This window comes from Paenibacillus sp. LS1, from assembly GCF_026013365.1.
Lineage (GTDB): Bacteria > Bacillota > Bacilli > Paenibacillales > Paenibacillaceae > Paenibacillus.
This window is the reverse complement of record NZ_JAPDOE010000011.1, coordinates 115,344-173,014: the sequence shown is the minus strand read 5'-3', so window position 1 is coordinate 173,014 and position 57,671 is coordinate 115,344. Positions and strand designations below refer to the sequence as shown.

General features: G+C 47.3%; 40 protein-coding genes (1 of these 40 only partly in view). 13 read left to right on the top strand and 27 right to left on the bottom strand.

Features of this window, described 5'->3' with window-relative positions; all coding sequences use genetic code 11:
• On the top strand, positions 1–572 hold the 3' portion of the coding sequence (locus OM416_RS26415; RefSeq protein WP_264934431.1) for a MerR family transcriptional regulator. It extends 412 nt beyond the left edge of the window; the window shows 572 of its 984 coding nt (coding positions 413–984); its start codon lies off the left edge, out of view; its stop codon occupies positions 570–572.
• A 26-nt stretch (positions 573–598) separates the two neighbouring features.
• On the opposite strand, the gene OM416_RS26410 is transcribed toward OM416_RS26415, so the two are convergent.
• The 3 genes from OM416_RS26410 to OM416_RS26400 all read right to left on the bottom strand — a co-directional run bounded on the left by OM416_RS26410 (position 599) and on the right by OM416_RS26400 (position 4,888).
• On the bottom strand, positions 599–2,062 hold the full coding sequence (locus OM416_RS26410; RefSeq protein WP_264934428.1) for an alpha/beta hydrolase family protein: 1,464 nt from the start codon (positions 2,060–2,062) through the stop codon (positions 599–601).
• Positions 2,063–2,284: 222 nt separating this feature from the next.
• A complete protein-coding gene (locus tag OM416_RS26405) occupies positions 2,285–3,664 on the bottom strand; it encodes an amino acid permease (protein ID WP_264934426.1) in 1,380 nt (459 codons plus the stop codon).
• A gap of 234 nt (positions 3,665–3,898) precedes the next feature.
• The gene (locus OM416_RS26400; protein ID WP_264934424.1) at positions 3,899–4,888 is read right to left on the bottom strand and encodes an ABC transporter substrate-binding protein; all 990 of its coding nucleotides are present in this window, start codon (positions 4,886–4,888) and stop codon (positions 3,899–3,901) included.
• Between the two features lie 232 nt (positions 4,889–5,120).
• Here OM416_RS26400 and OM416_RS26395 point away from each other — a divergent pair, with 232 nt between their 5' ends.
• The 5 genes from OM416_RS26395 (at position 5,121) to OM416_RS26380 (ending at position 9,549) form a co-directional block, all read left to right on the top strand.
• Positions 5,121–6,806, top strand: a complete 1,686-nt coding sequence (locus OM416_RS26395) for an AraC family transcriptional regulator (RefSeq protein ID WP_264934420.1) — start codon at positions 5,121–5,123, stop codon at positions 6,804–6,806.
• 35 nt (positions 6,807–6,841) lie between these two features.
• A complete protein-coding gene (locus OM416_RS31850; RefSeq protein WP_319951934.1) occupies positions 6,842–7,207 on the top strand; it encodes a DUF6713 family protein in 366 nt (121 codons plus the stop codon).
• A gap of 169 nt (positions 7,208–7,376) precedes the next feature.
• A complete protein-coding gene (locus tag OM416_RS26390; protein WP_264934417.1) occupies positions 7,377–7,772 on the top strand; it encodes a hypothetical protein in 396 nt (131 codons plus the stop codon).
• A gap of 181 nt (positions 7,773–7,953) precedes the next feature.
• Positions 7,954–8,514 carry a hypothetical protein gene (locus tag OM416_RS26385; protein ID WP_264934415.1) on the top strand — a complete coding sequence of 187 codons (561 nt, stop codon included), beginning with the start codon at positions 7,954–7,956 and terminating at the stop codon, positions 8,512–8,514.
• Positions 8,515–8,556: 42 nt separating this feature from the next.
• Positions 8,557–9,549, top strand: coding sequence for a DUF4003 domain-containing protein (locus tag OM416_RS26380; protein WP_264934413.1), 993 nt, complete (start codon positions 8,557–8,559; stop codon positions 9,547–9,549).
• Positions 9,550–9,660: 111 nt separating this feature from the next.
• Here the strand turns inward: OM416_RS26380 and OM416_RS26375 are convergent, their stop codons facing one another.
• The 3 genes from OM416_RS26375 to OM416_RS26365 form a co-directional block, all read right to left on the bottom strand.
• Positions 9,661–10,650 (bottom strand): phosphotransferase, encoded by a 990-nt coding sequence (locus OM416_RS26375; protein ID WP_264934411.1) that lies wholly within the window; start codon positions 10,648–10,650, stop codon positions 9,661–9,663.
• Between the two features lie 168 nt (positions 10,651–10,818).
• Entirely contained in the window at positions 10,819–12,594 is a 1,776-nt protein-coding gene (locus OM416_RS26370; protein ID WP_264934409.1) for a SulP family inorganic anion transporter, read from the bottom strand.
• Positions 12,595–12,815: 221 nt separating this feature from the next.
• Entirely contained in the window at positions 12,816–13,145 is a 330-nt protein-coding gene (locus OM416_RS26365) for an ArsR/SmtB family transcription factor (protein WP_264934407.1), read from the bottom strand.
• Positions 13,146–13,324: 179 nt separating this feature from the next.
• On the opposite strand from OM416_RS26365, the gene OM416_RS26360 reads away from it, so the two are divergent.
• Both OM416_RS26360 and OM416_RS26355 read left to right on the top strand, forming a co-directional pair.
• Positions 13,325–14,269, top strand: coding sequence for an alpha/beta hydrolase fold domain-containing protein (locus OM416_RS26360; protein WP_264934405.1), 945 nt, complete (start codon positions 13,325–13,327; stop codon positions 14,267–14,269).
• A 113-nt stretch (positions 14,270–14,382) separates the two neighbouring features.
• On the top strand, positions 14,383–14,706 hold the full coding sequence (locus OM416_RS26355; RefSeq protein WP_169482361.1) for a hypothetical protein: 324 nt from the start codon (positions 14,383–14,385) through the stop codon (positions 14,704–14,706).
• Positions 14,707–14,844: 138 nt separating this feature from the next.
• On the opposite strand, the gene OM416_RS26350 is transcribed toward OM416_RS26355, so the two are convergent.
• The 3 genes from OM416_RS26350 to OM416_RS26340 form a co-directional block, all read right to left on the bottom strand.
• Positions 14,845–15,066, bottom strand: a complete 222-nt coding sequence (locus OM416_RS26350; RefSeq protein ID WP_249913525.1) for a hypothetical protein — start codon at positions 15,064–15,066, stop codon at positions 14,845–14,847.
• A 239-nt stretch (positions 15,067–15,305) separates the two neighbouring features.
• Complete coding sequence (gene gnpA / locus OM416_RS26345; protein WP_264934400.1) at positions 15,306–17,486, bottom strand: 1,3-beta-galactosyl-N-acetylhexosamine phosphorylase; 2,181 nt, start codon at positions 17,484–17,486, stop codon at positions 15,306–15,308.
• Positions 17,487–17,499: 13 nt separating this feature from the next.
• Positions 17,500–18,519, bottom strand: a complete 1,020-nt coding sequence (locus tag OM416_RS26340; protein ID WP_264934398.1) for a glycoside hydrolase family 105 protein — start codon at positions 18,517–18,519, stop codon at positions 17,500–17,502.
• Positions 18,520–18,690: 171 nt separating this feature from the next.
• Between OM416_RS26340 and OM416_RS26335 the strand changes: the two genes are divergently transcribed.
• On the top strand, positions 18,691–19,632 hold the full coding sequence (locus tag OM416_RS26335) for an AraC family transcriptional regulator (protein ID WP_264934396.1): 942 nt from the start codon (positions 18,691–18,693) through the stop codon (positions 19,630–19,632).
• 111 nt (positions 19,633–19,743) lie between these two features.
• Here OM416_RS26335 and OM416_RS26330 read toward each other — a convergent pair whose 3' ends face one another.
• The 3 genes from OM416_RS26330 to OM416_RS26320 are packed head-to-tail and all read right to left on the bottom strand — an operon-like array spanning position 19,744 to position 33,354.
• A complete protein-coding gene (locus OM416_RS26330) occupies positions 19,744–27,435 on the bottom strand; it encodes an S-layer homology domain-containing protein (protein WP_264934393.1) in 7,692 nt (2,563 codons plus the stop codon).
• 21 nt (positions 27,436–27,456) lie between these two features.
• Complete coding sequence (locus OM416_RS26325; RefSeq protein ID WP_264934391.1) at positions 27,457–32,622, bottom strand: hypothetical protein; 5,166 nt, start codon at positions 32,620–32,622, stop codon at positions 27,457–27,459.
• A gap of 21 nt (positions 32,623–32,643) precedes the next feature.
• Positions 32,644–33,354 (bottom strand): S1 family peptidase, encoded by a 711-nt coding sequence (locus tag OM416_RS26320; RefSeq protein WP_264934389.1) that lies wholly within the window; start codon positions 33,352–33,354, stop codon positions 32,644–32,646.
• 242 nt (positions 33,355–33,596) lie between these two features.
• Here OM416_RS26320 and OM416_RS26315 point away from each other — a divergent pair, with 242 nt between their 5' ends.
• Positions 33,597–36,728: an ATP-binding protein gene (locus OM416_RS26315; RefSeq protein ID WP_264934387.1), complete on the top strand. Its 3,132-nt coding sequence runs from the start codon at positions 33,597–33,599 to the stop codon at positions 36,726–36,728.
• A complete protein-coding gene (locus OM416_RS26310; RefSeq protein ID WP_264934385.1) occupies positions 36,725–37,843 on the top strand; it encodes a response regulator in 1,119 nt (372 codons plus the stop codon). Before OM416_RS26315 ends, OM416_RS26310 begins: the two co-directional genes overlap by 4 nt.
• Before the next feature lie 182 nt (positions 37,844–38,025).
• Here the strand turns inward: OM416_RS26310 and OM416_RS26305 are convergent, their stop codons facing one another.
• The 4 genes from OM416_RS26305 to lpdA all read right to left on the bottom strand — a co-directional run bounded on the left by OM416_RS26305 (position 38,026) and on the right by lpdA (position 42,660).
• Entirely contained in the window at positions 38,026–39,207 is a 1,182-nt protein-coding gene (locus tag OM416_RS26305; protein ID WP_036668338.1) for a DUF4317 domain-containing protein, read from the bottom strand.
• A 188-nt stretch (positions 39,208–39,395) separates the two neighbouring features.
• On the bottom strand, positions 39,396–40,568 hold the full coding sequence (locus OM416_RS26300; RefSeq protein WP_264934382.1) for an ABC transporter permease: 1,173 nt from the start codon (positions 40,566–40,568) through the stop codon (positions 39,396–39,398).
• A complete protein-coding gene (locus OM416_RS26295; RefSeq protein WP_264934381.1) occupies positions 40,552–41,184 on the bottom strand; it encodes an HlyD family efflux transporter periplasmic adaptor subunit in 633 nt (210 codons plus the stop codon). Before OM416_RS26295 ends, OM416_RS26300 begins: the two co-directional genes overlap by 17 nt.
• A gap of 96 nt (positions 41,185–41,280) precedes the next feature.
• On the bottom strand, positions 41,281–42,660 hold the full coding sequence (lpdA, locus tag OM416_RS26290; protein WP_264934380.1) for a dihydrolipoyl dehydrogenase: 1,380 nt from the start codon (positions 42,658–42,660) through the stop codon (positions 41,281–41,283).
• A gap of 201 nt (positions 42,661–42,861) precedes the next feature.
• Here lpdA and OM416_RS26285 point away from each other — a divergent pair, with 201 nt between their 5' ends.
• Positions 42,862–43,437 carry a TetR/AcrR family transcriptional regulator gene (locus OM416_RS26285; RefSeq protein WP_264934379.1) on the top strand — a complete coding sequence of 192 codons (576 nt, stop codon included), beginning with the start codon at positions 42,862–42,864 and terminating at the stop codon, positions 43,435–43,437.
• Between the two features lie 205 nt (positions 43,438–43,642).
• Here the strand turns inward: OM416_RS26285 and OM416_RS26280 are convergent, their stop codons facing one another.
• Positions 43,643–44,350 (bottom strand): DNA alkylation repair protein, encoded by a 708-nt coding sequence (locus OM416_RS26280; protein ID WP_264934378.1) that lies wholly within the window; start codon positions 44,348–44,350, stop codon positions 43,643–43,645.
• 513 nt (positions 44,351–44,863) lie between these two features.
• Here OM416_RS26280 and OM416_RS26275 point away from each other — a divergent pair.
• Positions 44,864–46,030 carry a glycoside hydrolase family 27 protein gene (locus OM416_RS26275; RefSeq protein ID WP_264934377.1) on the top strand — a complete coding sequence of 389 codons (1,167 nt, stop codon included), beginning with the start codon at positions 44,864–44,866 and terminating at the stop codon, positions 46,028–46,030.
• 145 nt (positions 46,031–46,175) lie between these two features.
• Here the strand turns inward: OM416_RS26275 and OM416_RS26270 are convergent, their stop codons facing one another.
• The 10 genes from OM416_RS26270 to OM416_RS26225 form a co-directional block, all read right to left on the bottom strand.
• Positions 46,176–47,045 carry an AraC family transcriptional regulator gene (locus tag OM416_RS26270; protein ID WP_264934375.1) on the bottom strand — a complete coding sequence of 290 codons (870 nt, stop codon included), beginning with the start codon at positions 47,043–47,045 and terminating at the stop codon, positions 46,176–46,178.
• A gap of 429 nt (positions 47,046–47,474) precedes the next feature.
• The gene (locus tag OM416_RS26265; RefSeq protein WP_264934374.1) at positions 47,475–48,806 is read right to left on the bottom strand and encodes a glycosyltransferase; all 1,332 of its coding nucleotides are present in this window, start codon (positions 48,804–48,806) and stop codon (positions 47,475–47,477) included.
• On the bottom strand, positions 48,785–49,813 hold the full coding sequence (locus tag OM416_RS26260; RefSeq protein ID WP_264934372.1) for a glycosyltransferase: 1,029 nt from the start codon (positions 49,811–49,813) through the stop codon (positions 48,785–48,787). The genes OM416_RS26265 and OM416_RS26260 overlap by 22 nt, the downstream gene beginning before the upstream one ends.
• Positions 49,814–49,835: 22 nt before the next feature.
• Positions 49,836–51,545, bottom strand: a complete 1,710-nt coding sequence (locus OM416_RS26255; RefSeq protein ID WP_264934371.1) for an ATP-binding cassette domain-containing protein — start codon at positions 51,543–51,545, stop codon at positions 49,836–49,838.
• Complete coding sequence (locus OM416_RS26250) at positions 51,545–53,329, bottom strand: ATP-binding cassette domain-containing protein (protein ID WP_264934369.1); 1,785 nt, start codon at positions 53,327–53,329, stop codon at positions 51,545–51,547. Before OM416_RS26250 ends, OM416_RS26255 begins: the two co-directional genes overlap by 1 nt.
• A complete protein-coding gene (locus OM416_RS26245) occupies positions 53,326–54,615 on the bottom strand; it encodes a hypothetical protein (RefSeq protein ID WP_264934367.1) in 1,290 nt (429 codons plus the stop codon). The genes OM416_RS26250 and OM416_RS26245 overlap by 4 nt, the downstream gene beginning before the upstream one ends.
• Before the next feature lie 82 nt (positions 54,616–54,697).
• Entirely contained in the window at positions 54,698–54,940 is a 243-nt protein-coding gene (locus OM416_RS26240; RefSeq protein ID WP_264934366.1) for a 4Fe-4S binding protein, read from the bottom strand.
• Positions 54,928–55,668, bottom strand: coding sequence for a S24/S26 family peptidase (locus tag OM416_RS26235; RefSeq protein ID WP_264934365.1), 741 nt, complete (start codon positions 55,666–55,668; stop codon positions 54,928–54,930). Before OM416_RS26235 ends, OM416_RS26240 begins: the two co-directional genes overlap by 13 nt.
• Positions 55,638–55,934: a PqqD family protein gene (locus OM416_RS26230; protein ID WP_062836275.1), complete on the bottom strand. Its 297-nt coding sequence runs from the start codon at positions 55,932–55,934 to the stop codon at positions 55,638–55,640. The genes OM416_RS26235 and OM416_RS26230 overlap by 31 nt, the downstream gene beginning before the upstream one ends.
• Entirely contained in the window at positions 55,909–57,264 is a 1,356-nt protein-coding gene (locus tag OM416_RS26225; protein ID WP_145152766.1) for a radical SAM/SPASM domain-containing protein, read from the bottom strand. The genes OM416_RS26230 and OM416_RS26225 overlap by 26 nt, the downstream gene beginning before the upstream one ends.
• Between the last annotated feature and the right edge of the window lie 407 nt (positions 57,265–57,671).

Sequence of the window (57,671 nt, the reverse complement as noted above, 5' to 3'; positions counted from 1 at the left end):
GCAGTCGGAAACAATTCGTTGCTGCAAAGGTGGATGAATCTCATCTACTGGACAGCATTCCGCAGGATTGGAGAGTTTCGTTTCTACACTTTTTCGATAAATACATGATGAAAGATACGAAACTGACGGCTCAGCAAACACTGGCCTGGAAGGAAATTCAGGAGCTGATCAATGATCCGGCCTATTGGGCTGATCTGGCTAGGTTGGAGGTTCCCTTCTTCATTATGGCGAACCAGCCACAAGTCGAAGCGGACGTCTGGGTGAAAAAAATGGAGGCTATTCGCATTCGCACTACTGAAGCTCTGGACAAGCGTTGGGCCATCGGTAGCCCTGCTGTGCAAAGCATGGTGTGGGACTTTGTGTTGATGTATGCAAGTGTCGAGCATGCCGAAGCACCTGAAGTATTTTTCAGTAAACAGGCCCGATATATGCTGGACTCCGTGACGGATCGCATTCTGCGTTTTAACAAGCTGTGCAAGGTGATGAATCCCGAATGGAGCCAGATCGTAGATGGCATTAACCTGTTACAGGAGGGCATGCGGTTACGATTAAAACAAATGGAAGAAGACTGAATTTCAGTCTCCTTCCATTTTTACGTTTAGCCCTTTTTTAACGAATAGGACTCATGTTCTCCCACTTCCTTGTCCATATGGAGCGGTTGCCCTTTCAAGTAGTGGTTGAAGAAATCAATCGTCGTATCGTTGACCAACTGTTGCGTCCCCCGTGCATCTACACCCTGCGTCCATTCGAGCAGTGGAGAGATCAGGTAGAGATCGGAGAAACTCAGATGTTTGGTGTTGGTCAGCTCCATCCAGTAGTTCCCTCCTGTGGTTACCGGCTCATACCGAGCGTACACTTCCTCATAATATTTCTCGGCTTCCGGACGGGTCGTACCCATCGCAGCAATTTCCTCGTCACTCATCACACTTGTACCTGCAACGGTTGAGTCTGCACTCATCATCAGGAACGGCTTGCCCACACCTTCGGCAGGGATACGCTTCTCGCCAAACAATACACCATCCATATTCATGCCTGCTTTCACACGTGGATCATCCATTAACATCTGTACTGTCGTTGCTCCGCCAAATGAATGCCCAAACATGCCGATGTTGTCCATATCCATATGTCCGGTAAACCGGCCACTCGGATCTCCCGCAGCCAACTTCTCTACCTCATCCAGTACAAACTGTGCATCCTTCACCCATGTCTCATTCAACTTGTCCATGTAACTGAATTGCAGCTGCTCAAAGCCTTCTTTCCCTTCGGATTCAAACTGCGCCACACGTCCATCCGGGAATACGGACACCAGACTGCTATACGTGTGATTAATGCCTACAACAATGTAACCTTGACTGACCAGCTGCTCAACCTGGAACGTATTCTGATTTTCATAGCCATGCAGACCATGAGAGAAAAGAACAACCGGATACTTGGCTTCGGCATCAGATAACTGAGCTTCCTGAATCGCATGCGTTTTGACCTGACTCAGACTGGAAAATAAAAGCTTTGGTAGTTTCAGCACTTCATTGAAGGCTGTCCCGTAGATATCCGGCTTATTAACATAAGGAGCTGTTGCTCCCTCTGCTTCTGAATTTGTTGGATACCAGATCTGTACCATCAGCTCCCGTTGGTCACCGGTGGTACTCGTCAGAAGTTCCTCCCGACTGCTATCTGTCCAGTCGTAGGATACCGTTCCGATTCCATAAGGACCTGCTGGCTTGGCAAACGTAAACACTGGGAAGAGCAGCGGTAAGCCAATGCTCACAACAGCGTATACTAACACCAGGAGAGACGTTGCGATGATTCGAACACGTCCGAATTTCCCCGCCACAGTCGATGCCTTTGTAAATAACACAACCAGTGGAACCAACGTGAGCAGATACGCCGGAATCATCGGCCAACGAAGTCCTTCGACCACACCATGGATGATCAACAGTACACCCGATATGGCGAATCCGCCCCATACTATTTTCCGAAAATGTTGATGCTGTCTCCCGACCCCGATTATCCCCACGAACATAAGCAGGTTCAAAATAAGATAAATCCATTCTACTGTCCTCATAAGACGTATGCCCCCTTGTCTGCCGCAATTTTATTTGAGTTGTATCGCGCGGCGGCTCTTCTACCTCCAATCTTAAAACCTCCAGTTACAGGAGATTCAAGCATGAATTTTGTGACAAAAAAATGCACTCCCTGAATGTCGCTGAATCACCCGCAGGTTCTCCATTGTATTCAAGGAATGCACGTATGAAATTACGTTATACCTTGACTTCGGAATACGATACTAGCGATCTTCGCCGCCATCTATCCGTTGTCTTTTGCCGATGCCAAATGCGAAATATCCAGCCACCACGATTGCCATGAACGTAGCTCCAACAATCAGGGGTAAACGCGTATCCGGGTTAAACGCCATACCGATGATGACGAGGATCAGATACACAATAATGATGTAATTGCTGATCGGAAACCATTTGGACTTGAAGTTATGATCCGCCATCTCGTTGCCCCAACGCTTTCTGAATCGGAACTGACTGAACGCCAGCGCGAACCATGGAACCATACCCGGAAGAACACTTGCGCTATAGATGTACAAGAACAGCTTGGAGTCCGGCATCAGGTAGTTCAGCACAACCCCGATCAGCAGCAAGGAGATCGTAATGACGATACTGTTGCGGGGTACCCCACCTTTGGACAGCTTTTTGAAAAAGGCAGGCGCCTGCCCATTCTCCGCCAGCGTGTACAGCATACGTCCCGCACTGTAGATCCCGCTGTTGCATCCCGACATAGCCGCCGTGAGCACCACAAAGTTGATAATTCCCGCAGCAGCCACAATGCCAACTTTGGCAAAGGTGAGTACAAATGGGCTTCCCGTCTCGCCTACCTCGTTCCAAGGATACAGGGTTACGATTACGAATATGGCGCCAACGTAGAAAATAAGAATACGCCACACGATATTTTTGATCGCTTTACGCAAGGTGTATTTCGGATTCTCCGCTTCGCCTGCTGTAATGCCGACCATCTCCACCCCCTGATACGCAGCCGTTACGATACACAGTGCAAAGAGGAAACCTTTGATACCTCCAGGGAAAAAGCCACCATGGCTGAACAGATTCGACAGACCAATGGCCTGCCCTCCATTGCCCCAGCCGAAGAAGATGAGTCCCGTTCCAATCACAATCATGGCTACAATAGCCGTCACTTTGATCATCGCAAACCAGAATTCAAATTCCCCATAGAACTTCACGGCCGCCAGATTGGCCGCCGCAATGATGAGCACTCCAGCAAGTGCCGGCAGCCACTGCGGAATATCCGGGAACCAATACCCGACATAGATGCCAATCGCCGTAACTTCCGCCATACCAACCGTAACCCACAGGAACCAATAGCTCCAGGCGGTCAGGAATCCGGCAAGCGGACTAATATATTTGTGAGCAAATGTAGCAAACGAACCGGTTACCGGCTCCTGAATCAACATTTCACCCATAATACGCATGACAAAAAAGATAACGATACCAGCCAGTAAATAGGCCAGCAGCACGGATGGCCCTGCCCATTTGATCGTACTCGCCGATCCCATGAACAAACCAACGCCGATTGTACCTCCGAGTGCAATCAGCTCTACATGGCGGGGCTTTAGCCCTCTAGATAGTTGCTTTGACTCCAAACGATTCTCCCCTTTTCACATTCACATTAACGCAATGCAGAATTGCTTCACCAAATTGTACGAGATGTGCCGCAGAAATACAACAAGGAATGTGAGGAAACGGATTCACTACACATATAGGTATAGGATAACCGCTTAATGAATATGGCAGTCAGATGTGTGGAGTAGAACGATAGTACAAAAAGAACCTCCCTTCAACAGGAGGCTCTCTCAACTCTACTACTTATTACCGAACTATTGCTGCTTCATCATGGCAGGCAGTTCATTCAAAAATTCATGCATCGTGTAGGCATCACGTTTATTCCACTTTTGCTCCACTACATACACATGACCATTCTTAACTGCCGGAAGGTCCTTCCATATGGCGGACTTCATCAGCTCGTCATTCTCAGCGGAATCTTCCCCTGCCCCAGCGGCCATCAGGAATACGTGATCCCCGGCAAACGAAGGCAGACTCTCAAGTGATATCTGAGCCCATGGCATTCCTTCATTAATCGTTACCTTCTTCACCTCATCCGGTATATCGAGTCCATAAGGTGAGTATAAATCGGCAGCCAGCCCTGTCGTCATAACATACAGCGTACGATTTGTGTTTAAAAATATCGTTGCCGTCTCATCCGGACCGATGTTCGCACTCTGTTTGAACGCATTCCAGGCTTGCTCCGATTTCGCATCATAATCGGCCAGCCACTGCTGTGCCTCTGCCTCCTTATTCACCAGGAGACCAAGTACAGGCAGGCGCTGCTCCAATGGAGCATCTACGTCGATTCCAACCGTTGGCGCCACTTTCGCAATCTGATCCAACTCCTCCCCTTGAGCGTGAAGACCTGTGATGATCAGATCTGGCTCAAGCTCAACCAGCTTTTCCAGATTCAACGGCGCACCAAGATCTTCAATATCCTTGACTTGATCCTGATATATTGATTCGAATCGGCTATCCTGACCGACTGCATCTGCTCCAAGTACCAGCATGTCCCCGAAGGTTTTATTATCATAATAGACGATCCTCTGCGGATCAGTTGGAATCTCTACCTTACGTCCCAGATAATCCACGTACTCTTTAATTTCCGGTTTCTCCGCAGCGGCTTCCGTTTCTTTTACGGCTGTCTGCTGCGTTGTTCCCCCATTTACCGAAGTACCCTCATTGCTATTACATGCACTTAGCCCGATACTCAGCACGAGAACCGCACCAATAGACCATCCCCACCGTTTCACACTATACATGACGTTCTCCCCATTCACTCTATTTTAATGATAATCATTATCACTATCTTCTACCTATAGTAACGATCTCGCATAGGCGCATCAATGGACAATTCCAGGGCTTTTCAGACAATACTTAGCAGGTATAACACCAAGTTATGTTCTATCTCCCCTATCAATTGGTTGAAAAAAGAGAGTATTTAAACTATGCTATTCCATGAGAATCGTTATCAATTAGTAAGGGGATTGTGGCATGAAGCTTCTATTACATACCGATCAGGAACATGAAGTCTACTCGCTTAGCGAGATTGATTTTATGGAGGAACCCGTCAGCATACTGCCTTCGCAAGAGCATCGTCTCCTCATCGTCGTTTCCGGAAAATTCAGGTTGGATCTGGGGGAAGAAACCCTTACTGCCGTTGAAGAACAATGTTTTTATATTCGACCTGGAGGCGACATCGTACTAACCAGGCAGGCTCATGAGCCGTTCGCCGTCTATATGTTTTCTTTTCATATAATCAAAGTTCAGGCCTCGTCCGTCTGGTTCGACACAAGTCCTGCCTTTGATGAAAGTACGTTGCGATCCGATCGTTCCTATTCCAGCGTACACACCATTATTCAGGATATGATTCGTCAACGCCCCTATATCAACAAAGCAGAAAGCAATGCCTATCAACCTATGTTCCATATGCTGATGCTGTCTCTCTCTGAACAGAATACGAAAGCTCCCTCTTTGGAAAATGCCAGAGATGCCGTTAAACGCACCCTTATCTATTTGCAGGAACACTACGCCGAGAAAATTAAAGTGCAGGAACTATCCGATATATCCGGGGTCTCCTTATGGCAATACAATGAGCTGTTTCGCTCACTGACAGACAAAACTCCGATTGAATATCTAACCGAGATTCGTTTGAATCGGGCCAAGGAATTGCTTTTGCAGACCGAAGAAACCATCGAGTCCATCGCCCATCAGGTTGGATTCAATGATCATTATTACTTTGTCAGACGTTTTCGCCAGAAGACCGGGTTGCCTCCTAGAGAGTATGCAGCGATGTATAAGCAAAGCGACAGGGACAAGGACATTCTTTTCCGTGACTCTACAGGAAGGCTGTTGGAACTCCCCAAGGACAAATCACGTATTGTATATCTGGATCGTAATACCGCAAGTGACTTGATTGCCCTGGATTTGTTCCCAGTCGGTAGTCCCAAAAGTCTATTAGGCCAATTCATCGATACCGCTCCAATGCAAAACACAACTGAAATCAGCTTTCCCCCCAAGCCTGAGGAGATTCGAAAGCTGAAGCCCGACCTTATTCTCGTCGCCAACTATTATGGTATTTCTCTGGATGAAATGAATACCATTGCTCCAACCATTGTGTTGGATCGTGAGCAAACATTGGATAGCCGCTTGCGGACCTTGGGCCAAATTTTCGGCAAAGAAAAAGAAGCGGAACGTTGGCTGATCCGATATGATGCTATGGCTGAATACATGTGGAATGTGTGTAAAGGTGCATTTGAACCCGGCGAAAGTGCCACCGTTCTTGTCGACGGTAATGATGGCAAACTCTATGTCATGGCCTCTCAAGGCCTCACAAACACACTGTACCACGCCAATGGATTCAGACCTCCTCATGAAGTAGCGACATTAATAGAGCAAGGCGAGCCTTTTATTTCTATGAAAGAGAGGGATTTTGAGCGTTATGTAGGGGATCATATTTTTGTAATATCTGCAACCAGAGATGGGAACGTCGATGACCCTGCCTCTTATAAGCGCGAGATGAGTTGGTTGGAAAGCCCTCATTGGCGTGATCTTCCTGCTGTGTGTAACGGAAAAGTCTATCACGTAGGGCAACACTGGAATATGGAGGGCGCGCTGGAACGTATGCATGTGCTACATGCATTGCCAGAACTGTTGCGTGGAGCTATGATGAAGAATTAACTACTTGTATAAAATTGAAAAATGGGAGGCTTCACATGCCTGACTTCTTACTGGTCTTATTTTTGTTTAACCTATCTCTCTTCCTGCTTCACGAAATGGATGCCATCAGGCGATCCGAGTGGAAATTGTTTATTGTGTTAAAAGATATGGAAGATGATAAAGCCTACAGGTATTTCACTTGGATTCATTTACCTATGTACACAATTATTCTTTCTCTGCTTTTTAGCTCGTATCAAACCATTACATTTTGGGTCCTGGATATCTTTTTCATCATACATACCGTACTGCATTTCTCTTTCGAAAAGCACCCTCGAAATGAATTTAAAAATGGATTTTCCAGATCATTGATCTACCCTATGGGAATAATCGCTTTAATTCATTTGATATTCCTAATCATCTAATCTGATCCACTATTTACATCTGTATTTTATTGGTATATAGTATAGCCGTTAGGAATGTTAGCGCTAACATAAACTGAATAAGGAGGGGCTCCAATCCGTTTCGAAAAGGTTTTTGGTTTACATCTAGTTAAACTATAAAAACACTTTATTTTGAGAGGATGAGCAATTGATGAAAAAACGCATTAGCACATTTTTTGCACTTATTCTAGGCATTTCCCTTCTGTTTAGCCTAACCGCTTCCGCTAACCCCTCCATCGTAATCTATGGAGGCACCTATTATAATGCGCTCTCGGCCGGGCAAGGATACGCCTATGTTCTTCCTAACGCCAAAACGACGGGTACCAGCGTGAAAATTACGACAAACACAGCTAATACCCTTCAGCTGCATTATTACTGGAGCTATAATAATACGACACTCGATCTGGGTACAGCTATCGTGAACAACACTACTTATTACAGCGGTTCAGCCTACTACAGCCCGGGCACGCTGATCACTGTCGTAGAACGTGTTCCAGGTTCGACGACGGCATACCCAAACGTAGCCTACACGATTTCTTTCAATTAGATCAAACATAGATCACCGATCAATCTAACCTACGACCGCTGACTGCGGTCTTTTTTTTATGTTGATACACTTCCTCTATGGAAGTAGCACCCCTTAAATAAAAGGGTAATATAAGATAAACAACCTATTCTATTTTTCTTAAATTAAATGGAGGTAATACAGTGATGTAGAAGAAATCCACTTGATTGCGCCCAAGAAACTGGTCGATATTTCATATGTAACCCAGTTGCACAATTTAAAGATTTTGGATGCCAACTTTGCCCCTCTAACCAATTTAAGCCCCTTCCATGAGCATCAAGGTATCGAAGAAATACGGATTAGAGGCTCAGCGGTGGAGAGTTTTCAGGGAATGGGCGTCTGTCCCAACCTAAAAGTACTTTATGCAGAGAAAACCAAACTGAAGTCGGTGGAGAACATCCGTGACCAATTCCCTCAACTGGAGGTGCTCTGGATTTGGGAAACTAAAGTGAAGGATCTGCATCATCTGGCGGATATGCAAACATTGAAAAACCTTGATGTGACCAAACTTAAACCCAAGTCATGGGATTTCATTTCTACCCTAACAGGTCTGGAAATATTGGATTTATGTAAAACATCGTTCTCCGATCCAAGTCTGCTTCTGAATCTGCCTAACTTAAAGAAGGTACGATTGTCTAGCAGCGAGGTAGACCCTGAATCCAGCAGCTTCAAGGCATTGGAAGAGGTCATGTTGCAACGTGAAGGTAATCTGATCATGAAATAGAATTCTATTCTATAAACTAACAATGAATATGGAGGTCTACTTATGCAGCAGCATCATACAGAACGAGTTGAATTATTCGTTTCCAACACTCAAATCATCAAGAAGTCGTTCAAATGGCAACATGGGATGATTCACCGTCTGGCTGCCTTGCTCTATGCAGCGGAGAATAAAGTTGCTGATGCAGAAGCCATTCGCCAAAACCAAGAGTTGATCAAGCAAAACACGAAACTCTTCTCTTCATTCAGAGGTAATTCGTCCATTAGCATTGCCACCATGCTCTCCCTTACAACGGATGAGAACACAAAGCTGGCAGATACACTACATGTCTATGACCTGATGAAAGAGATCAAATTCCGCACCTCCGATTATCTGGTTATTGCCGCCTATCAGATCGCTACTCAGGTATCACCTGACCAGTTTCAACCTACGGTGGAGCGGGCCAAATCATTTTATGACAGCATGAAAGCAGAGCATCGCTTCCTTACTGGACAGGATGACTACATTTTCGCTGCCATGTTAGCCCTCTCCGATCTCGACGTGGAGTCTGGTGTGGCACGCATGGAACAACTTTATGGCGAATTAAAGCCAGAGTTCTCCTCCAAAAACAGTGTGCAGGCGTTAACACAGGTACTGGTTCTTGGAGATGATACCCCGGATGCAAGTGCTCGTGTGATTGCCTTAAATGAAGCTTTTCGCAAAAGGGATCTCCGAATGGATAAAACGTACACATTACCCTCTCTCGGTATCCTTTCCCTACTGCCTTCGGACAGAGACTCATTAGTTGATGAAGTCGCGGAAACAAATGACTGGTTACGGACTCAAAAAGGCTTCGGTGCTTGGTCGATCGATAAACAGGAGTTGCTCCTGTTCTCATCTGCGTTGATCGCCATTCAACATGTGGAGAATCTGCGAAACGGTGTGCTTACGACAGCGATCTCAACCAGTATCACGAACATTATTATCGCCCAGCAGGCGGCCTTGACCGCAGCTGCCGCAGCATCGGCTGCTGCCGCTTCATCATCATCGTCGAGCTAAAAGTGATCATGTTACCTGCATATAAGTTGAAAAAGCCCCTCCCGAGTTCAAGTTCACTCGGAAGGGGCTCAAAGCATTCAAGTCCAAACCTAAAATAGTATTCATCATTCACTAGGATACAATCCCCGTATCCCGGAACTCTTCCACGAAACTATCCAGCCAATCCGAACCATAATCCAGCGCACCCATATCACTCTCAATAAAAGCAACATCCAGCCCCATCACCCAGAATCGGCGGGCGACAATAAAGAGATCAACTGCCTGCTCATTTTCCGTAGAGAAGCTTCTGACTGAACGATACCCTGCCATTAGCGCATCCCATAATGCTACTTTTCGCTCATTAGACTGTCTTTTTCGAACTTTCACTTGAGCTAAATCATAGGCACGCCAGCCTTTGGCTGCCCACTCGAAGTCGTAATGGATAAACTGATGATCCTGTTGAAAAGCATTATTGTTCCCATGCATATCGCCATGGCACAGTCCAACGTCCAGACCTTGTCCGGAAACGGCAACGATGCGTTCTTTTAAAGCTGTGGCAAATGTATGTAGAAATACTGCTGCTTCATTGTTCTCACCGATGTAGTTGATAATTCTCTCAAGAGGTTCGTCAATAAGAAACTTCAGATCCAGCTCATATCGTGGCAGCTCCACATTCACCTGATCCATAGCCTTATGCAATTCAGCAGCAGATTGACCAAAGGCGTAACAAGACTCCTCATCTTCCAGGTTGTTCTCCGTTCCTTCAATATACCGAAACATTACAGCAACCCGCTTGCCTTCCGCAACTTCCAGCACAGTATAATCAGACTGATCATTCTTCTTGATGTATTCCCCAATGTCGGTGTGTTCCGCAGAAGCTAGAACATTCTTCAGTTGAGATAATAACGATAGTTCGTACTGAACATCCGCCTCCGCAATTTCAGTGCGGTAGATACGGAGAATATACATGCCAGTGGACGTGCGAACCCGGTAGGTATCATTCAATCCTCTAAGCCAAAACAAACATTCTTTCCATGTTCCAATGTCATACTGATCCCTCAAAGCAGATTCCAGGTATCTAGGGTTAAGCACTGAACGTAAAGCAGTCGGTTGAATGGACATATGGTTGCTCCTTCAGTTTAATATGAATCTTTTCTCTTCTGATGAATGATGTAATCCTTTCACCTATCAATCTATAACATAGTATAATTTTAATTTATTTTCCAGAATATATATTTTAAACGGTTAAATACGCTTAGGAATCCCATAGTTCCGTCTCTCTTCGGCAAATTATACAGGGTTATTGGCATTAACTCGCTTTCCAGATTTCAGCTTGCTCATACGCTCTGGATCGGTTCCAGCACTCGACAATGCAGCACATTCACGAAAGGCAAAATGTTTGCATCCCCTACATTTCTGTTCATCCAGATGCGCTAATGCATAATTGATGGCATCACCCGTATGCTCAAACATATGATCAGGATCAATCCGGTCAATCAGTCCTGTTCTCTTGAGCATCTCCAACGGTTGTGCCTGAATGCCTGAAAGTAAAACCCTTCCTCCAGAACTCTCCATATGTTTGACAACATGGGCCAGATTGGATTCACCTGTCGTATCCATAAAGGGCACCTTGCCCATACGCAATAGCAAAATACCTGGTCGCCGATGAATCGAATCCATGACTGACTTCTCAAACCTATCTGCTGCACCAAAGAATAACGGCCCTTCAATTGTATATAGATTTATTTGTGGACAATCATGTCCTTCGCGGACCATGTGGGCCATCACTTTCTCATGTTTATGATTGGGATCAGGCAGCACTTTGGCAACCTTCAACATCTCACTCATCCGCTTAACAAATAAAAGGACAGCCAAAATCAACCCAACTTCTACAGCTGTCGTTAGGCTTGTAAATACAGTCAGTAAAAAGGTAATGAGCAGAACGAGCGAATCGCTCGTTTTGGTTTTCATGACATGCATGAACGATCTCCGTTCACTCATATTCCAGGCAACCATCATCAGGACTGGGGCCATACTTGCAAGTGGAATATGGGAAGCATAGGGTGCGAACAGAACAATGACTAGTAGGACTACTACACCATGAATAACCCCAGACAATGGTGATACAGCTCCGGATTTAATATTCGTTGCCGTACGCGCAATCGCTCCTGTTGCAGGAATACCACCAAATAACGGCGTTACTATATTAGCAATGCCCTGTCCAATAAGCTCCCGATTGCTGTTATGACGACTTCCGGTCATACCATCCGCCACAACAGCAGACAACAACGATTCGATTCCGCCCAACATGGCGATGACAAAAGCGGGTTGCAGCAAATTTACGATTCGCTCCCACGTAATCCCAGGCACATGAAATTGAGGCAAGGAACTTGGTATCGCGCCAAAGGACGATCCGATCGTAGTCACCTGCCCTTCAAACAACAACGCTGCGACTACCGTCGATAGAACCAGACCTACCAGTGACGCAGGCACCTTCGGTGCAAATCTCGGCACAAGCAGAATAACAGCCAGACAACAACCTGCTGTCAGCAAACTATATATATTAATGGTTGAGATATGCGTCCCGATTTCTTTCATATTGGACCAAAAATCTTCATGTTTCTCAATCCCGCGCAGTCCCAGAAAATTAGCAATCTGCCCACTGAAAATAATGACGGCAATACCCGCCGTAAATCCAATGGTCACGGGTCGTGGGATAAACTTGATTAACGCCCCAAGCTTAAACAGCCCCATTAGTACAAGCATCACTCCGGCCATGATTCCGGCAATCAATAAATTCTCATATCCATACTGCATCACAATGGCGAAGAGGATCGGAATGAATGCCCCCGTCGGCCCACCAATTTGGAACTTGGAACCACCTAGTAAGGAAATGAGAATCCCTGCGATCACCGTTGTATACAAGCCATACTCCGGCTTGACCCCGGAAGCGATAGCAAACGCCATACCGAGTGGAATAGCAATGATACCTACAATAAGCCCTGATAACAGATCCTTCCGAAAAGCAGATCCATTGTACCCTGCATATCTCCCCATCCATTTCATCTGACTTAACCTTCTTTTCTTCATATATTTGAATATTTAAATATAATAAAAAGACTACGCTCCTGTGAGCACCCTGTCAATCGTAATGCTCACACCTGAGACGTGAATTACATGCAAAAAACAAGAAGTTACCTGAACTTACTTACTTCCCGGCTCCTCTTGTTTCACATGTTGAATCAATTTCATAACTCACTAAAAAGGTATTATGAAATTGATTCTGTTTATGTTTCTTTGCGGATATCTTCCAACATGGAAATGGCATCAACCAGATGATTGTCAAAAATCTGCTTGGCAACCTCCAGCAAGTCTTTAATCAAAGGATCACGCAGAGAGTATGTGACCGTAGTCCCTTCCTTCAGACCCTGCACAACATTTTTGCTGCGTAATACAGCCAGTTGTTGCGAAACGGCGGAGCCTTCTGACCCCAGGATACTTTGCAACTCGTTGACGTTCTTCGCCCCTTCACTCAGCAACTCCAGAATCTGAATCCGCATGGGGTGAGCCAAGGCTTTGAAAAAATCCGCTTTAAACTGTTGTATGCTCTGATTCATACGTTATACCCCTTTATTCAAACTTTTGAATATATAAAGATCATAACATAGATGCGATTATAAGTTTCATTCTATACCGTAACGATCAGTGCCTGCTGCATACCAGCCTTGACCTTGAAGTATACTTCAACCTTTATACTATACATATCAACCTTCAATGATGAGAGGACGAACCTTAAATGAGCATACAAATTTATAATAAAAGACGCTCTGTAACGAGCTATCTATTAGAAAAATACATCGGAACATTAGATAGCAAGAAAAATCTATCGACACGGGAACTTGCGCAGAAACATCTGGAGCACATGGGCGTTGAGAACATTAAGCCCTATCAGTTAGGTAAAGTTAAATTAACTTCGACTATCAAGGAGCGTTCCTATGAAGACATGCAGGTATTTACTTTAAATGACCAAGGTTTCCCTGAACAACGAGTGATTCTCTATATTCATGGAGGCGCCCATACGCATCAACCACTGTCCTTCCATTGGAAGTTCATGGATTATATGGCTCAGGCACTGAATGCCAAAGTGATCGCTCCCATCTATCCCAAAGTGCCTCACTTCAACTATCAGCATACGTATCCAAGACTTTTAAATCTGTATCGCGATATCATTGCATCCATAAAAAGTCCCTTGCAGCTAACCATTATGGGAGATTCAGCAGGAGGAAATATCTCGCTAAGTCTTGCACATTACCTGAAGATGCATTCTCTTCCTCAGCCCAAAGATATTATTCTATTATCACCGTGTGTGGATATGGTTTTGGATAATCCAGTTATCTTCGATTATGAGACCAGAGATCCCATGCTGGCTGTGGAAGGATATGATGTGATTCGGCGAATCTGGGCAGCCGATAAACAGCTGGATGACCCGCTCATTAGTCCAATCTACGGGGATTTCGAAGGGCTTGGCAAGATTAGCATCTTCATCGGAACCCATGAAGGTCTATTTCCGGACAATATGGAACTCGATAAAAAACTAACGGAGCAAGGTATTGAGCATCATACTTTCGTTTATCCCAAAATGAATCACGTCTTCGTACTGTATCCGATTCCTGAAGCCAAAGACGCTAAGCACAATATCATTAATATCATTAAACATGGATCACATGAATCACATTTATAAGACTATAACGGAAAAAAATCCAGAAAAATCTCATTCAGCACTTGTAAATTGTATTATTCCGGGTATAATACTCGGTATATAGAAAAGCGTAGCTGACTGGAGTGAATAACGCCATGGATTCTTTGACACAAACTTGGGTTAACGATTATTTGGACTTATATAATTTTGCCCGTACAATAGAAGACTCGGAATGGGCTGAAGATATTCTCAGAAAGCTTCGTGATCAGAAGGATGCGTTGCTGGAGGAAGAACGAAAAGCTATACTGCTCCGTGAATTGCTTATAAGTTATGACCGAATCAACAAGCAACTGGTGGACATTTTCAGCAAGCTAAGAGTCGCTTCAGAAGGATACCAGACGGAATCTTTACAGGAGCAATGGTTTAAATTAAAGCTGATGCGGATCGATGTATCGCGGAAGATTCTTCAATATAAATAAGAAAAAAAGCCGGTCTGCAGTTCGTCTGCTCAACCCGCCCTATTAAAAGGCTTACTATTCTTTGGACTGCATACAGTGAACTGTTCTGCAGAGTTGTAAAGCCCGCCAGCTTTACAAGTCGAACTTGTAATCAATGAATTACATGGATGCTTTCTTCATGTTGCTCATCATGCCCATCATAGTGGTCATCATTTCGTCGCACTCTTGCATGCAGGACATCATTTTATTCATATCCATGCCTTCCATCATGCTCTTGTCTTCCATACATTCCATCATCATCTTCATGGATTTCATTTTGCACATCATTTCTTCCATGCACATATTCATCATCATGTTCATCATCATCATATTTTCCATCATCCATACCTCCTATTAAAATGTAGTAGACTTCCTTTTTTTAGAATAAACGATAGTCTACGTAAAAGCAATCTTTTTCCTCTTGCATTTCCATAAAAATTCTTGTATAATTCGCATTTAACTCATCAATCCAGTCGGGAATACAGACTTTAATAGACACTGAATACAACAAAAGCTCAAGCATTGGCGAATCGCCGCAGGCTTGAGCTTTTTTCGTTCTAAAATAGAACCCATATCCGTTTCTACACTGATTTGATTAAGCCAATCTTGGTGATCACCGTGTCATACGGATCTAATTCCACGGTTTGTTTTCCATGCTCCGTATCAATCGTCGTAGATTGAACCTGATCGCTATTATTGATCACAACCAATATGTTGCTCTCAGGGTAGTAGGCACACTCGGTATACAAGTTATCCGGAATATACTTCGCCTCACCCACCTCATTACCGGCAAAACGAATCAGATTCTGGAGCAATCTCGTATTTTCCCAATTGAATTCGAACGAAGATAAGTAGATTCCTTGCCCTTTCCCGAAAGCATGCGTGGACAATGTAATGTTGCCATCTGTCTCGTGCAATACCTTGGCTGTCCCATCCGTAAGATATATTCTGCCTTTACCTTTTGACGCGATATTAGCACCTTTCGGCACCAGCCCCTGCGCATCGTGAGCCTCATACGACCATTTTCCATGAACGACTCTTGCACCTGTATCCTCATCTACCCCAAGCACATGCGCCATTCTGAAAAAACTGTCGTACCCGTGGGCCGCTGAAGGCTGGTTGATACCCATAAAGGTACCGCCTTCATACACCCACTGGGTCAGGATGTCTACACCTTGGTGGTCGTTCCAGTGCTCTCCACCACTCCAGGCAGAACCAACAGAACCCGCATTAATGACAACATCCACATCCTTCAATACACCCTGACGAATATCATCAAAATCAATGAATTGGACCTCGATTGGTAAACCGGATAACGCCTCATTCACATGAATCAGATCATGCATATGTGTTTCATGAAAATGACCGGACAAGGTCCACGATCTTAACTTGCCCCAGCTATGAAGAACGGCTACCTTTGTCTTGATCTGATATGGTTTTCCCTCTTGATGCAGCTCTTTCATTTCCCTGAATTCATGGGCAATCTTCTCGATGTAGTCCACAAAGTCCGGGTAAGGCTCAACCAGATGCAAATATCCACCTAGTCCAATCCGGTCAATCGACTCCCGCAGCAGCGCACGTCGGATATTAATCCAATATTTCTTCGCATCCAGGGTAGGATCTCCGCCCTCCTTGAAGGTAGGAAGCCCGCCTAAGCCAACTGGGAACAAATATGGATGCAATCGAATCTCATGGGTATCGACCTTAACGCCTGAGCACATTCTTGCCTCATAACCGGAGAACACACATTTGATCATGCCGTCGAATCCAAATTCCTCAAAGCGATCGTTGTACGGCTCCATGCCTACCCAGCTGTCATCATAGAAGACATACGCCAGCTTGTCATGCTTGTGCACAATATCAATTAATTTCTTACCGAATTCAATCACAAAATCATTGATAAATGCCATCCAGTCCAGTTTGCGCTGATCCGCAGGCATATGAGTGACCTGATATTTACCACCATTCACAAAGTCCTCAGCCGAGAGTGAATACCCATATTTTTGAGCAAACAGATCCAACGCTCTCGAACTTACCGTGAAATCGTATGAACCCCAATCCGAGAACAGATGGCGATTCCGCTCATCACTGCCCCAGATCCAGGCGAAATTATAAAATAGGGATGTAAAACGTACAACCGTTGTTTCCTGATGGTTTTGACACCACGTTTCCATCCAATCCAGCAGATACGTTTGCGTGTCCGTATAGATCGGATCAATCTGCATCAGATGCTCTTTGTCCCAGTTATTCGTCGTATGATTGTACATAGAGATCTCTTCCCATATCCGATAGACCATGAAACTCACCGTGTATTTATGCCAAGGAGCAACGCCAGTAATCACAACATTGCCAGATTCCCTTTCATAATTCCACTGTCCTTTGGGGACTTCTTCCCCAGTCGTTCGATCATAAACCTGCCAATATTTAAACGCTTCTTTGGAATCATTCACCCTGAATTGTTCAGCGAAGAAGTCCTCCATCAGATAGATCGATACATAATCTTGAACAGCGACCTTCGGATTCGTAATGAGAAAACATTGCTGCAGCTTATCCAGATTACGGGATGCCCACTCATTATGATCCCGAATAATGCAAATGGTTGAATAGATGCCATATCCGGCATTAATAATCTCATCGGACAATTTTGTACCGTCACTGTCACGGATTACATCAGCACCCCAGCGATCGGCAAGCTCCAGCGTCAGTGCCTCATAACCGGATTCTCCCGGTAGTGTAAACGAGCCTTTGGTTGGTTTGGACAATTGGGTTCCCTCCCTATCTCAACATATCGGACAGAAAAGCGAGTGCCAGGCCCTGACCCCAGCCCTGAATCCAGTCTTTTGGAATATTGCGATAACCATCCCGATCCTTCATGACCGCCGTACCGCCAGATACACCAAGCACACGTCCATCCTCGCTAATATTGTTCAGGATGCCTTCCAGTGCCCTTTGCACATATTTCGTATGCAGTGGATTGCCGTTGTTGATCATGGCTGCTGCAATACCGGCGGAGGCTGACACCTCTTCATACGATTCTTCGTCATCCAACACCGTACGCCACAAGCCATTCTCGGTCTGCACCAGTTTGAGAGCCGCCAATTGATCGCGAAGAGCACATTCTACATCCATACATTGCGGATACAAATACCAGTCTTTCAATTGCGGTTTCACTTGAGACATCGTATAGGCTCCCCAAGCGTTCGCTCTTCCCCAGTAAAATCCGGACATATGGTCCTTGTTAATATTGTTATAACCGTGATACCACAGACTGCTGGTCGGATCTTGCAGGTATTTGATATGCCAGTAATACTGATTCAGCGCATCCTGAATCATGGCCTCATCTTTTAATTTGCTACCTACGCGGAGCAGGAAAAATGCCGCCATAAACAAGGTGTCCGCCCAAGCCTGTTCCGGAAAATCATTGGAAACGGATACCGTATGCTGAAGCACATTGTCTCCAAAGCGAAGCGCATGGTTCTGGAGATAATCGACTTTGCTGAGGACAATATCCCAATACTTCTGATCCCCGGTTTCTTCATATAAAGTGATGAGCACATGACCCATAGCACATGTATTTACCGTCCAACTTGGCAGGCCCAGCTCGATATATTCGTCCGCCCATTTCACCAGCCTGTCCAGAATCTCTTGGTTGCCTGTCGTTTGATAGGCTCTGGATACGCCATAATAAGCCACACCGCCGGGCCAATCCCATGTCAGATCCATATCCAGTGTTTTCTTGGTAACGCTCTCGATTACGTTTAGAATCTGTTCTCTGTCATATTTCACTTGAAGCATTGTTATTCCCCTCTCCCTGCGCACACGCCCCCAAGTGCGCCCTGAGAGGTGTCCGTCCATTTTTGTAAACGCTTTACTTATTCCATTGTACGCAGTAAAATAGTCTCAATCTAAGCATATTCGCAACAAAACTGTGCAATTTCAATCATTTATACATAGGAGTCCTCGAAAATGCCCAAACCGAAGAAACCTGTCATTGAATATCGTCACTACAGTCTGCCCATTGATTTTCCTGTCCTGTTACTCAGTGGAGACCGCTGGAGAATATCCGATATCAAAAGTGAGCATCTTCATTTCCATAACCACATGGAGATTGGCATCTGTTATTCGGATGGAGGCATCATGGAGATTAAGGGGGAATCTGTGCCTTTTCGAGCAGGCGACATCACGTTCATTCCCCGCTATCTTCCGCATACCACATACAGTTCGCCTAATAATGCCAGCCTGTGGGCTTATATCTTTTTTTCACCGGAAGAGCTCTTCCGTCATTCGCTCAAAACCGCTCAAACTCACATTGAACCGAATTTATGGGCCATTCAGGGAACCAATTGCATTCTGAATAAGGAACAGCATCCCAAAATTCATACGCTAGCAACATCGATTGTAGAAGAAATGAAGCAGCAGTCCCCCTACTATCGGGAGAGCGCGTACGGCTTGTTGATGTCTCTATATATCGAACTGCTTCGAGTTCATGCGAGTAACGAGAGCTGGTCAGCGCAGGATCAGGAAAGGGACCTTCAAGGTGACTTGGTCATCTCACCCGTGCTGGAGTTTATCACCAAAAATTATATGCTGCCCGTGACCATCGATTATCTCGCTGAACTGTGTCATCTGAGTACAACGCATTTTCGCCGCAAGTTCCATGAAATTATGGGAACCACACCGCTCGATTTTCTGAATAGTACCCGGGTCGAAGAGGCATGCAAACGATTGAAAAGCACGGAGGCCTCCATTCTGTCCATTTCCGAGCAGGTCGGCTTCCGATCCATCTCCAGCTTTAACCGTTGCTTCGCCAAACTGATGGGAGAATCGCCCAAAGCCTGGCGCAAAGGGGCCCATACCGAGGCACAGTCTGCAAAAGCATCTATACTGGAATTTACAGGCTGGGTATGAAATAATGTGCAAAGCTATAAGCCTACTCATAAAAAAGGTGCAAAAAAGCCCGAAAGTCGCAATGACTTTCGGGCTTTTCCAGTTCAAATCAATAACTTCATATTTACAGCTTTACAGCAAATCCAGTTCCACAAGCAATCTGCGGACAAGCGTCGCCATCTCGGCACGAGTTACCGGAGCTTTTGGCTCAAGTGTCGTTGCCGATTTGCCTTGAATCAGACCCAGTTTTACCGCTTGCGCGGCACTGTCTTTGGCCCAATCAGACAACGTTGATGCATCAGTATAGCCGTCAAGGCTATTAGCTGCACTACTCACAGCTGGTGCAGTATGTCCTGCCATCTCGTATGCACGGATCAGCATGACCATCACTTGCTCACGTGTCATGGCATCCTGTGGACCAAAACGATTACCACTGTAACCCGTCATGAGACCATAGGCAGTTGCCGTTTGCACCACATCGTTGTACCAATCTGCTGCCTTAACATCTGCGAATGGTGAACTTGCGCCTGTGTCTGGTTTAAGGCCAAAGGCCCTCACCATCAGTGCAGCAAGCTCTGCCCGAGTCATGCTACGCGAAGGCTCATAACGAGCAGACGACACGCCATTCACAACCAGACGTGATGCCAGATCATGAACCGCTTCGCTTGCCCAGTGACTCTTCATGTCGCTAAAGGTAGCGTCATATCGGATCGGCAAGTACACGCTGTTGGTCATACTGCTGGCGATGGCAATCATCCGGCCGTCCCGCACTTCGAAGCGGGTTGGCACATGCCGCAAGCTTCCATCCGCTTCAAGAACGACCACGGTCGATACGGAGCGTTCGTCCTCTCCAACCGGCAGATAAAGTTCTTTGGTTGTCATTTTCAAAAGCTTATCGATTTCGATTGACTTGCTACCGTCGCTTGCCGTCATGTTGAAGGTAACCGGGGTTCCTCTAGGGATCATGCGGCCTTCACTGGCAAGCTTCACAGCAAGCTGTTCGTATGCCTGATTCGGTTTGCCTACATTTAAGCTTACTTTGATATCCTGGGCCTTTTGCGCCGGGAAAGCTGCTTCGAGTGCGTTCAGATCGATATCATTCCAATCCAAACGGTAGCTGCCCCAATCGCTTTCCAAATCCATCGAAATGCCTTTGGCAGCGAGTTGTTTAATCAGATCCGCATCCAGCTCGAAGCGTAGCTGCTCCAGTTGGCCCGCAACGTGCAAACGAATTCGCTGTCCTTGCTCGGCTGCATCAAGCAGCGCTTCTCGAACAGGATGAGCAACCACGGTTGGACCACTTACGCCTGACGTAACATCGACCAGCAACAATCCATCCTTCTGCACTGCATCCAGTTCCAGAGGTATCTTCATGTCTTTACCTCCAACGGCACTATCGATGGCTACGCCACCCACCGTCAACGGACCAACAGGTACATTCAATGCGGGTGGTTTGCTGTCGCCCGAACTTGGCACGCTTGGCTCCGCGCTTGAAGAGATCCGCTCATTCACCTTTACCGCAGCAGATGATGCTGTCGTGAGTTTTGGCTCACTGGTTGTTCGTTTGGCGATAACAACCCACTCGCCTGGTTTTGCTTTGATGACTTTATCGGAAGGCAGCGTATTCCATCCGCTGATATCCTGTTCAAACGTTGGCAGCATCACTTGCGATTGGTCCGTGAAAATACGGTATGCCAGTTCACTGCCAACCATGTTGCCTTTGTGTCCGGCAGCGCTGATCGAGACACGTGTCTCTCCCTTTTTGCCCGTTCCGATCGTAGATGCTTTAATCGTATCCATGTAATCCGGTGGTGCAGCTCCCGTCTTCGGTGCAACAACGGATACGATATCCGTCGTGCTAAGCTCTGTACCTTGCCATGTATAATCGGCCTGGATTAGAGCAGCTCCAACACGTTTTCCGTCGAGAAGACCATCATCTTGAACGGCTGCATTCGCTTCACCCATAACCACACTGTAGGTGATGCTGTCGTTGTCTGCCAGTTCACGAGTCCCATCCGTATACTCCACATAAGTCTGAACCGCAGCTTGTTCTCCACCGGCAACAAGTTCTTCCGGCATAACCAGTTTCAGTCTGCGCGGCAGCTTGAAGTCGCCGTTCAGCACCTCAACAACGGCAGAGTTCACATTGCCTGCCGCGTCCTCGGTTTTAATTCGTAGACGGGTCTTCATGCGGTTCACATCAATCGGCACCTCATGTTTAAAGACTCCGTTCTCGTCCGGTTTGAACTGTGCCAATTCTTGATCACTATCGGCATCCGTAACTGTCACTTGGGCGTCGGTCATCGTTGTACCCTGTACGAGCGCAACGCCTCCCTGTGCCCGTTCGCCTTGTGAAGGCGAATCCAGATAGATCATCGGAGCCGTCGTATCAATCGTGACATACAGCATCGTGACTGACGTATCCCCTGTGCTGGTATTGCGAGCTTTGAGCTGGACTGCATATACACCATCCACCTCAAAGTTGAACTTCAGCTTGTCTGTTGTTGCAAGGTTAGTGGTGCCGAGCGAACCATCGTCCGTCGAAGCCTCTACAACAACGTTCGACTGATTCGAAGCCACGTTCACGGTCACCTGATTCGAACTTGTAACCACCTCGTATTTGTTGTTGACCACTTGTTTGTTATCGAGCGAAAGCACTGGCCCTGTAGGGGCAGGAAGCAGCTTAGACCCGCTATACGTCGTTGTGGATAAACGAAGATTCGCTTGCTCATCGGAAGCCGGTTTGCGTGCAACCGTAACGCCCATACGATACGATTTGCCCGGCTCCAGGCCGGAATGGCGTACCTCTTTATCCTCCATGGCAATGGTGCCGTCTGCATTACGCAGCATTTTGCCGTCCGCACCCAGCTTAGGCGTCCCCAATGCATTCCATCCACCCACGGTCACATGATACTTGCCATCCTTGAGCGTAGCTTTCAAGTCGGATTCACTGTATCCTTCTTCGCCGAACGGATCATACAGATCTCCTTGTTCGTCCGATGCGGTCAAGATGTATGTGAACTCCTCCGCTTCTTCTTCAGCTGTTTTGGTAATCGCCGGGAAAGCTACCTCAAACTGCCCGTTACCTATGCTTCTCGTTTCCACTTCTGGCACCGCGTTCGGAGCAAACGGATCTACGAGCGTATACCCTTCTTGTGAAGATAAGACAGAGAATGCCATGTCCGTTTTCAGTTCCGTACGCAGATAATATGTCCCTTGTTGCAGAAAACCACGAAGGTCTGCTCCGCCGAGATACGCAATCTGCTTCACGTCAAAGGTCATCTCGCCGGATGCACGACCGTCAGCACCAATATCGGCACTTTCAATCTCGATGCCTTTGGCAATCATGATCCCTGGATCAACCGATTCATCCGGTGTAGGTGTTGCCTGCAAACGGTCCGAAGACAGATACAGATCAACCGTATCACCCGGCGAAGCGTTGTCCACGGTCCAGGTTGCTGTGAATTGGTCCGCATCCTGTGGATCTACCGCAAGTTCCGTCGAAGACAGCTCCGGTAGTACCGGGATGTTCATCAGCTTGGACTTGACCGATTGACTGGACGTCAGCGTCCAGCTTCCCGTTTTTGCATCGTCTTGTGGAATCGCAACATAGATCCGACGGATATCGGTTCCCTGAAGCTCTTCTTTTTTGGTCACTGTTGTACCATCGCTCTTCAGATCGCCTTCTTTAGGTGCTTTGATAATCTGTTCAAACGCCGTTGCGTTCCGATCGGTTGCTTCTCCGTACACGATATCATACGTGCTTCCGTCGTCACGCTTCAGAGTCAGGGTAGGTCTGGTTGTTGTAAAATACTCCAATTCAAGGAGCGCATCCCCAGTCACTCCGCTCATCGGGATCACATGCATTTTCCCTCCATTGGACGTACGAATGCCGCCAATACCAAGATTTTGCGAGCTATCCTCGATCATATCAATACCGTCCCCAACGGCGGTATACCGAATCTCGTAACGCTCAGGCTCCTCATTCTCCCATGAGGTCGCAAGCGTCTCTATTCCCGTTCCGATCTGTAACAGGCGCGGACCCTGCTCTGGATCATTAATCGACAGGTGTGCGAGTGCCTCGTTATCCAATGCCGATCCATCGGTCATAAACGAGATGCCGCCGCCCCAGTAATATTTGATGCCCAAGGTGAGGAATAACAAGGAAATCCCTGCCCACAGTTCATCGTTATTCACGCCTGCACGGGTTCCAAATCCTAAACCGCCGACAACCGGCACTGAACTTGGTATCTGTATTTTGGAGCTGACCATGCCTTCAAAATCAACTCGTCCCTTCTCCAGGTTCTCGCCGATAAACAGGCTGGCACTGCCCACGATGATATCCCATCCACCGACATCAATCTGTGCCCTGGCTCGGATAAACATCGGGCTGGCCCATTGGGTCTGGACAAGCGCTTCCGTCAACATCGGGATGACTTTGCTGCCTTCACCAAAGCCGAGTTTGCCCACCACTTTGAATCCGGTAGCTTTGAGCGTAAGGTCTACACTACCTGAGAAAACAGCTGGCTTCTGTCCCAGCTCCATGTCAATGCCTGCCTCCAGCGTCAGCGGCAAGCGCTCGGTACCACCCGCAATCGTCATCGCAAGTTCACGGATGGCGCCGCGAATACTTGAGATTTTGGTAGCCGGATTGATCATGATGCCCGGATCTGGAAGGTCCGATCCAAAAGCAATGACGTCTGGAATAATCCGTCCGTCGGGAACCCGTTTAAAGGCAAGCTCCGCACTAATGGAGAACAAGTTCTCCAGTTTGGCCTCGAAGTTAACGCCGTACGAATTCATGACGCCGTGTTTGTTCGGGTCTTTATAGTGCGTAACATTGATACCACCCTTTACGCTATCCTCGGAGTCCGGTTTGAACAAACCAATTCTATTATCCAGTTCAAACGCCAGTGAGGAATCGATGCCCACGAAGCCCGATTGGTTGAACATAACGTTGCTTACTTCCCCATTAACAATAAACATCTTCATTGCACCACCGAAGGACACACCATCTTGCCGCAGTACGAAGTCATTGAGTTTCAACCCAAAGCCGTTCAGCGAGAAGGTAGGTGTTGAAAACAACGTATGTTTATTAAAGTACACATAGGAGACAAGCAGATTTCGGTAAGGATTGAGCGCATCGCCCAGCATACCGTTAGCCCAAGTCAGAGTTCCATTCAGGGTAGGGTCTGCCGGATTACGTCCTTCCTCCCATGCCTGCTCTTCATCCGTCAGCTTCGATTCCGTTCCGAGTGACTTATCGAATCCGTTGTAGAAATCAACGGTCCATTCACCAGAATGGAATACGAAACCGCTATTCGCCACACTTAAGGTACCGTCGCCACCCACAAAGAGAGTCTGCAAGAACGGCGTATCCGTATTTGCTCTTATATCTTTGGCCAGCGGGAAATTCCCTGTTGAAATGGTGAGGTCTTTCCCGCTGTAAGCTACACTCTTGTTAAGAATCGCAGGTTCAGTATCCGATTGAACCGTATATTGGGCGTTTGCACCCGTACCGGATTGCACGATCTTACCGCGCACTTCCAGAACAACCTCCTGCTCGGCATCATCATCAAGTCCTTTTTTAAACGTTTCGAAGGCTGCTTCATTTTCGAACGTTTGGACCGAATATACCGGCGAAGCCGATGCATCGATGGCTCCAGCTACATCCAGAGCAGGGTCCAGCTTACGTGAAGCTGCTACCATTTCCTGCTTGGCAGCAGTCAGTCTCGCCCGGTCCTGATCCAGCTTTGTTTTGAACTGCGTATCCGTCAGGTTACCGTACGTCCACGGCAGCACGCTGGCAAACATCGCTTTCTCACCAGCACCTGCATTTAGGTCCAGTTTTGTTTTATATACAGCGAGAATTCCGGCTTTGCGAACCCGGTTCTCTTCGTTCTCGGTTATGGAAAAAGTCTGGTCGGTCTTGAAGCTCAACGCTTCGGCCAGCTCGGGAATTGACTTGTCCCGATAGTCCACTTGCACGGCATATTCCCCAAGCGGCAAGAACGCATCGTTCAGCACTTCAAGCGTTGTGCCGTCCGCCTTCACCTCTTCCCCGCCACGATATACCAGCTTCAAATCTCCCGCGAACCCGTTTCCTAGCGGCTGGGATGTTACGGAACGGGTCACTGGCACTTTGTAACGATCCCCGTTCTTCACGTTCACCAGATACATGTCAAAGTTGGCAGCGGTAGACGTTGCTTCATTGCCGACATTGTAGGCAGCGATATTGGACACGTTCAGCGTGATGTACTTCTCGTCCTTGCTGTACGCTTCCTCCGGTGACATGGCGTAAACCAATGTCTCTCTTAATTCGCCAACCGGTGGCAGGAAAATAAAACCTGCTCTTGACGATTCATAGATTGCGCGAATTTCCGATTCCGGAAGCCCTTCGCTCTCTTGAGCAGCCGTCTCCAGCTTTTTCTCTGTCTCCGGGCTGCTCACCGTCACCATATACTGGCGTGTTGAAGGCCAGGCTTTGCCTGTACCCTTCACTCGCCATTTGGCTGCGACGACCTCACCCGGTTTATACGGGATAAATTCAATGCCCTGTGCAGCTTGTTCCGGTGGAACATCCTTGCGGAAGGTAAGCTTCTGGCTCGTTGCATTAAGTTCCTTCCCGTTCTCATCTACAAAGCTCAGACCTTTCTCCAGTGTCAGAGTCACATCGATCTGGCTATGGTTGGTGTTAAACATCTCCAGGTTCTCGATCTCCGTGTTCACTTCGAACACGCCGTCATTCACGTAACCCGTCTCTTCCTCATTGGTCTCCAGCTTCTGCGTTGGATCCAGGAAACGAACATCGAATACCTTCTCCGGGGATACAATCTCGCCCAAGCCGTATACCAGTTCATACGAGTGCTGGCCGCCAGCTTGAACCGTATCAGGCTCCCAATAGAAAGCCACGGCCGTATCGGCTGTACCGTAGTCATTTGTATCCTGCGTAAAATCAAGATTCTCGTCCGGTTCATATTCCCATTTCGTTCCGGCGAGATTGGCCCAATGGCCTACCACCATTTCATCAACAATGTTAATACCGCCCTCGAACAAGTTGTTGAATCCATAGGCAATGACATTCGTCGCCAGCGGATTACTCAGATCAAGCTTATCCCGCATCACCCAGTAAGGTGGCAGCTTATGCAGATTGTACGCCTGCTCGTCCACGTTTTTGTCATAACCGAGCTTCTCTGGTTCGTGAACCAGTTTGCGCTCCACCGTAAGTGGAACGGAATAATTCTGCCCGATCTGGAAGGCTGGGCCATCATTGCCGCCGACCGACGTATCCAGCAACACACGTGACCCGATCTCTACCTTGGCATTTGTCGTATTTTCCACCACATATTGAACACGCGCATTACCGCCCTGATCCTTGTCTTCCTTCAAAAGCAAAGTGATCACTTGGCTAATACGAATGCCCTGAACGGTCCATACGGTCACGAGACTCTGGGTACCGTCATTTCCCGTAACGACCTTTGGAGGTGTAACCTCCGAGGTCCAGTTGGGTGCCATTTTGTACGGATTACCGAAGATCAGATCCGTTCCGTTGATGCGGAATGTCGTGAACGACGTCTCCGGGTTATCTCCACCAAAGATCATATCCACGCCGTTATCCTTTTTGCGGATTGGCTGGCCGTCTTCAGTACGAATACTGAAGCGCCCACTTGCATTGTCCACTGTTACTTTGATAAACCCGTTCTTAATGGATGTCGTTCCCGCTGAGGAAACGGCCGCTACCGCGATGTGAAGCGGCAAGACGCTGATCAGCATGACCATGGCCATCAACGTTGCGATTATCCGAATGATTTTGTTCCGTCGCATGGGTGAACCCCTTCCGTTTCTCTAATTGGCCCGATTAACAAGCAGCGTGGAGTATACGCGTTCGCGCTCCTGATTTTGCACAATGATGGTGTACCATCCTGCTTTGGGCAGTGTAATCTTGAAGTCTTTGCTGATCAGTTCCTTATAGGTCACTCGGGTCGCGATGTATTTCATCTGTCCTTCGCGCACCAGACCCGGGAAATAATAAATGTCGTACGTGCCGAGTTCGTTCTCCAGCTTGGTTCCGCCAGCAGTCTCAATCGTGCGGAAGTTGTTCACATTGAACGTGACCGTACCTGTATTCACGATTGCTGTTTCGGATTCGGTATCCGACAACGGAATACCATTGGCCGTAACGAACATACCATCTGTCGAACGAACAAACACCGTTTGCAGGGCGTAGCCTGCATTGCCGAGCTGGTCCTTCGCCGTATAACGAATCGTGTGTTTACCCGTCACCGTGAGGTTCAGCGGTTTCTCCACGTATTGTCCGCCTTCCAGCACGTACTCCGCAGCCGTCACTTGAATCTGCTCCCCAGATGTGAGATTATCGCTCACTGTGTATCCACCCAGATCCGTGACCAGATCGAAGCCTGGTTTGTTTTGCAGAACCGTGGTGGAAGCTTTGTTCAGACGGATCGTTGGTGCCGTGTTATCCAGACCCGCAATCGTAAAGTTAACCTGTTTCTTGTTACCAAGTACGTCTGAAAGTAAAATCGAATGCTCGCCATTGCTGGCGTAGTCGGCGCTAAAGCTCGCTACAGGGGTTGCCCCGGCATAGATCGTATTGCCTTCTACTACAGATGATGGCATCACAAAACCTACACGCACTTTGCCTTTGGAGTAAGCCTGATCGCCGATCTGCACCAGCTTGCTGTCATCGATGATCTGTCCGTCGTTGTCCACTCGAACCATCGTGATCTCTTCTACAGCCGGGATCGATCCAACGAGAGTTGTAATCGCTTCGGACTCCAGCTTCGCATTATTCCCGGCGGCATCTGCCAGCGAGAAGCGTGCTTTACTGCCTGAAGTCATAACGAATGAGGATTGGTTCGTCCCTGAGCTATTGGAAACAACCTGGTAATCCTGAACCTGTCCCTGTTTCGGCAGCACTTGCGCCACGATCAGATTAGACGCGATCACGTTACCTGTTGTCGGTGCTGCAAAATGAGTAAATTCTCCGTTTGCATTGTACCCGTCACCCGCGCTATCCACGATAGCAGTACCACTACCGTAGCGGATCAACGCTTTGAGATCGGGATGGTTGTAGTGCATGACAATATCTGCTTCCGGCGGCGTGGTATCGATGTTGCTCACCGTTGCCGTGACACTGCCCGTAAAGCCAACCGCATCTTCGTACTCAAACGTGAATTCTCCGTTCTCGCGGAACGTTTTGGACGACGTCGGCAGATTGGTGATGCGGATCGGTTCACTCGATTGCAGACTTACCTTAACTGTGCCATTCGTTGCCGCAATCGTAGAATACTTCACATTCACCATTGGCGGCGTATCATCGAAGTTGGAGACCACGATGAACACGGTTGCTGTATTGCTGCCATCCTTCACGGTGAAGGAGTAGCTTCCGTTGCGGTATATTTTGAACCGTTTGTTCGCCTCCAGCGTTTCCGGCATTTCCGGGTTGCTGTTCGTTGGCTTCACGGTCTTGTCATCCACGAGGTCGAACAGGATCTCTTGTCCTTCGTTCTGCCCACCATCCTGCACCTTCTCGCCTCCACGAACCGGCATGATCTGCTCCAGTGAAGCAAGCCCATAGGCAGGGGCATCCTGAAGCTGGATCTCAGGTGTTACGACATCGCTGATGTTGTCGTAGTAGCCTTTGAATTTAACCCGAACCTGTGACTTGAGTTGTCCTGAATCATTCGTATCAACAGGAACGCCAACATAGTTCGTGTAAGGAAGCCAAGTGCTCCAATTGTCTCCGCCGTTGGTGGAAACGGAATAGAAGTAACCTTCCTGTGCTGGCACATCAACCGTCAGTTCCATAATGGCGGTGTACCCGTCATCTCCTGGACCTTCTGTCCGAATCAAACGCGCGCTACCAACAGGTGGTTCACTGCTCAGATAGAACACGGAGAACAGACCACTTGTGTGGTAAAGCTTACTGTTACCCAAGCTATCGCTGGCATGAACGTACAGACGATAATTACCGTTGTCCTTTTTGTTGTCTACCTGCAAAGTGATCAAACGATCCGCAGGCGACACGCTCCAGCCCTTGCCTTCCGGATCTGGTTCCTTCTCGTCTTGCCCGTCAACCACTTTGATCCATTGGTAACGAATGTTCTTGGCTGCAACACCGTTAAAGTCCACCAACGTGTCAGACACATCAATCTGTACCGTCTGCTCTGGCATCGGATACAGATAACCCTGCGAACCGAATTTCGTGACAGGTGGCAGATGGTCGAATTTGTACTCCTGATAATAGTAGTAGAAACGTCCAGTATCCTGCTGCTTGATGCGCACATGGGCGTACCAGGTCCCGTTCAACGTTTTGTCGGCAGGGAAGCTGTAGCGCTCGGCGGGTACATCCCCCAACTTCGTTTCCTTCGGTTCATCCTCAAAAGCAACCCATTTGCTATTGCCCACAGGACGTTCAGAACTTTCACTGTATTGATATTCAATCGTATCGATCGGTACACCGGCTACGGTGAAGTCGGGTCCGTCATTGATCGCATAGGTGCCCGGATAGGCTTTGAACTTGGTTGAGATGACAAGCACATCAACTGCTTTTGGCTCGGCGGTGGCTGAATGGCCTGCCACATCCTCGGCTTTGGCATGCAGCTCGTATTGTCCACCTTTGGAGATCGCCGGATCATTCAATGTTGATATCTCAGCTTCACCTTGTGCGTTCAGCTCGGCATCCTGCCACCCGGAAGCGACAGGGCTCTTGCCCACGGCCACGAACTGGTATTGCACCTTGTTATTTTTAATAGAAGAAGTCGGATCAGCGGCCTTAACCGTAATCTTCACATTGTCGGAGTTATTGTCCACGATGTTCGCAACTTCGACGGTTGGATCGTCATTGTCAATCTTCAACAGGCCAACATGGTAAGACCAATTGGAATCATCTTGTTTGAAATCGGCCAAAGGCCACTGTACTGTATTGCCGTAATCGGACAGATTCGGCAGAATGCTTGAGCGATAATATTCCTCCAGCTCGGCAGGTGTCGCATCCGGATGTTGGGCAAGGTAAGCTGCACGTTCGTTGCTGCCTTTGTCGTATTGCATCCGTTGACGAGCCGAGTCCCAACTCATGTCGGCAGTCCATGTATGCAAATACCAGTTCCCGTTCAAACCTGTGCCATCATCTGGCAGTTCTACTCTCACACCATTCTGTCCGGTAGACAGTACAACATCCTGGAAACCAGATGTATACAATTCTTCAGAAGGCTGCTTCTGTGTCAGGGAATAGCGTTTCACTGCGGCAAAGTTGTCGTTTTGCCCAGCGAAGGGATCATTCGGACTCTGGTTCAGTACATAATACACGAGCCCTGAACCACTGCCTGGACGGAACAATCCTTTGCTCGTCTGACCGTTCAAGTCCGGATCGAATGCATTGATCGTGAATGATCCATTTCCTACGTATTGTCCTTCGGGAATGACTTCTCCGTCCTGATTTTCATAGACAAAATTCACTTCAGGTGCCGTATTGTCCACAGACAATCCAGCCCAATCAATCTTCTTGACTGGCTCAGTGAGCACGTTACCGGCGTAGTCTGTCAGCGCCTTCCCGTCGCCAGGATTGCTGGCGTGCTCCAAAGCAGCTGTCTCCAGCAATGACGTTTCGATGCTTTTGCCGTCTGGCACTGTCATACGGAACGTCCATGTATTTGTGTTCTGGCCGCCAACATATGCTGCAGTCAAGCCGTTGGCAAACTTGAGTCGTGTATCCTCCGTCGGGGTAAACGCGCTGATCACCTGTTCGTTGAGGTACACGGTAAAATCAACAACGTCGCCCTTGTTCAGCACAAGTCCCGTTAATACTTCAGGCTGCACGCCGTTGCGGGATGCTGAGTACTGAGGTACACGTGCGTCGATAATGGTACGGAACGTACCGCCCGGATTCGCGTTATCGGCAAAAGGAACTGTTCCAATACCGTTAAAAGTTGCAACGGGATTACCCGCACCATCACTGAATCCTGCTGCATTCATCCGTTCCAGTAATGTTGGACGGTCCTCCTCGGAGGGCGCGATCAGGCGCTTCGGATCAATGGGAATGTTACCTGTGCTATCATTTAACGCAGCCTGATAACGAAAGTTAAAAGTGGAGCGTGCATGACTGTTCCGATCCAGTCCACCCTGCGCAAAGTCACTGTATCCGCTGTCTGCGCTCGTTAGATAATAAACGGACGGATCGAAGCCGTCTCCACCCGGATTACTGAACAGTTCGGTACGCATGAAGCTGAATTTGCCATCAATCCGGTCAGAGGCATCCTCTGCAGTCGACGGAAATACCGGCTCACTGAAATTCAGCGCCAGGTTGAGGTTGCTCCCTTGCTTCAGGAACAACTCATTCTTTTTTACTGCCGGATCGGCATTGAATCGAACTGCCCCGGTATGGGTCAGTGTATTGCCGTTGTATGTAGGAGGTGTGATGTCGGCGAAATACAGTTCAATATCACTGGCACTTTCAATAACTCCTCCTCCAATGTCTATCTCGATCGTATCGTTGGGACCAAAACTGATCCATGATGAGTTTACTGAACTATTGGTGCTAACACCGAATTTCGAAACACCGTTGATATTTACAGAGACTGCGCCACTGAAACCAAACATAGTCTCCATAGATCCAATCTTAAAGAGCATTCTGGCCTGTCCACCTTCGGCCAATCGTCGAAGTGTTGGGTTCGAAGCAACCGAAATCTTGGCAACCAACTGACCAGGTAAGCTCATTTTGAGATAGCTTGCATTCAGTACATCTACATTGCTCTTCTTCGTTGAAGTTCCCGGTGCGCCAGCGGCAAATATGCCAAAGCTGTTCGCATCAAACTTTTTAATGTTATTGTTCCAGGAAGACATGTCTTCCCGATTGATGATCTTACCCCCGCCGTTCGGAATAAAAATATCCGCGTACTCCGCAGCTGCGGAAACGGTCGGCAGGTGTGGCCAGCTCACAGACGTCAACGTCAGCAAAGCAGCAAGCAGGCAGAGTGATAACTTTTTGAACATGCGAGATTCCCCTTTTTCCCGTTATGTATTCGACTTCTTCATCAGCTTGCGAATATCTTCGATCGTTACACAGATATGAATGCCATTCATTGTCCGGAACGAACCGGAGATTAATCCGATCACATGACCATCTTCATTTAACAATGGACCACCCGACATGCCCGCAGACACCTGCGCGGAAGTCAGCAAGCGAACGACATCGTTCACCTCAGCGGTTGGTGCATTCACGATGCCCTCCGTAATGATCTTGCCATCCTTCAGCGGGTACCCGATTGCGAACGATCGTTGCCCATATCTTGCAGGCTGCTTGTCCCCTGACAGGGTAAGTACTGGACGTTTTTTGCTATTCTGCACAGACAGCGTAGCCACATCGGTTTCCGTATCAGTGCTCAGAACCGTTATCTTTTGGATGGAACCATCTTCAAATACCGCCTCGAAAGATATCCCGTCCTTCACAACATGGGCTGCTGTAAGTGCTCTACCATCACCGATTAGAAAACCGGTACCTACCGTTTTGAGTGTTCCGTCCTTGCGATACGCTTTCAGGTAAAAGACAGCTTGCGCCGCGGACTGATACACTTTTTCAGCTCCCGATACGGCCACTTGTCCAGTCCCAGCCGCTTTGGCGACAGATGAACCCGTATACCCATTCAGACATGCCACGGCAATCAGTACAGCCAAAATGCCAATTATCCGCCGCCGCAAACGCCAAGATGTGATGCTTCTCTCCATTTTCTCAACTCCATCAGCCCATAGTCGCGCAAAGATAGGTCTTTCGATGCTTTTTCTGTGCCCGTTCGACATATCTTGCTTCCGCATTATAATGGATCACAATAAACAAGCAATAAACAGAAGAAAATTGTCGAAATGTGATTGCGCCCCCCAGAGATATTCGCTACAATGCCGATAGAATACAAGAGATTTCGTCCAAATCTGCCAAAGGTTTCGAACAAACTCTAAAGGAGCAGCATTTCGTGTTATTAAAAATTTCAGGTGTTGTCCTGACTGTTATACTCGCCATTACCGTACTACTCCTGTCAACGATCAGAGAACCACAATCTGCGGCGCTTCATGCTCGTCAAGGTGTTCTGGACCTCTCGGCTTGGAACCCTGAACAGGACGAGCGGATCAAGCTGGACGGGGAGTGGGAATTTTACTGGGAGCGATTGCTACCTGACGAATCTACAACTCCGAATCAAGCTGGTCCAACGAAAGCACCCGATACCTATGCAACCGTTCCCGGCTCGTGGAATCGACTTGAAGTGGACGGCGCACGACTGCCTACCCACGGCTTCGCCACGTATCGACTAGTGCTGCGTAATGCACCTGTTGATGGAACGCTGGCGATCAAAAAAATGAACATTCGTTTTGCCAGCGAAATCTATATCAATGGCAACAAATTGCTGGAAGACGGGCATGCTGTGGCAAAGTCCGCGGGTTACCGACCAGGCAACTCCCCACAGATTGGCTTTTTCCCCTATCACGGCGGTGACATTGAGATTTTGATCCGGGTGGCTAATTACGATTACACGGACTCTGGCATTCCGGGTCCACTCTTTTTCGGCGAACAAGCGGCCATGCTGCAAAAACATCAAGCCAGCACAGCTATCGAATTCGGCACGCTCGCTGTACTGGCTACCATTTCGATCATATTCCTCATCAGTTACCTGGGGTCTGCACTCTACCGAAACAGGGACGATTCCCTGCTGCTGATTGGTCTAATCTGTCTGCTGTACGCCCTCTATAACGGCATGATCAGCGAACGTGTGTTATCCATGGTGGGCTCGGAAATCTCCTTTAGTACGCTCTATAAATTAAAAGATTTCTGCTCTGTCGCATGTCTGGGTCTGCTGACCTTTTACTTCTACCGATTCAAAACAGGCATCCTGTCCGGTATGCTCACAGCGGTGATTCTGATCATCTTCGGAGCTTACTTTTGCATGGTCGTGCTCCTGCCTATTTCCGTCTATGGGCTTGCTGCGCCTTACGTCGTCGTTATGTACACGTTGCTGCTTCTCTGGTTGCTGTATCAATGCGCATCACAGTTCCTGACCAGTGAAAAGGGCGAACGGCTGTCTACTTTCTTGTGGTATGCGGCTCTCTTAAGCATCGTGCTGTACTGTCTGGACATTAATCTCTTCTCGATCTCGCTCAAGGAAAACATGAACATCGGGCAGGCTTCGATTGTCCTGTTCAGCATCCTGATGCTGTTTCTGGCTGTGCTTCGGTTCTTCGAGGCCTATCGTACGGTCCGCACCCTCAAAGATCAGTTGCTCTTGCTGGACAAGGTGAAGGACGACTTCCTGTCCAATACCTCGCACGAGCTCAAAACACCGCTGAACGCGATTGTAAACATCAGTGAGAGCCTGCTCAAAGGCGCCGAAGGCCCACTTACCGACGAACAGGCGCACAATCTGGCGATCGTGACAGGAAGCGGCCGACGATTAACCTATCTGGTAGATGAATTGCTGGATTATTCGAAAATGAAACATGGCGACATCCCGCTCCACCGGTCTTCGACCGATCTGTACTCGTTTGTCGAATCGGTCATGCGTATGCACTCCTTCCTGCTTGGCGCGAAAAAGGTGGAGCTCATCAACCGCATCCCGGCGCATTTCCCGCCAATCTATGCAGACGGCAATCGACTGATTCAGATTTTGCATAATCTGATCGGTAATGCCGTTAAGTTCACGGAACGTGGCACCGTAAGTATTAGTGCTACGGTGGTTCAAGGCAAAGCGGAAATACGCATTGTGGATACCGGCCGCGGCATCGGTACGGACAAGCTGGAGCATATCTTCCTACCGTTCGAGCAAGAAGCAGATACGGGGCCAGTGGTTGCCGGAGGCACCGGTCTGGGACTAAGCATTACGCGTAAGCTGGTCGAACTGCATGGCGGAACTATTCATGCGCAATCGGTACCCGGCAAGGGTGCTACATTCATCCTGACCTTTCCGCTGGCAGATGGCAAAGGAGAGAAGCGATCCAACGTCATGCCACTTACCATAGCTCCTACAAGTCCTGCTAATCGGCTGTTCCGGTTCGAAGAACCAACGATTGTGAAAGGAAATAAAGACGAATGGATCATCGTTGTGGACGACGACTCGGCTAATTTGCAGACGATTGTTAATCTCTTGAAGCTGGAAGGTTACAGTTATGCGGTAACTGCACGTTCCTCTTCGGTACTGGAGCTGCTGGACAAGCTACCTGCCGTGCATCTTGTCATTGCTGATATCATGATGCCCGACATGTCGGGTTACGAATTGTTGGAACGGATCAGGGAGCGCTTCTCTCCTTCCGAGCTGCCTGTACTCATGCTGACGGCGAGTAACAAAGCCCATCAGTTGAAGCTGGCCTTGGAGAAAGGTGCCAATGATTTCGTATCGAAGCCGTTCGAATCGGAGGAATTGCTGGCCCGGATCGGCGGTTTGACCCGGATGAAAACATCCGTTCAGGCTGCGCGAGATGCCGAAATATCCTTTTTGCGGTCACAGATGAACCCGCACTTTCTGTATAACGCTCTAAATGCCATTGCCGAATTGTGCGTGGATGCGCCCAATCGGGCAGAACAATTGATTTTGCAATTATCGAGTTACTTAAGACGCAGTGTGCACTTTAAACATCTGGACTCAAAAACTAGCCTGATGAACGAACTGGAGATGATCGAGGCCTATGTAGCGATTGAGCAAGCTCGCTTTGGCTCAAGGTTGGAGGTCATCATCGATGTGGATGCGGATGTGAACCGGAACATGGACATTCCGCCCCTCACGTTACAGCCCCTGATCGAAAACGCAATTCGGCATGGGCTGATGTCCAGCATTCGCGGTGGTCGGGTCATGTTGTCTATCCGCAATCTGAATGATACGGAAACACGGTTCACCATTGAGGACAACGGAATTGGCATAACCAGGGAACGGATGGATGAAATTCGGCAATCCACAGATGGCAGTAACGGCGTGGGACTATGGAATATCTCCAGCCGGTTGAACCTGCTGTATGGCAGACACCTTCAGATGGAAAGTCTGGATGGCGAGGGAACGCGGATTACATTTGATCTTCCAAATCAACGTCTAAGCACAGATGGGAACGGGGGTTATGAAACATGATGAAAGTCATCATTGTGGACGATGAGGATTTGTCGCTGAAGCGACTGAATCGCATTTTGACAGAAAGTGGAGAAGTTGAGGTGTCTCGCGCATTTCACGACCCGGAAGAAGCCTGCGAATATGCGGCGGAAAATAGCTTCGATGCGGCATTTCTGGACATTACGATGCCTCGTATCTCAGGTATGCAACTCATTGGTGAATTGCGTAAACATCACCCTTCGCTCCCCATTGTGCTGGTGACCGGATATGAGGAGTATGCGGTGCAGGCCTTCGACAAAGAGGTGATCGATTACGTCATCAAGCCCGTCACGGCTGAGCGACTGAACCGTAGCATTAAGCGATTGCAGGAAAAGCTTCACAAGTCCGTCGCCCCTTCCGAACCGACGACTCCTGCACCCAAGCTGAATGTTCGTCTGTTCGGTGAATTCACCGTGTTCGGCGGAGCCGGAGCAGACAGTCCCATCAAGCTTAGAACGCCCAAGACGGAAGAGTTACTCGCATTCTTGCTGTATACCAAATCAACTACCCGCGATGCATTGGCCGATACGTTGTGGAAGGACCTCAGTCCGCAGAAGGCCTGGACGAACATCAATTCCACACTGTACTACGTGCGACGTGCCATCGGGGACAACAGTGACGTACCGATCATTCTCAAGGACAGGAATGGCATCCGTATCGACCGGGAAGCGATTGACTGCGATCTGTACGAGTTCGAGGCTTTGTTCCGGCAGATGCGTCAGGCATCAGCACATCAACCCGATCTCTTCGAGCGGATGGACACGTTGTATACGGGTGAACTTCTGAAAGGAAGGCATTATGAGTGGGCTTTCGCGTGGTCCAGACAGCTGGAGCTGGATTTCATCATGACGATGGAAACTGCTGCCCACTATCACGAGAAGGCAGGCGAGCCGTTACGGGCGCTGTATTATTTTGAACGTATCCTCCAGATAGATTCGATTCGGGAAGATATTCATCGCGAGATCATCCTGTTGTATCTGTCGCTTGGACGAAGAACCGAAGCGCAGCGACAGTATCTGGTGCTGGAGGAATTGCTCAAAGAGGAGCTTGGCTCCAGTCCGGCAGCAGATATCAAACAACTGTTGCGACAATCATGAAACAGCAAAAAGCCCATGCCTTGGCGATAATGAACTGCTCCCATCGTAGTCTTCTACAGTCTACTATGACAGGGAACAGTTCAGTGTTGCTTTAGGCTTGGGCTTTTTTTCAACATAGATGGACGTTAACTCGTTCGTTCGTCTTGGTCGGATGATTTTACATCATCATTGTCTAAAATCAATTACTCATTTATAAGTTTTTCTGTATTAAGGGTAAACCCTTCAATCACGACATCTTCGTCCACTTCAATCATGATACAACGTCTGCCTTGATAGTTCACCTGTTTCACATATCTCAGGTCTTGCGGGCTAACCGAAATCGTAGCAACCTTGGTTTCAATCTTAATCGACTTGGACGTGAACTTCGGCATAACACTAGTCGCCTTCATTTCATAATTCTTGTTGTCCACAATCGTTTCGAAGGCACGTTCCACTTTCTCCGTCGTCAGATCCTCTATACCGCTTGCGGTCAGTACACGTTCCAGATCTTTATAATCCAGTTTCGGAGGTTCTTCCTCATGGGACTCTTCGTTAATTTCAATGACTCGGTTGATCTCCTCATACACATGAGCAATGGTGGCTGAATCGAGCTGTTCACCGGCCACTTCCTTGACGATATCTTCGAAGATCGCCCGTTCTTCCAGTGCGGTTACGGATCTTTCTCCATTCAATACATTTTCAACAAAATGCGGATCCGGGAAATTGGATTTCCCTGTACAATATAGAACACGGTTCACATCGGAGTAGTTGTCCGTCACGCTAGGGTACAGGAACCCTTGCTCTGGCGTGCTTAATTTGATAATCGGATCGACAATAATGTTGTATTTGAATTCTCTCTCCACGTAATCAAACAAGAGCGTCTTCCGCTGCTTCTCCGTTGAATTCACGCTGCACAGAATGAACGGATGGGCGAACACCTCATTCTTCTCACTCTCTTCCGTGGCTTCGTTTCTAGCCTTGGTCGGCAGATAATACTGTCCACGCACGAACGTAGCTACCATATCCCGCTCAAACTTCGTATCCACCAACATTCGATCCACGAGCAGCAGCATCAGATCCTGCCATTCATCCGGATCACCTGTTACCAGCGCCTGGTGAAGCAGTACCTGTGCCGGGTCCTCCGCCGCTTCCTGGAACTTCAGTTCGAACAATTTCTGATCCAAATCGCCTGTCAGCAATTTTTTGAAATTGCCCATGTACAGCTCCTGCTTCTCTCTGTCCACCAGTTCGAACGGGTGACGCTCCCAGTGATATACCTCGTTCGTTTCTTTCGTAATATACACGTTGAGAATATCGTAAATATTCAGTAGATCGTGATCGAGTTTAAATTGCTTGCGTATATGCGCGACTTCTTTTTTATTCATGATTCGTTAGACAACTCCTCAAGTAAATTGGCTTTACAAGTATAAACGATATAAAAAACCTTCGCCAGAAGGACCTTTATGGTTACATGTCTTATGTGGTATTCCAAACCTAAAACGCTGCAAAAACAGAAAGACGCATCAGGAATGATTCCTGTGCGTCTGTTCTCGTTTCACTGCTTTCTTTTCAATTAACTACTACTCGGTAACATATCCGTATTCAACAGTGATTCCCTGCTGGAAGAAACTTTCCTTGCTTCCAGCAGAAATAGTAATCCCAAGAACACGGACACGCCGCCAATAATAATCAGCAACGCCCCCAACTCCTGACTGTAGGCTATCAGCGCCCCGTCCCGGAACGCCATCCCACGAATCAGACGGTTGAGCCAATTCATCGGTAATGCCCATGCGAATATTTGGAACGGTTCTGGGAACGCCAGCGGCGTTAGTTGAATTCCGGTAGCCAAAAAGGACGGATACAATACAAAGCTGGTCCGAAGACTGACTTTCGACATGTCTTTGGCAGTGTATCCAATCAGCATGCCCATGAGTGATAAGGCAAAAGCATAAACAACCAGCGGAATGATAAATAGATAAGGCTCTGCTTCAAACCGCATTCCCCCCACCTGCTTTAACAATCCATAGGATAGCAGCAACGATAGGAAGCTTAACACAGCGTAGGGTACACTCCGAACCCATAGCTGGAAAGGCGACCTTCCGTTTGCAAATAGCTTCCCTTCCTGACGAAGCCGAGGTGCAATTGAGCCCGCTGCGCTTGTCGTAATCATCAATACTACGATATTCACAAATCCCAGCACCATAAAGCCGACATAACTGGAGGTTGGATTAAACAACATTCGTTGCTGAAGGGATAACGGCGACACGATTCCTTTGGCTGTCTCAGCATCCATCCCTTTCTGGATCAAACGTGTCATGGAAAGGGTCATATTTTCCGTCTGGATAATCTCTTGAATCGCGGTGCGAATACCGGTTAACCCCGAGGGCATCGTGTTATCCATCAAGATGCCAATGTTCGTCGATTTCCCTTGTTGTTGGCGCATTCCCAACTGATTGGGAAGTAAAATAACCGCTACAGCTTGCTCATTGGCAAGCAATGTTTCCGGATTCATTCGGCTCGCATATACGCTTTTGACGCTCATATATTGTGACGCATTAATTTTGGAGATCATCTGCCGTGAATATTCACTATGATCCTCATCAATGACCACAACTGGTGATTTACTGATCTGATTCTGTGAGAACATTAATCCGAAAAATAAGGCTGCTATCATTGGCCCAATAAAAATTAGCCGGATATACTTACTTCCTGCGACGTACTTCCACTCGTCAATCAGTGATTTCATCAAGTTTCACCTCTGCTGTCATCCCCGGAAGCAAATCAGTATTCGACTCCATCGATATTCGGACCAGAAACATACTTAAATCAGCTTGTCCTTTTTCCCGTGACATGCGCAAGTTCGCAAATTGAGGTGCAGACGAAATGGAAGTAACAATCCCTCTCACCTGCGTTGGCTGATCCAAATACGGAAAATGAACATCAACACTTTGATTCACTTCAAGCTGTTGAATTTCACTTTCCTGTATGTAAAGGTCGGTGTAATACGTATTTTTTTGTACAACTGCCAGCGGCACTCCTGCTTGGACTTGATCCCCCTTATCTACATTGACTCGGTCAACCAATCCGTCATACGGTGCGAGTACATCCACATCTCCCTCCCCCGCTGATTTCACTTTGAAAAGTACCTCTCCCTCTTTCACGGAGTTACCTGCAGACGCACCCGCCTCTACAATTGCCCCAGGACTATTCTGATAAAATAATGTCGTTTGTTCTGACTCCAATATGCCTTGTTTCTTGCTCTCGGCCTGAGTGACAGCATCCTTTCCTTTAACAGCAAGTAGTGAACCCCCAACAATAAACACCATCGCAATTCCGATATACAAACCAGCTTTTATCTTCATTCTCATATCTCTCCCATTCTCATTCCTTGTGCATATAAGTTGAACTGAAAATATTTACACTGGACACTCCGATGACAGAACATCCACATGTTTGCTTTACATGATCATTTTGTTGACCGCGTTCCCGGCAGCCTCCATAATCACTTCTCCCAAAGTAGGATGAGGGTGAATTGTCATCGCCAGATCCTCTACGGTTGCCCCCATCTCAATGGCAAGTGCGAGCTCCGATATCAGTGTGGATGCCTCCACGCCAACGATTTGCGCACCAATGACAATTCCTGAAGTCGGGTCAGCCACAACTTTTACAAACCCTTCGGGTTCTCTTAATGCCAATGCTCTTCCGTTGATCCCGAAAGAAGATTTCCCAATAACCACCGGAATGGCTTGTGCCTTCGCTTCCGTCTCACTAACTCCAACACTGGATAGCTCCGGATCAGAAAAAACAACAAGCGGAATCACCTTGTAATCCACTTTGGAGGTGAGACCCGCAATGGCCTCTGCTGCTATTTCGGCTTCATAGGATGCCTTGTGAGCGAGTGCTGGACCAGCCGTAATATCTCCAATGGCATAAATGTGCGGGATAACTGTTCTACACTGTTCATCTATTTCAACCAGTCCCTTGCTGGTCACTGGCAAGCCAATGCGTTCCAATCCTAACGGTCCGTCTGTATTGGGTTTCCTGCCGATCGTGACCAATACATATTCCGTCGTGACCATGTGCTGCTCTTGGTTTTTGGAATAATGCAGTGTCATGGAATCCGCATTCTGCTCCACCTTTTCGGCAGTCGCTCCGGTTACGATATGGATGCCATCCGCATTCAATTGTTTGACTACAGGGGCTGCAAGTTCCGCCTCGAATCCAGGCAATACTTGTGCTCCTCCCTCCAGAATCGTTACCTTTGTTCCGAATTTGGCATACATCTGTCCAAGCTCCACACCAATATAACCTCCGCCGATCACAACCAGACTACTCGGGACCTCCTGTAGAGACAGTCCTTCAGTGGAAGACAAGATGCGACCTCCAAATGGAAATGCGGGCAGCTCAACCGGCTGAGACCCCGTTGCAAGTATGAGGTTTTTAAAAGAAATACTTTGCTCCTGCCCAGCTTGCCGAATCATCGCTGTGTGCTCATCCACAAGACTAGCCTCTCCTTCGAGAATGGTCACACCTGCAGTCTTTAACAAATAGTGGACGCCACCAGCCTGTTTATTCACAACCTCCTGTTTGAAATGCTGGGCGTTCTTAAATATCGCTGCCGCTTCAGCTTGATTCAACTGTCTGAACAAATCATAGCGATGCGATTCCGCAATTAATGCTTTGGATGGTATGCAGCCCACATGTGTGCAGACCCCGCCGAGCTGTTTTCGTTCGACAATTGCCGTCTTCATCCCCAATTGCGAAGAACGAAGCGCCGCCACATATCCCCCTGGACCTGATCCAATAACTAACGTATCCACAGATTCAAACTCGCTCATATTCTGATACCTCCCGATTTGAAGTTAATTTAAAATATGATGACCGTAATATATTATAACCATCATATTTTAAGACCGTCAACAACCGCATGTGACCCTTTTGTAAAGCAACAGATATTTAGTAGCCAAATTGACAGGCCTAATTATGATGATTATAATATTTTAAAAAAGCAGAATGATGAAACTATGGAGTGAATGAAAATGCCCTATCCCAAAGGACATAAAATAAAAGTACGAGGTAAGATAGTTGAGAGTGCGGCTCGAGCTTTTCGCACCAATGGTATTCAGGACGTGAGTGTCCCGTTTATTATGAAGGGAGCCGGATTGACTCATGGAGGGTTCTATTCACACTTTGACAATAAGGAACAGTTGGTTGCGGAAGCCTGCGAATATGCCATCAGTGATACCATTGCACTTCTTCAGAACGTCGCTGATCAGGAAGAGCAACATCCCAAAATTAATAAAGTCATCGATTATTATTTGAGTCCGTATCACCGCGACCAAACAGAAATGAGCTGTATTTTCCCCGCCCTTTCCAGCGAAATATCCCGTTCTTCGGAAGAGGTCCGTCAGGTATTCACCCATGAATTGGAGCGGATGATCTCTTTTATCTCCAACCTGGCTGAAATTGATGTATACAAAGGTCGGGCATTGTTCAGTACCATGGTTGGCTCGCTTGTTCTTGCACGGTCTGTTAGTGATTCTGATCTTAGCGACAGCTTTCTCTCGGCGGGCAGGCAGCAAGCAAAAGAAATGGTTGAACGGAACGATATGTAGAGGTTTCGGGCTTTTATACGATACGTAGCTTTGAGGTTGTTTCTTTTTGTTATCGAGCTGGAAACACAAATAGACCGCCCACCTTTGTGAAGGTTGCGGTCTATTTGATCGTGTATCCTCTTTTTTGAGCCAACCATCCTTAAAAACGGCTATTGCATTAGAGAGATATGCTCCGTACGAGAGAACTGACGATATGGCGAAAATTTCAGCATCTTACATATTTACGCTTGAACCCCGTCCGCCCTTTATCCACTGCCTTTTGGATATTCTCAGACGCATTCAGCAGCTTGCTCTTGGGCTTGTCCTTATTTACTTCGACAGGGCCAACGGCCTTGGCCGTCTCTACCGCCTGATCGTGCAATGGTTGATAGGATGTTGCAACGGTATACAGGAAGTTGTTCATTGAATATTTCGTTCGTTCCGGCGATTCGTGAATGGTCTTTTTCACCTGTTCCAGCATCTCCATCAGTTTATTCTCCGAAAACTCAGCATCCTTCCGGCTTCCGAGCAACCAGCAGTAACAGCTCCATCCCGCTGACATTCTCAGTTCATCACCACTAGCAATCCATGCGTCAGCGACCTCTTGCGCAATATCTGTCTCGGCCAACGTCACAGCAACGATGAAGTCAGAGATCATATAAAAATAAGCGGCATCGATCCAACGATCAAAATCAGCTGGCGTCATCACTTTTGGATCGGCAATCACGCCTGCAAAGTACATCGCATCATAATTACCTGTCGCGTATAATTGCTCCGCCAAAGGTTGATCCTTTTTGATCTGCTTGGCGATAGGTTTCATCGCCCCGGTTGCCACGCCAAATAACGGTTCATGCGCACCATTGGAGATATAGATTTTTTTCGTTCGTTCTTTGCCCAGCGCCTCTAGCTCTTGCATCACTTCATCTAGGTTCATTTCGTGACACTCCCAATCCATATAATTTATATATCTGATCATATCAAACGGACACTTATGTTTAACGAAAAACCGATGGAAAATCGCACATTATCCAAAGGGAACCATTTTGCCATAAGCATAATCGTCCCGGCGGGATTGTTACCTTTCATATGAGGAATTCCCCAATGGGGTATTTTTCCTAAAAGAACCGAATACTATTCAAATTCCCCTGTGGCTTTGACATCCTGTTCGAGCATTATCACCGATCATAACATCTATACCATTGTTTCGCACAGATCCCTGAAAAGATAGATATAACTTCTTCGCAGACAAACATTTTTCCTTTCTTATGCTTCTACCGGCAACTTCGGAATACCTGCCGAGAGCCTGATTGGAAGAGCTAATTCCCCCAGCACAGCAGAGCAACATATGTCCATATCCAAGCAACATTAAGCTATGGTAGGAAACGTCGCTCATCGTTTATGTTCAGTTAAGTGTTGTTAACGAAACTGAGATGAGGAAGGATGCGAGATGATGAGCAACAATCAAGTGCTAGGCTTTGCCCCTGCTCTGGGCTGGAATTCGTGGAATACCTTTACGTGGGATATTAACGAGCAATTAATTCGAGATGTCGCTGATGTGTTCGTATCGGAAGGTTATCTGGCCGCTGGCTATGAGTATATCGTAATCGATGATTGCTGGAGCCTGAAGGAACGGGATGTGAGCGGCAATCTGGTGACTGATCCGATAAAATTCCCAAGTGGAATGAGAGCGCTTTCCGACTATGTCCACAGCAAAGGTCTAAAGTTCGGCATGTATTCATGCGTGGGTACACATACTTGTGCCGGGTATCCAGGCAGCTTTGAGCATGAATTCCAGGATGCCGCCCTTTTTGCCGAATGGGGCGTTGATTATTTAAAGTATGATTACTGCTTCAAGCCGCGCCATATCTCAGGCGAGCTGCTGTACAAACGGATGAGCCTGGCGCTCAAAAACTGCGGACGCGATATCCTGTTCTCCGCCTGCAACTGGGGAGCCGACGACGTATACGACTGGATTCGAGAATCTGGTGCTCATATGTACCGCTCTACCGAAGATATCCGCGACAATTGGGATTCGGTCAAAGCGCTTTCCCTTTCGCAGCTTGGCAAACAAAGCTACACGGGCTCCTTCTGCCATAACGACATGGATATGCTGATTGTAGGTATGTATGGTGGAAGCAACAACGACTTTATCGGCAGTATCGGCGGATGCAACGACATCGAATATAAAACCCACTTTTCACTCTGGTCCATGATGGGTTCACCGCTAATGATCGGATGTGACGTACGCAAGGCGAACCAGATCACAAAAGATATTCTGCTCAATCCAGACTTGCTTGCCATCAACCAAGATGTAGAAGCTCGCGGAGCTTACCGTATCAAACCGGAGCCACAATGGTTTCACACAGACGATGTATTTATGCTGGTGAAGGTACTCACAGATGGCGATCTAGCTATTGGCTTCTTCAACCTGAGCGACAACCAGCGGGAGTTGTCTTTGCAATTTTGGGATATGGGTCTGCCTTACGCTGCCGGGTACGCTCTGTCACTGTATGACTGCTGGGAACATAAAGAGCTTGGCGTGTTCCGTGAACGCTTCGCTCCCGTTGTCGCAGCACATGATTGTTTAGTCGTGCGTGCCAAACTGGTGAAATAGATGGCTCAACATCGCCTGTGTACCTCCTGTCAGGTCCCGCTCTCTTCAGACGATGTGGGTATTTACCTCAAATTGATCTCACGCTCTGCCCAGCAATTTCTGTGCATCCATTGTCTCGGAGTGAAGCTGAACTGTGGACGGGAGCCTATTGAGAAGCTGATACGTTATTTCCGAGAGTCCGGGAACTGCGCCCTGTTCCGTTACGTAATCTCTTTGTCTGGTGAAGTATCATGTATGCTGTTGGCGTGTGTGATGTTGCTTTTTTGAATACTTTGGAAAAGTAAAGCGGGTCATTGTAACCAACAGAGTAGGCCACGGATTGAATAGGCAATCCTGATGTCTTCAGTAGTTCACAGGCCCGCCGGATCCGGCAGGATGTAATATACTCCAAAACAGACTTGCCAGTTGCTCCCTTAAACAGACGAAACAAATAACTGCGCTCCAGATTAACTGCCTTTACGATCTCCGTGACGGTCAATGTCGGCTTCCAGTAGTTCTGCTCGATGTACTTTCTCGCCAGCCAGACATAATCCTTGACATCCACCTGCGGCTCCTTTGGATAATATTCCATATAGTAGGAAAGCAGTAGACGCAAACGGGCATCCGCCCGCAGCACTTCATAAGATGATCCACCCGCGCTCCAGGCAAGATGAAAAAAGGGCTGCAGTGTCTCCGGCGAGACCGTCACTACGGGTTGTACCTCTGAAAGCTGTGTCAGCGCCAGCAACCGGCCGGCGTCCTCACCGCTAAACTCCACCCAGACGTACTCCCACGGATCTTGCGGGTCTGGATAATAATAGATCTCCTTTTGCGGGAATATGATAAAGCTTTCCCCCGTAACCAGCCGAAAAACACTATCACCCGTCTCCAGGGTCCCTTGGCCACGGATAATATAGTGCAGTGCATAAACGTCACGCACGCCTGGCCCCCATTGGTGAGCGTTGGCCGGCTTGTGACCACCGCTAATAAAATACAAATTACTGGCTCTACTGCTCTCATGCCAAATCGGATTCAACCTTGATCCCCTCATTTCTATAGCCTTCCAGTTCTGACGTTCGGTTTATCTTATAGTATCGTTGATTAGATAGTCGGGTATCGTTTTTTATGCTAAATCGAGATAGGGGAATGTTGTGATGTTAAGGATGGTTACAGTACGCCAAGATTCCGGGCTGGGATCAGCCGGGCACCTTTCGAAGGCAAGCATTATGATCTGGCCCGCCAGATGACCCTGGACCTGTGCTCGAAATTGTGATTGAGCAGTATCTCAAAAAGAAGAATGAACCCCCTATATAAGATATACCGAATTACTTGTTCAGACACAGCATACAAGAAAGAGCCCTGCAGATGTGCACGGCTCTTTCTTGTATGAATTCAAAAGTTTCCATGTAGCGAATCGGCTGTACAGAGGCATATAGCAATAGACAAGCAGTAAGATAAGAAATAACTAAGTCGTCATAGCAAGACGTGTTATGTCATATACGCCCGTCTTGCCAATGCGTCTGATTGGTTCTGCGTTAAACCCAGTCGGTAACTGTTCCCCAACAATAGGCAACTTTTCAAGATCCAGACCGGCCGTATCCAGAAGATAGACTTGCTTAGCGATCCGTAGCAGTTCATCCAGCAGGACGATTAGCAGGGTCAGCGGAATAACTTTCCAGACATCCGTAATCACGGCCATTTGATAATAATCATCCTCACAAAAATTGATAAAACCTGCTTTGAAGTTGGTGTTAATAGTAGGTCGTTCCGTACGAATAACTTCAGCATTATGCTGATTACATGCAAATACATCGGTAATACATAACCTATCAACGAACGAAGAAGACATGTATCCTACTGCTAATCGTCTGCCTTCTTGGTTAGGATCCATATCGCTTGGTTCAATATGCTCATAATCTTGAGGTAGATATTGATCTGCCACATTAAACTGTGCAAGCAACATTTCAAGATTCAGAGCCTCGTTTACATATGACAGTTCGACAGGAAGCTCCTGATGCAACCTGACAAAATGTAAATGATTCTTCCGGCTTGTCATCTGCACAGGATTAAATTGCTCATGAGGCAAATGCAACGCATGAAGCGCAGGGTCCGATCGAAAATGAATGCCTGCTTTCCACAACCGATAACCCAATTCCAGATCCTCGTGCCCCCATCCATGAAAGGACTCGTCGAATCCACCCACTTCTCTCAACACACGGGTTTCCACGGAAACCATACTTGTCCAGAAAAACGACCACGGAGCGGAACTTCGGTCCAGGTCATTTTCGTAAAAGTCGAACTGCATTTGTCTGGAATCCGGGTAGGTTTTCAACATCGGATTACGCAGACAAGCTTCAGGATGTTCCGACAACGCAATCGATTGCAGATATCTGGCGATTGGATGCTGATCATCCTTTTGATTCATCCCATGAACTGTACCTAAACCGATAGTGCCTGCATACCGAAGATGAAAATCGATGATATTGCGAATGAGATCGGCACCAATCAACACCCCTGTGTCCAAATACACACATATCTCATGCTTGGCAAGGTGAAGTCCCATATTTCGTGCAGTTCCGGCCCGAAACCCGAGATCCTTTTGATAACAATATCTCAGATCCAAATACGATTCAAAAGAACAGGCAACCTCTTTTGTATCATCATTTGATCCGTCATCACAGACAATCACCTCGAATAATGACTCGTCCTTCTCCTGATGCTTCAAACATACCAATGTGCGTTCCAGCAAGTCCGACCGATTATATGTAGGAATAATTACCGTAACTCCCATTCCCATTCAACATCCCTCCTCTCATATTGGTGCGCAAAGCAATCTAGAATCGAGGATACTAGTTGATCCACTGCGGTTCCATCGTAATCATATGTTTCAAGCTGCTCTTGTCCACTTAGAATTTGATTAGAATAAGAAGCCAGTAAGTCGCTATCCAGATCGGTTTCCTGCAACCACCGGATGTAACCCCTCTCGCCCATTTGCTTGGCGTACACGATATTGCTCGGGTTCACTTCTTCCCGCCGCGGGATCGCAATGGCTGGAACGCCTAGCGAGGCGAGCTCCCATAATGTTGTATGCCCGCCCCGGCACACGACAAGCGAGCTGTTTCTCACTTCGTCTATAAACGAGCCAGGGTCTGTTATAAAATGTGTGGACTCGTCACCTAACCGTTGCAAAGATTTCGTTAACGTTCCGCTGTACACAAGTTTCACGTAATCCGGGTTCCCCTTCAAAGCCGCTATGGTTTTCGTAAAAAAGGGGACGTCCACAATCGTTGGTGAGCCTGACGTAATGATAATTTTCTTTTCCTTTGTCCTCGCAGGTTCCGGTACATCTATTACCGGGCCTACAAAACACAGCTTCTCCTGAAGCGAATCATGTACCGGGAACATCCAGTTCTGCCGTACATCCACGATTGCAATTTGATTAGCCATCTGTAGGAAACCAAGTGTTTCCGGTTCATCTTCCAGCCAATTGGTAATAAAACAGGTTGGAATACCCAAGCTTTGTCCTATGGGAAGTACAATAAGTTCTTCATCAACCACCATGCCATCCGGTTGTGTACGGCGTATCAAGTCCAGCAGTTTGCCTATTCGCAAGGCACTGCTGCCTGCTGAAGGCAGCTCCAGATCAATCAGATCACCCGGGTATACCATTCGTAAATATTGGAATCCGGAAGAATAGGATGCGATAATGACCTCGTGATTTAATTGCATAAGTTGTTTGGCAACAAGCAAATCCCGCTTTGCATGTCCGAATCCGTTACCCCGAGATATAATTAATATTTTCATAGGCACTTCCCCTTTCCGGATTTCACCCTACGGATGCTACACTCCCCTGTTTGCGTAACAAAGCAACCTGCGCTCCATACATTTCACGAAATACGCCATCCTCTTCCAGCAATCGCAAGGGGTTTCCTTCCTGAACAATCTGTCCATCAGCCATAACATAGACCTTGTCACAGTGCATCACCGTGCTGACTCGGTGTGCGATCAGCAGGGCTGCTTTTCCCTGAGTCACAAATTGTTTAATGCTTCTGACAACAACCTCCTCCATCACCGGGTCCATGGCGGCCGTAGGCTCATCCAGTACCAGGATGTTTTTGGTATTCGCCATCGCCCGGGCAACCGCCACACGCTGCCATTGCCCTCCCGATAGTTCAGTCCCATCTGAATATCCCGCACCCAGCCTTTTATCTCCACTTCGGTGGATAATGTCCTGTACTAGCAGCTGTGCAGCATCGTTCCATTCATGATTAAGCCCGATGTTCTGCTGGACGTTAAGAGGGAATCTGGAAAAATCGGCATACGCAACAGAGATCGCACGTAACCTGTCGGCAGGTGTACTGTGTTCTCCATCCATCCATACTTCGCCTTCGGTTGGCTCAAGCAGTCCGCACATTATATTGCACAATGTTGTTTTCCCGGCTCCGTTCTCGCCCACCAACCCGATAAGCTCTCCTGTTCGAAAATGCATGTTCACATCAGTAATCACAGGTCTGTCACTATTCGGATAGGTGAAGCTAACTCCGTTCAATGCCACTTCTCTGCCTGCTTCCTTCGTTGAATCCTCAGTTTTAATCACAGCCTCAGCTGACAGAAACCGGGTGAGGTTGGAAGAGACAAGCAACTCACTGGTAAACAGCCGAAGCTCAAGGACAAAAGCATTCGCTTTGCCAAGCAATTCATCGATCAGTTGAAAAGCAATGATCAGACCACCGATGGAGGAACTAGCCGTCAGAATCGACACCATGTAAGCAACAGAAATGAGCAGAAGCTGGCCAATTTGCATCACTCCCGTCGTTTTTTGGGAAGTAAGGAGGAAGGTTTGATTGGTTTTGCTAATTTCAGTAAATGTATTTCTCCAGAGGTTCACGATATAAGGCGAGTATCCAAACAACTTGCGTTCTTTGCCCAGGTGAACATCCATGATTGTGCTTCGATAATAATTCTCGCGGATGCGCTGACCGGATAGCTGATTCTCAACGTTAAACATCTGGCGACCGAGCTTATATTGTTTGAATACAACAAAAGCAAAGGTCACGATCATCACGAGACATCCGATCTTTGTGACGAACCATAAAGCTGTACCCAAACTGATCAGCATAATTCCTGCACTGAGCACATCCAAACCAAGTGTGAGAATTCGATGCCCCCGGTCCAGACCATTCGCTGCCTTCTCAGCCGATTCGGAGAACGACCGATTTAGAAGTTGCTGATATGGCACTTCGTTATATCGATCAACATAGAGCTCTTTCGCAGATCGCCCTATATGAATACGCAGCCCTTCTAACGCCACACCATACAACGAGTCCATCACCTTTTCTCCAATGGTTGCTGCCGCGAACCAGGCCATCAGCATGAGCAATTGGTCAACGTTAACACCCGAAATAACTTGCTGGACTGCATATCCGAAAAGGAAAATCCGCACGGCTGGCAATATACCGGTTAACACCGTCACAGACAATGCGAACAGCATCCAGGGAATGATCTTACGCTTATTCTGCACTCGCATCAGCCACATTAGGCAACACCCCCTTCTCCCTCTTCCCTCGGCGCTTCAATAAAGGAGGAAGAAGCTTTCCACATCGCTTGATAAGGCTCGCATGTCTCCAACAGTCTCTCATGGGTCCCGTAATCCCTGATCTCTCCCTGATCCAGCATGAGTACCGTATCGGCAAAAACGCATCCTACCAGACGATGAACGACAAACAGCACGGTGTACCCCTGAAGTCTGTTAATGATGGACTCCAGAATGCTTAATTCATTACTAGGGTCTAATTTCGATGTTGGCTCATCCATAATTACGACAGATCCAACACGGTAGATCGATCTGAACATGCTTCTTGCTAATGCCAACCTCTGCCACTGCCCCTCGGACAGATCTGATCCACCGACTTCTGGCCATAGCTCTGTATGCCTTCCTTGAGGTAACTTATCTACAAATTGGGCATTGGTCAGTTGTAATACCTCAGCGATATCTTCCTCACGGTCCTTGCGGGTAATATCACCCAGGTACACATTTTCGGCAACGGATAGTTTATACCGCCCGTAGTCCTGCAGACAAAAGCCGCCTACCTCTTCTGAACTGACTGAACCCTGATCCGGCTTCAGTATCCCGGCGAGTATGAGCATTAATGTGCTCTTGCCTGAACCATTAGCACCTACTACAGCCACCTTGGCCCCAGACGGAATATCAAAATTAATGTTATTTAAAACATTTTCTTGCCCGTCGTAGCTAAACGTTAATTGACGAACTGATATTGCATTGGAGGACACCGTCTGCTCTTCATTACGATTAGACATCTCTGTGTCTTTAGCTGTGGATGTAGTTATTTCGGTTTGTTCATCTTGCGGCTGTTGGATAAGTTCAGCCAAGAATATTTTGCGACCCAGCCAGTGCTTACCCTGACTCAGAACCAAACTGAGCAATTGTTCAAGATGCAGACCACCTATAAGCAACGCCGCGACTTCTCCGGGATTCAGGGTACCTTGCCAAAGTTTCCATAGTCCCACAAGGAGTACAACCGAGGTTACTATGCCACTACCAAGTTGACCCAGCAGCTTGTAACATGCGGCTTTGATGGTTTGCATCATTGTTAATCGCGCAATCTGCTTCTCCTCAGTTCGCCACTTTCCCTTTATCCAGCCTGCTATCCCAAAGATACGCATCTCCTTAGCGGAATTAAGCGTTGTTAACATGCCAAGGAATGCACCCTGAAGCCTCGATATTTCGGAGATCTCCTGAAGAAAAATAGACTCTGACACCGCTGCTTTTTTCATCAGCAACACATTAAGTGCTGTACCGACGAGGATCAAAATCGGTGCCCACCAAGCAACCTCCAGCAGAATCCACGTCAAAGAAAAACCCGTCACGATGACCTGAAGCAATGCCGATAAACCGTCAAGTCCTCCATGATAAATGGAACTGACTGATTCCGATGTGCTTGAAATCCGATTGCGAGTTGCTGCCTGAAGCATCTGGTTTTCTGTTCTGCGATTCACGGTATCAAACAAACGAGTAGACAAATTATGATAGACATGGTCTTTCACTTTTCTCAAAAAATAGGGCTGTATCACGTTCAGTAAAATTGCAACCGTACCCGCCCCTGCAATAATTCCTATGTAAGCTAATGAAGCGTTACGATCACCACTAGCTAATTGATTCACAGAATGCTTGATCGCCCAGATCATGAACCCGGGCCATACCCCAAGGGCAAAAATAAGAATTAGTAATATCCAGATGGCCCGTTCTCCTGCCCGGGCAATGATCCAAATCTGGGTGAACCCGGCCTGTAGACGACTCATCGTATTCTCCTTCCAGAGACAGAATCTATGAAGGCAATCGGTGTATGAATCTGTGACAGATCCGATGTTTCAATGAAATAACCCTTATCCGAGCGAACAGAGGGACACAACATGACAAAGCGCCATGATTCTCCGGGCTCACGATCAATGAGCAGGCAAAGCGTCTTCTCCGTATCAAATCGTTCCATACCTGTTAGATATTCATAATCAATAACAGCACCATCTTGACTTATCCACATACGGTGCCGGGAATAGATCTGTTCGGCTTTGGCTGAATTCCACGGCATAACAAGAAAGGGTATAGCTTCGCTTCGTTCTTCCACCATGTCTGAGTTGACAATATCGTAGTAATCTCCAATCCACCGCGTACTCGCCAGCAGAGAGAATGGGTCATGAATGGAGACACGAGACTTCATTTGAATAGTATGCACTACCGTCAAAGGTGTTTCTTGTTGAGCCTCTTCCAGATTAGGAGGTGGCCAGTTCGTATTAAGATTATTTATATATTGAATGAGATGATCACCAAATCCGACTTTACCGGTATATTGCGAAAGTGCCCAGCGATAGATCATTCGATCTTCTTCATGAAACACGAAATCCAGATTGGTACTGAAAAAGTGATCTACTTCAATTAAAATAACTACCGACACCAAGTTGATCAGGTGTGGCTTCAATCCTTCCTTTATTTCTCCGAATTCACCAGCATATGCATGCAACCACTCTTTGACAAGATAATGGATGCCTCCTCTGGCAAAAAAGGACTCTGTCAGATTGAACTGATCCCATAAAGGAATCGGCGGTGATCCGAAGGCCAAATGTACGGATGTAGACGTCGCTTTGCTAAGACTGGCTCCGAATCGCCCAATCTGCGGAGGCGGCATGGTGGATAGCGGATAAAGCTTCAACTCTATTACCTCGGCTATATTAAAATTTTGGACCAGTGGAGCAATATACTCCTTAATGGACTCGCATTTCGTAGACAAATGATTTTCATACTCATCCATAACGCCAAATTTTCTGTTTTCGACAGATGAACTTAATATGCGTTTTAACAATTTCACTTCAGGCCCATTCTCCAAGGCCAACATATCTCTCAAAAACAAACTGCCCCAGTATCGATAAACGTTCGAACGAAGTCCTCGATTACGGATTAGATTTAACAGCGCTGGGGGATAATGTCGTTCCTCAGGAGCAATCCATAATTGATCTTGCCTCAACTCATTAATCGCTCTGCAAAGTTCCAATAACAGTGGATATCGCCCAACCCGTACATGAAGTGTCGGCATCGCATTTTGGCTTCCCTTCCTGTCTGATGCTACATGTCAACGCAAGTCTCATCCAGCTTGCGCTGACACATGCAAGTTATGATTACGTGAGAAAAAACAAGCGATTCTCTTCGATGCTGTGTATCCACTGTTTGGGTACTGCACTTTCAGGGAAAATAGCTGCAACGGGGCATGCCAGATCGCAGAGACCGCAATCCGTACATAGGGTTGGGTTAATAAAATATTGTTTGGCGTCCGGAGACGTCTGGATGGCTTCCTCAGGACAAGCCACAATACATTTAGCCAGACGCTCATCTTCGCATGTGGCGGTAATTACCCATGACATAATGTTGTCCTCCTCATATGAAAACCTATAATTGCCGCTACACTCACTTCTGCATTCAAGTTATCCCAATACTTGATTGCTGTTCTTGCCACGAAGTTTGCATCACTCAAGCCAATGATGCCATTAGGTGCATCTGCTTCTCTGCCCACATCATAGCCAACAAAGACGACCATCTTGCCTGTTATCTGCGGCAAATCAGATATATGTTCTCTCGCACCCGCATGAATAGCAACAGATGTCCATCCCTTTTCCTGCAAGCTCAGCAGTAGACTAACCGGATTCTCTTCAATGACAATATCCACAGCAAAAGCTTGGGAAAGGGCTTCGCTCGTTGTTATACCAAGTGCATCAGGATGAACAACCACTTTTAATTCAGATGATGGATACATTGAATTTAGCGCACTTTGATCCATCTGCTGATCTTCGGGAATATCCACCTTCCCCAAAATATCACATCGGTGAAAGGGTGTATCCGATATGTGATTGCGGTCACCTGAAGTAATTACACAGTCATTCTCAACACTGAGGATACGATGAGCCAAAAATCGGTTCACCTGATCCCGGACCAACACCACATCGCCTTCTTTTATTTCATCCGGGGGATACACAGAGGTACGCTGTCCGTGAACCAGCAGGGGATGCATGCAATTACCTTCGATTAATATGGAAATCGGCTTCCCGTGCTGCAATGCACGAATCAGGAAATCTTGTCTGCCGGTACCATGCATTCTTTCAGAACTCCTATTTTGGATAATGCCGTTACGAAATCCCGGATATCGTCTTCGACATGGTCATCTTCACTGATATTGAATTTTTGCTTGGTATGCTGGCACATGTCATCAAGGGATTGTGGTGAATCCGCAAGCATGTTCCATACCGCTTTACTAACATCATCCTCCAGAACGTATACTTCTCCGGAATCGGATAGAATGAACACCCCTTCTATATTCTCATCAAAAAACACATCATCAGCTATTTGAAAGCACGGATTCATTCGTTTTACCTCCTGTCAGTTGGAAATAAGCGACCATTTTCCTACGAATTCCGCGTCGAATGCCTGAGCAATCCTGCGAGAACGTTCCATCAGCATCGCCTGTTGCTCCCCAATGAAAAGCACGACAACCGCCGCCACAAGATTCACGGAATGTACACTTCATGCACTCGGGCAGCGTGTGCACCGTCCTGTTCCGCGAACGCTCGAACACCTCGGAAGTCTCCCATATTTCCCTAAGCGATTTCTCTCGAATTGATCCCGCGTGAAACATCGGAGAGTGCATCAGTTTGCAAGGAAATACATTGCCCTTGGCATCGATAGAAAACTCGCTTGTACCATGGCCGCAATGTCTTCTCCGTTCATACTGCTTCACATTTAAGGCATGGCAATCTTCGTGGGCGTCATCCATTTCAATATCCAACATACGGTCGGATATACGGCGGCGTTCAGCAAAACTCAGTCCTTGCATTCGTTCGTCCCCACGACCCAAAGTGGCAAGAGGTACAATATTCAATCGAATGGAACGTTCGGTAGCGAACTCCAGTAAAGGATCAATGGAATCCTTATTGTGCTTCGTCACCGTTTGGTTGATTTTCATTTTGACTCCAGCTTCAAGGAGAAGATCGATGGCTTTCCGCGCTCGATCCCAGGTATTCTTGCCTCGGTTCGCTTCATGCTCGTCCTTATCCATGGAATCAAAACTAATCGTGAACAAATCAATTACCTTGGCAATTTCATTGACTTTTTCACGGCTGTTAATCAGCGTCCCGTTACTGATGACGTTCACACGAAGCCCAATTTCTTTGCTGTAGGTCATGAGCTCCATTATATCCTTGCGGATAAAAGCCTCCCCACCTGTAAACACGATTGTACTGGTCCCCAGATCTTTGATCTGCCTGATCATATCCTTGGCTTCCTCCGTATTCATATCCCCATTCATCGACCGCTCCGGGCTGCTATCCGCATAACAATAAATGCAACTCAGATTACATTTGTATGTTGTCACAAAATATATGGCGGTAGGTGCGACTTTGCCCATGCCCTGCTTCTGCAACGTATCCAGAACGTTGTATTCTTCAGGTTTCTCTCCTTGATAAGCCACACGATACATCAGCATCTTTCGTGCAATCCGCTTCACATTTTGAGCGTCCAAACCCGAATCCATTAATTCAGAAACGGTCTTGCCACCGTATACCAATTCAGATGCAATTTCATATTCGCTTGGTGAATACACAACCCAACAGTTGAGTTGAACGTTATGTACGACATAGTGTCCGTCTTCGTAATACACCGCGACGTTTGGAATATGCAATCGTTCATCAATTCGCATCAACAAGCCTCCAGTAATTAAGATAAGAGGCCGGTTAAACGGCCTCTTCTTGCATTCTTGAAGAATAATAAATGATTAGCAGGATGATCCATAGCCGCCGCCAACTGAAAATGCACATCCACACCCACAGCTTGCTGCTTGGGCAATTGCGGCGGATTCCAATTTGCGAAACGTCGGTTTTTTGTAATTAGTCATGTTCTCACCTCCTCTCATAACAACTATCTGTAAGCGCTTGCAATATGAGAACTAAAAAATGTTACAGAGGAAGTAGCAAGAGAAACACCAAAAAAGAAGAAACGGAATGAAGACTTGTCTTACACATTGTTTGCACTTTAAGTCTAGTTGAGAAATAAGGAAAGGAAGCGTAAGAGGTACATCTATGGAGTGTAATTCAAGTTGTTTTACAA

Bases quoted from the DNA above. Each gene is read 5' to 3' on its own strand.
- OM416_RS26335 (WP_264934396.1), top strand. From the start codon at position 18,691: ATGCCCAAACCGAAGAAACCTGTCATTGAATATCGTCACTACAGTCTG.
- OM416_RS26360 (WP_264934405.1), top strand. From the start codon at position 13,325: ATGAGCATACAAATTTATAATAAAAGACGCTCTGTAACGAGCTATCTA.
- OM416_RS26310 (WP_264934385.1), top strand. From the start codon at position 36,725: ATGATGAAAGTCATCATTGTGGACGATGAGGATTTGTCGCTGAAGCGA.
- OM416_RS26395 (WP_264934420.1), top strand. From the start codon at position 5,121: ATGAAGCTTCTATTACATACCGATCAGGAACATGAAGTCTACTCGCTT.
- OM416_RS26225 (WP_145152766.1), bottom strand. From the start codon at position 57,264: ATGCGAATTGATGAACGATTGCATATTCCAAACGTCGCGGTGTATTAC.
- OM416_RS26370 (WP_264934409.1), bottom strand. From the start codon at position 12,594: ATGAAATGGATGGGGAGATATGCAGGGTACAATGGATCTGCTTTTCGG.
- OM416_RS26300 (WP_264934382.1), bottom strand. From the start codon at position 40,568: ATGAAATCACTGATTGACGAGTGGAAGTACGTCGCAGGAAGTAAGTAT.
- OM416_RS26350 (WP_249913525.1), bottom strand. From the start codon at position 15,066: ATGATGGAAAATATGATGATGATGAACATGATGATGAATATGTGCATG.
- OM416_RS26340 (WP_264934398.1), bottom strand. From the start codon at position 18,519: ATGCTTCAAGTGAAATATGACAGAGAACAGATTCTAAACGTAATCGAG.
- OM416_RS26355 (WP_169482361.1), top strand. From the start codon at position 14,383: ATGGATTCTTTGACACAAACTTGGGTTAACGATTATTTGGACTTATAT.
- OM416_RS26250 (WP_264934369.1), bottom strand. From the start codon at position 53,329: ATGAGTCGTCTACAGGCCGGGTTCACCCAGATTTGGATCATTGCCCGG.
- OM416_RS26325 (WP_264934391.1), bottom strand. From the start codon at position 32,622: ATGTTCAAAAAGTTATCACTCTGCCTGCTTGCTGCTTTGCTGACGTTG.
- OM416_RS26265 (WP_264934374.1), bottom strand. From the start codon at position 48,806: ATGGGAATGGGAGTTACGGTAATTATTCCTACATATAATCGGTCGGAC.
- OM416_RS26305 (WP_036668338.1), bottom strand. From the start codon at position 39,207: ATGAATAAAAAAGAAGTCGCGCATATACGCAAGCAATTTAAACTCGAT.
- OM416_RS26390 (WP_264934417.1), top strand. From the start codon at position 7,377: ATGAAAAAACGCATTAGCACATTTTTTGCACTTATTCTAGGCATTTCC.
- OM416_RS26235 (WP_264934365.1), bottom strand. From the start codon at position 55,668: ATGCATGGTACCGGCAGACAAGATTTCCTGATTCGTGCATTGCAGCAC.
- OM416_RS26230 (WP_062836275.1), bottom strand. From the start codon at position 55,934: ATGAATCCGTGCTTTCAAATAGCTGATGATGTGTTTTTTGATGAGAAT.
- OM416_RS26260 (WP_264934372.1), bottom strand. From the start codon at position 49,813: ATGAAAATATTAATTATATCTCGGGGTAACGGATTCGGACATGCAAAG.
- OM416_RS26255 (WP_264934371.1), bottom strand. From the start codon at position 51,545: ATGTGGCTGATGCGAGTGCAGAATAAGCGTAAGATCATTCCCTGGATG.
- OM416_RS26365 (WP_264934407.1), bottom strand. From the start codon at position 13,145: ATGAATCAGAGCATACAACAGTTTAAAGCGGATTTTTTCAAAGCCTTG.
- lpdA (WP_264934380.1), bottom strand. From the start codon at position 42,660: ATGAGCGAGTTTGAATCTGTGGATACGTTAGTTATTGGATCAGGTCCA.
- OM416_RS26285 (WP_264934379.1), top strand. From the start codon at position 42,862: ATGCCCTATCCCAAAGGACATAAAATAAAAGTACGAGGTAAGATAGTT.
- OM416_RS31850 (WP_319951934.1), top strand. From the start codon at position 6,842: ATGCCTGACTTCTTACTGGTCTTATTTTTGTTTAACCTATCTCTCTTC.
- OM416_RS26400 (WP_264934424.1), bottom strand. From the start codon at position 4,888: ATGTATAGTGTGAAACGGTGGGGATGGTCTATTGGTGCGGTTCTCGTG.
- OM416_RS26320 (WP_264934389.1), bottom strand. From the start codon at position 33,354: ATGGAGAGAAGCATCACATCTTGGCGTTTGCGGCGGCGGATAATTGGC.
- OM416_RS26240 (WP_264934366.1), bottom strand. From the start codon at position 54,940: ATGTCATGGGTAATTACCGCCACATGCGAAGATGAGCGTCTGGCTAAA.
- OM416_RS26375 (WP_264934411.1), bottom strand. From the start codon at position 10,650: ATGTCCATTCAACCGACTGCTTTACGTTCAGTGCTTAACCCTAGATAC.
- OM416_RS26330 (WP_264934393.1), bottom strand. From the start codon at position 27,435: ATGCGACGGAACAAAATCATTCGGATAATCGCAACGTTGATGGCCATG.
- OM416_RS26275 (WP_264934377.1), top strand. From the start codon at position 44,864: ATGATGAGCAACAATCAAGTGCTAGGCTTTGCCCCTGCTCTGGGCTGG.
- OM416_RS26380 (WP_264934413.1), top strand. From the start codon at position 8,557: ATGCAGCAGCATCATACAGAACGAGTTGAATTATTCGTTTCCAACACT.
- OM416_RS26280 (WP_264934378.1), bottom strand. From the start codon at position 44,350: ATGAACCTAGATGAAGTGATGCAAGAGCTAGAGGCGCTGGGCAAAGAA.
- OM416_RS26295 (WP_264934381.1), bottom strand. From the start codon at position 41,184: ATGAAGATAAAAGCTGGTTTGTATATCGGAATTGCGATGGTGTTTATT.
- OM416_RS26245 (WP_264934367.1), bottom strand. From the start codon at position 54,615: ATGCCGACACTTCATGTACGGGTTGGGCGATATCCACTGTTATTGGAA.
- OM416_RS26410 (WP_264934428.1), bottom strand. From the start codon at position 2,062: ATGAGGACAGTAGAATGGATTTATCTTATTTTGAACCTGCTTATGTTC.